We start from the raw sequence: 53,072 nt of genomic DNA, 5'->3' as shown, positions 1-53,072 counted from the left end.
TTGGATTTTTATTGCAATGCTTGTTTTAGCATATTTTTCAAGAAGAAAACGTCATTTTATAGGCAGGCTTTAATGAATTATATTTTTATGGTAATTTTTTGCGTTGCTTTAGCACTCTTTTTATTTTTAAGTTTAATTGCTTATCTAATTACAAGTAGTGGTAAAAAAATACCTAAAAAAGACAAAGATGTAGCCGCTGTTAAACAAAAAAAAGCTAAAAGAGTATTTGATACTAATTTAGATAATATGATTGCAGCTGCTGCTGATCCAAATTTAAGCGATTCTGATTTACAAGAGTTGGTTAAATTATATGTCGCTACACATAAATTAGGATCTAAAACTTCCAAGGAATTAGATGATTCTGCGAAGAAAAAATTAGAATTTGTCGCATCTTTAGCTTCAAATATGAATGCAAGCCCTCAAACTGTAAGTTTATTAAACAAAGAACTTAAGAAAATTTCTGCCTCATATAAAAAAGAGATCGATGCTTATGAGCAAATGGGACTAGCAAAGAGAAAGATTAAAGAAGAGCAATAATCAATTTAAATAAAATAGCTTGATTTTATGTAAATATTTTATAATTAATATTTACATAAATAATGCTTAAAAGATAAAGTTATAAATTCCAGTTATTGATTTTTTAAGCGGTCTTTATAAAGTAAATTTTAAAAATTTTTATTCGTGAATATCTTTCATTCTTCGATAAAATTTTTAACTTTATTAATGTATATTGTTTTGATATCTTGTAAAAATTTATTTATGCAAGATACAATCTCCAACTTTGCATTTACATGATTTAAGAACTATGCTATTATTTTATTTTTCAACTTTAATATCGCAAAAATCGTTATTATACCCTATAGAAAATATTTTTATAATGGCTTTTGTAGGAGATTTTAAATTGATTATTCTAATAGCTAAATAATTCATATCATTTTGGCTTTTCTGTGTAAAATTTGCATTCTAGCTATTAAAGACGCTACCATTTTTAGAATATCCAATTCCACCCATCATCTCATCATTATAACAATTATCATTTATTTGAAATGACATGAATATACTCTGCTAAGCGGGAAATTCTTTAGCATAAGTGATATGTGAAAACATTAAAAATAAAAAAATATATTTCATTATTTTGCTTTCTTATTTGGTTGTTGCAATAAGCAATTATTTTCATAAAGAATTTGTGTCTTTTTACCTTGTTTTTGGAGTTTTTATGCTTCATTATAAGATTTTATCCTTTATATTTTTTTCAAATTTATAATCTTTTCAAATTCTGCACTAGTTTTAGCACAATCAAAGCTTCTAGATAGCACTAATGCCTAAATCAAACACAATCCTAAAACTATTAAACTTTTGCATGAATTCCTTTAAATATTATTAAAGATGATATTTAAATACTGCAATTAATCTGCATATTATATAAAACAATAAGAAAAATAATAAATTTAAACCAAATAAATAATACCTTTCTTTTTTTTATTAAAGGAATTTTGTATTTTTTGGGAATAAAAATTTTAAATATTAAAAGATAAATAAGAGGGTAGATATTAAAAATTAAAGTTGCAAAAAATATGAAATTAAGTTCAGCTTTTAAATGAATATTATTATAAGATTTTGCAATTGAAAAAATGATTCCAGTGCTAACACAGCAAATAATTCCATAAAAAAACCAATAGATAATACTTTTTTCTTTGGATAAAATTTGCCTGATCTTAGAAAAAAATAAAGCAAGGATAAAAGGCTCTAAGCCTTTTAAAACTTCTTGAGGAAATAAGATGCAAATGATGAATGTAGCCTATAGGCAACTAAAAAATATAATCTCCTAGAGTTGTCATAATTGAACCTTAATTTTAAATTTATATATTTTATAAAAAATACACAAACTAAAATGATTTTATTTTTTATAGTGATTTTAAAAGATGAAAAGCTTAATTTTTTTATGATAAATCTAAATGAATGTTTTTGAAGTTTAATGGTGCGCTCAAGAGGATTCGAACCTCTGGCCTTTTGAACCGCAATCAAATGCTCTATCCAGCTGAGCTATGAGCGCATTTTTAAAGACGCTATTATATAATATTTTTCTTAAAAATAGGTTATTTGTTTGATTTTTTAGTAATTTTATCATCAAATTCCAATTCTTTTTTTCTTTTTTTATAATAAACAATAAGTCCAAGTACTAAAATCAAGCATATAAGTGTAAAAATATACCAAGTAGCATTTTTATTGCCGTTTAAAAATAACCCATTTGTATTCATTCCAAAAAAACCTACGATTAAATTTAGAGGTAAAAATATCGCAGAAAGGACGCTTAAAAAATATAAACTTTGATTGATTCTTTCATTTTTGATCGCATTGATGAGTAAATGCAATTCATTAAGCCTTGTTAGAATTTCTTTGCTATTTTTCAAGGCTATATTAGCACCAAAAATCAATGACCTTAAGGCTTTTTTATGCGGGCTTGACTCAGCAAGCAAATTTAAAGCTTCATTAAATAGAGAAAGGTTTTTTAAATTTTTATTGATTTTTTGCTTTAAAATGAAACTTTTTTTAAAAAAATTTTTAATCAAATTGCCCTTTAAAAGGATGTTTTCTTTATGCTCTATAATATTTTCAAAATGTGTATTCATCGCTTTATATTCATCCAAGTTAGCACGGATAATGTTTAAAAAATCATTAAGGTTGAAAATTTTAAATTCTGTATTTTCTAATTTGAAAATATATTCTTCCTCAAATCCAAAAACATGAACTTTTTCTTTATCTGTTTTGGAATTTAATGAAGATAAAATTAAGATTTTTTGCCCTAAAAAATCCATGTATAAAGTGTTGGAATTTTTGCTTAAAAATTTAGCCAAATTATCATCATATTGCATTATTTAACCTTTTAGAATAAAAATCTTTTCTAAATTTATTAAATTCGTTTTTTCGAATCGCCTCTCTCATTTGTTTTACCAAATCAAGATAATAATGCAAATTATGCAAGCTCGCTAAGCGAAAAAAAGTTAGTTCTTTAGCCTTAAAAAGATGATTTAAATAAGCGCGTGAAAAGTTACGGCAGGTATAGCATTGACAAGTTTTATCTATGGGATCGTGATCGTTGATAAATTCTGCTTTTTTGATGTTAAATTTGCCAAAGCTAGTGAAAAAAGTTCCATTTCTAGCATTTCTTGTTGGCATAACACAATCAAACATATCTACCCCGCGTGCAACATTTTCTACTAGATCTTCAGGAGTACCAACGCCCATTAAATATCTCGGTCTGTTTTCATCTAAAAAAGGATTTAAATTTTCTACAGTTTCATACATAAGAGCATTTTCCTCTCCGACACTAAGTCCTCCTATAGCCAGTCCATCAAATTCCATTTCATTTAAAGCTAAGGCGCAGCGTTTCCTTTCTTCATAATCAGTTCCGCCTTGGATGATTCCAAAAATATTTTGATCTAAGTCTATGTTTTGTTTTTGCATTTTTTTATGATATTCTATGGCTTCTTTTGCCCATAAAATAGTCCTATCAACAGAAATTTTAACCCTTTCTTTGGTTGCAGGTAGAGCAACTAGATCATCTAAGATCATCATGATATCTGATTTAAAAGTATATTGGATATCTAAAACGCTTTTAGGGGTAAAAAGATGCTTGCTTCCATCGATATGACTTTTAAATTCTATACCTTCATTAAAATGTTTTGAATTTTTACTTAAAGAAAAAGCTTGAAAACCACCGCTATCGGTTAAAAAACTTCTATCAAATTGAGTAAAACCATGTAAGCCTTTAAAATTTCTAATCACCTCCAAACCAGGACGCAAATACATATGATAAGTATTAGCAAGAATGATTTTTGCATCGAGTTCTTTTTTAAGATCGTTAGCATCAAGACTTTTAACTGCACCTGCGGTTCCAACAGGCATAAAAATGGGAGTTTCAAAGGTGCTATGTGCTGTAGCGATTTCACATACTCTAGCCATGCCATCTTTATACTTTAATTTAAATTCCATTTGATATAATTCCTTTTTTTTGGAGATAAACACAATGAATCATATTTTAATTATAATTGATGGAATTTTAGCAAAGCATTTCTTAGAAAGGCTTTGTTTTGAAAAAGGTTTAGGGTATTTTTTTACTATCGTTTGCCAAGAAGAACTTAATATAAAGAGCGATTCTTTGGAATTATATTGTTTTGATCCTACCAGTACAGCACGTCTTGAAACAATCATGAGTAAAGACTTTAAACAAGCTTTTATTTATATGCAAGATGAATTTGAGGCGAAAAAAACCTATGAGGCTTTGCGTTTATTAGATATTAATTTAGAGATTGAAATTATGGATTTTTGGGGACTAGGCATCAACGATTCTCATGTAAATTTAATCGATGCGAGAATGACTTTGAGTCGTAGATTGATGAATTTTTTTCCAGATATCGCCCTTACTGCTCAATACGTAGGACTTGGAGAAGGCGAGATTATGGAGGTAAAAATTCCTTCAGGATCTATTTTTGCCTACAGACATATAAGCTCGATCCAGCAAAAAAGATGGCGTATAGTATTGATTTATAGAAATTCAAAAATCTATTTTGTAAAACCTAGCTTTGTTTTAGAACCTAACGATAGCATTTTAATCGTAGGGGATCCTGTTGTTCTTCAAACTATTTTTCACAATATTAGAGATAAAGCAGGGCAGTTTCCTATTCCTTTTGGAAGCAATATTTTTACCCTTATTGATATGAAAAATATGAGTGAAAAAACTCAAGAGAATTTGATCAATACAACCTTATATCTTGAAGAAAAAAGCAATGCAAAGAAAAGTTTTATAAGAGTGATAAATCCTAAAATGAGTCCTATATTTCATAGATTAAAAGAATTATTTTATGAAAAAGAAGGGGTATTTTTTGATTATTTTAATACAGATTTTACCCATTTAGATGCTTTTTTGCAAAATAATGATATAGGGATGTTTATTACAGATTATAAGCATTTTCAAAAAGAGAAAAAGAAATTTTTTGATTTAAAAATTCCTATACTAAAAATAGGAGAATGCGAATTTGAAAATTTAAAAGAATCGGTGATTTTAAGCGCCAATGAAAGCGAACTTGAAAATAATGCCAATGTGATCACTGATTTTAGTAAACAGCTTGATTTTAATTTAACTCTTTATTATTATAATCCTACTTCTCAAAATATTAGTGATATGAAAGAGTATTTTAGCAGTTTATCTAAGCTTTATGATAAAAATATTCAAATCATTCATAAAAGAGACGATAATCCGCTTTTAAATTTACAATACCGCAATGATTTATTGCAATTTGTAAGTTTTGAGAAAGAGCTTTTGGGTGGAAAATTTAGCAAAAGTTTAAGCACGAATTTAAATAGACATTATAATAAGATGAAGCAAAATTATCAGCTTTTCATACCGGTTGAATAAAGCAATTTTAAGCAGTAATTAGTTCTAATTTGATAAAATAGATTTAAGATTAAAATAAAAGTGAAAAAATGCAAATAAAAGTCAATTTAAAAGAAAATGCGTATCAAGTTTATATCGATGAGTTAGAGAATTTAGAATTTGATACCAAGGTTTTTATACTTTCAAATCCTAAAATTTCAGGACTTCATCTAGAAAAATTACTCAATAAAATTAAAGCTAAAGAGATTTTTATCGCCACGATAAAGGATGGAGAGGAATATAAAAACTTAAATACCATAGAAGAAATTTTAAATCAAATGTTTAATTCCGAGCTCGATAGAAAAAGTATCCTAATAAGCTTTGGCGGTGGAGTGATCAGCGATATGGGAGGATTTGCAGCAAGTATTTATAAAAGAGGCATTGATTTTATCAATATCCCTACGACGCTTTTAGCCTGTGTTGATGCTGCTGTTGGTGGAAAAACCGGAATCAATAACTCTTTTGGGAAAAATCTTATAGGAACTTTTTATCAGCCAAAAGCTGTGTATTGTGAGAGTGAATTTTTAAGAACCTTAGGCGAAAGAGAACTCGCTGCTGGTATGGCAGAATTTATAAAAATGGCAGTGATATTTGATGAAAATTTACTAACTTTCATAGAAAGTATAGATGAAAAAACTTTTTTAAGTGCAAAGTGTGAAAATGAAATTTTTTCCAAAATTATCGCTAAAAGCATAAAGCTTAAGGCTAAAGTTGTAGAACAAGATGAAAAAGAAAGTCATCTTAGAATGCTTTTAAACTATGGTCATACCTTTGCTCATGTTATAGAAAATTTAACCAATTATAGGGTATATTTGCATGGTGAAACTGTGGCTATAGGTATGAATATGGCAAATCGTTTAGCCTTAAATTTAAAGCTTTTAAGCGAAAAAGAATGCGATAGAATCGAAAGAATTTTAAGAAAATTTAAACTACCAACGCATTATAAAATCGATAATGTCGATGCTTTTTATGAAGCTTTTTTTATGGATAAGAAAAATTCTAATCAAAAATTAAATTTTATTCTTGCTAATTCCTTAGGTAAAGGCTTGATTAAAAGCAATATCGATTCAAAAGATATCATTAAAACCTTAAAAGAATTTTCATGAAAAAAATCATCATTTTAGCTTTATTTTTTATCATAGCCTTTGCAGACACTAATCGTACCATTGCTAAAAGCATCCAAGAAAAAATCAATACTTTAAATACCATCATTAATGCAAGTATTTGGAATGTAAGATATGAAAATTTTATCAAATATCAAAACATTAATGATGAAATTCTCGTCCTAAATTTAGATCTTAAAAAAACCACAGATATACTTATGCAAGAAGAATTAAAACGTAAAATCAACAATTTAAAAGAACAGCTTAATTTATTAAAAGAATACAAAGATTTAAATTTTGCCCAAATTCTTAGCGCTCCAAATCATGTTGAAATTTTGCCAAAACTTACCAATCCTTTGGCTATAATTGGGGCTTTTTCTCATATTAAAAAAATAAGAGGAGAAAAAGAGGAGTATTTGTCCAAATTCAATGAATTTAAAAATTTAGTCGATAAAATCAAGGAAAAAAATTCAGAACTTAAAGAATTGGTTGATTTTGATCCAAGTCCTAAAAATATACGAGCTTTAAAAGAATCTCATCAAAAATTACAAGAATTTACTCAAATTTTAAATTTCATCAGCACTTCTTATTCAGTGTATGAAAAAAAAATTGATGAAGAAATTTCAAGGACAAGTTCTGAAATTAAAATCCAAACCTTAAGAGCGATTAATATTATCATTTCTATCGTTTTTGTTATTGCTATTTCATTTTTGCTTAAATATATCGCTAAAAAATATATCAAAGACAGTGAAAGATATTATACAGCAACTAAAATCATTAATTTTATCAATATCAATATTATCTTGCTTATCTTGCTTTTTACCTATATAGAAAATATAAGTTATCTTGTAACCATACTAGGATTTGCTTCTGCGGGTTTGGCAATTGCTATGAAAGATATGTTTATGTCTATGCTCGGATGGTGCGTGATTGTTTTTGGAGGTAGCTTTAGAGTAGGCGATCGCATTAAAGTTTTTCAAAATGACACAACTTATGTAGGTGATATCATAGATATTTCTTTTTTAAGAATTACTCTTTATGAAGATCTTACCTTAGAAACTTATACAAAAAATCGTCGCAGTGGCCGTATTATCTTTATACCAAATAATTATGTTTTTACAAATTTATTGGCTAATTATACTCATCATGGTATGAAAACTATCCTTGATGGCATCGATATTAATATAAGTTTTGATAGCAACATCGAAAAAGCACAAGAAATAGTAGAAAAAATCGTGACTCATCATTCAAAAAAATACACCGAACTTGCAAGAAAAAACATGCTTCGTTTAAAAGATGAATACAGCATTAAAAATCCTAAAGTGGAACCTAGATTTTTTGTATTTTTTGAGCATTGGGGGATGAGAATTTCTGCTTGGTATATGACAAACTCTTATGCAGCTTTAGTGCTTAGAAGTACGATCAGTAAAGAAATTATTAAAGAGTTTAATAAACACAGCGATATCAAAATCGCTTATCCAGCGCAAAATTTGTATGTGGATAAAATGGACTTAAACCACAAATTTAAAGATTTTCCCATAAAGGAATAAAGATTGAAAGAAAAAGTTTTTTTTAAAACCTTTGGATGCAGAACAAATATTTATGATACGGAGCTTTTAAAGCGCTATGTAAAAGATTTTGAAATTACAAATGATGAAAAAGAAGCTCAAATTGTAGTTGTCAATTCTTGCACGGTTACAAATGGAGCCGATAGTGGGATAAAATCGTATATCAATACCATGAAAAAACAAGGGATTAAAGTCATACTTACAGGATGTGGAGCTGTAAGCAAAGGAAAAGAGCTTTTAGAACAAAAGCAAATTTTTGGGGTGCTAGGAGCGTCCAATAAAGATAAAATCAATGAATTTTTAAATGCAAAAACAAGTTTTTATGAGCTTGGCAATTTAAATTTTATCGATAAAGATATCGTTTGTGAGTATGAAAACCACACTAAAGCCTTTGTTAAAATTCAAGAAGGATGCGATTTTGCGTGTTCGTATTGTATCATACCTAGTGTAAGGGGTAAATCAAGAAGTGTAGAAGAAAAAGATCTTTTAAAACAAGTGGAAATTCTTACACAAAATGGTTATTCTGAAATCGTTCTAACAGGAACTAACATAGGATCTTATGGTATAAAAAATGGCACAACACTAGGAAAACTTTTGCAAAAAATGGGAAAAATTTCAGGGATAAAGCGTATAAGGCTTGGCAGCTTAGAACCAGCACAAATTGATGAAAGCTTTTTAGAAATTTTAGATGAAGCTTGGATTGAGAAGCATTTGCATATTGCTTTGCAACATACAAGTGAAAAAATGCTACGTATCATGAGAAGGCGTTCGCATACTGATAATGATCTAAAACTTTTTAATCATATAGCAAACAAAGGTTTTGCGCTAGGGACTGATTTTATAGTGGGTCATCCTGGGGAAAATGAATCTATATGGAATGAAGCTTTAGATCATTTTAAAAATTTTCCACTCACTCACATACATGCTTTTATTTTTAGTCCTAGAAACAATACTCATTCAGCTACCATGAAAGAAGATCTTGTTAGTGGTGATGTGGCTAAAGAAAGATTAAATCTTTTAAAAGACATCGTAGAAAAAAATAACTATAAATTTAGAAAGAAAAATAAAGTTCCACTTGAAATTTTAGTCGAAACTCAAAAAGATGGTGTTTTTGAAGGTTATGATCAATTTTTTAATAAAATAAAAATAAAAAGTGATCAAGATATAGCTAAAGAATGGTTGTTAATAAACCGATATGAAGTGCAAGAAAAATATAATTTTTCAAATTTGCAAGGCTGAAAAATGAAAAATAAAAAAATCATACTCATATCTTTTGTGATTTTGTGTGTTCTTTTTGGAATTTTATACATCAAAAACGAACCAAAATACATCGATGAAAGTCTTTATCAAAGTCTTTTAGAGCAAAATTTAATCCAAAAAGCCATTATAGATAGTGAGGAAGTTTTGTTAAAAACCAAAGAAGGAAATTATGCCGTTATTAAAGATGGAATCGATTTAAAAACCCTTTTAGCTAAAGTTCCAGTAGAGATAAAAAAAGACAATACTTTATGGCTTATAAGTGTTTTTGTTTTTTTAATCATTTTATTTTTTTTAATCCTTTCTTTTTTAAGAAAAAAAGAAATGGCAAAATACCCAATTTCCACCAATAAAGCATCCAGTATAAATCAAAATCCCCAGCTAGAAAGTTCCAATATCAAGCCTGTAATTTCAAACATAACCTTTAAAGATGTTGCAGGTGTTGATGAGGTTAAAATGGAATTAAGCGAATTGGTGGATTTTTTGCAAAATTCTAAAAAATACAAAGAATTTGGTGTAAAAATGCCTAAAGGTGTTTTGATGGTTGGCCCTCCAGGGGTAGGAAAAACTCTCATAGCTAAAGCCGTTGCCGGAGAGGCGGGAGTTCCTTTTTTTTATCAAAGTGGCTCTAGTTTTGTAGAAATTTATGTTGGAATGGGCGCCAAAAGAGTTAGGGAGCTTTTTTCTAAGGCTAAGATGATGGCACCAAGCATTATTTTTATCGATGAAATCGATGCAGTAGGTAAAGCAAGAGGTGAGATATCCAACGTTGAAAGAGACAGCACCTTAAATCAGCTTTTAACCCAAATGGATGGCTTTGAGGACAATAACGGAGTTATTGTTATAGCCGCTACCAATAAAATAGAACTTATGGATCCAGCTTTATTGCGTTCAGGGCGTTTTGATAGAAGAATTTTTTTATCTTTGCCTGATTTTAGAGACAGACTTAGAATTTTAAAAATTTACATGAAAGATAAAAATAACAATGTCGATTTAAGCAAAATCGCTAAAGCAAGCGTTGGTTTTAGCGGGGCAGGGCTTGAAACTTTAGTCAATGAAGCAGCGATCAATGCTTTAAGAAGAAATAGCACTTTAGTTGAAGAAAATGACTTTTACGAAGTGTTAAATAAAGTGCTTGTAGGTAAAAAGAAAATTTTAACTTTCAATGATGAAGAAAAGAAAATTCAAGCCACTTATCAAGCGGCTAAGGCATTAAGTGCGTATTATTTTGATATAGGGTTTGAAAAATTCACGCTTATTGAAGATCGCTTTAAAGAATATGAAAAAAATATCAGATCCAAATCTGAACTTATCAATCGCATTAAAGTCTATTTAGCCGGTTCTAGAGCTATGAATTTAATCTACAATGAAAGCTACACAAACTCACAAAATGACTTTTTAAAGATCAAGGAATTGCTAGAATATATGGTTAATTTTGATATGATAGAAGAGCCTAATTTGGAAGAATATAAAAAAGAAGTGGATGAATTCTTAAGCTCTATGAAAGAAAAAATTTTAAAACTATCAGAACTCCTACTTGATCAAGAAAAAATCGAATACAAAGATATCAAACTTTTTATGCAAATTTAATCTCCAAAATTAACAAAACATTGAAATTTCTATATTTTCAATGTGTCTTTATATTAGTTAATAAAATATATTGTATAATACTAACTCATAAAACTTTAGTTATATAGACTAAATTAAATTAAGTAAATTTTTTTATATATATACTTGACAAAATAACACTCAAAGTTGTATAATACCTTTAGCAATTAAAAAAGAGAGTGCTAATTTAAAGAAAGGAAGTCATGAAAAATCACGATAAAAAAGGTTTGATTTTAGATTCTATTATCGAAACTTATTTATTAGATAATGTTCCTATAGGTTCTAGTGAGCTTAACTTAAATTTATGCATTCCAGCATCGACTATACGTGTTTATTTGAAAAGATTGAGCGATGAAGGATTGATCACTCAGCTTCATATAAGCAGCGGTAGAATTCCAACCGTTTTAACGATGCAAAATTATTGGCAAAATTTTTGGAAAGAAAAACAAAGTGAAATTAATATCACTAACGAGGTTTTTTTAAAAGAATTAAGCAAAGAATTTGAAATTTATTGCTTGGTTTATGGAGGTAGAAATTTAATTTTAAAAGAAATTTTTAATCTCAATACCAAATTTATAGTTTTGGATTTTGAAGAAGAAGAGCTTGTGATAAAATACACCAAAGAAGCTTGGGAATTTTTAAAAACCTTGATAGGTTTTGATCTTTTCAGTATAGAAAATATAGCTTTAAAAGTTTCTTTCATGGAGCTTGTAGAAAAGATCACTTGTTTAAGACAGAATTTGATTTATTATAGAAGTAACGAAGAAAGGGCTTATCAAATTTATCAAAACGATGAATTTGTTAAGCTCTTAGATTGCGGTGTGCATCATTATTTTAAAGACAGCTTAGAATTTGAACCTTTATTTAAAGAAGGTTTTATGGGACTTAAAGTAGATGGGCAATTTTTGGGCGAAGATGTAAATATTATCTTAGCGGGTAGTGTTTATACGGACTATAAAAAAATACTAAAACAAATAAAGGAGGCAGCGTGAGCGAACAAAAGCAAGAAATCGAAAACGAAAATTCACAAGAGTGTGAAAATTTGCAAGAAGAAAATACATGCAATGAAGAAAATGAACAAGATAAATTGCAAAAAGAATTCGATGAATTAAAAGATAAATATATGCGTGCAAACGCTGAATTTGAAAATATCAAAAAAAGAATGGAAAAAGAAAAAATAACCGCAATGCTTTATGCTAATGAAGGCTTTGCGAAAGATTTGCTTGATGTTTTAGACGCTTTAGAGGCGGCTTTAAACGTTGAAGCAAAAGATGAAATCAGTTTAAAAATCAAAGAAGGAGTGCAAAATACTTTAGATTTGTTTGTTAAGAAACTTGAAAAAAATGGTATTAAAACCATAGAGGAAGCAAAAGACTTTGATCCAAATTTACACGAAGCGATGTTTCATGTAGATAGCGCGGATCATGAAAGCGGAGGTATTGTGCAGGTTTTACAAAAAGGATATAAAATTAACGATCGCGTGATACGTCCAACAAAAGTAAGTGTAGCAAAATAAATTATAATTGAAAGGATAAAAAATGAGTAAAGTTATAGGTATAGATTTAGGAACAACTAATTCTTGTGTTTCTGTTTATGAACGCGGAGAAAATAAAGTAATCCCAAACAAAGAAGGTAAAAACACAACTCCTTCAGTGGTTGCTTTTACAGATAAGGGTGAAATTTTAGTTGGAGATAGTGCAAAGCGTCAAGCTGTGACCAATCCTGAAAAAACTATATATTCTATAAAAAGAATTATGGGTTTGATGATCAATGAAGAAGCGGCTAAAGAAGCTAAAAACAGACTTCCTTACCACATCACTGAAAGAAATGGAGCTTGTGCGATCGAGATCGCAGGAAAAATTTATACTCCACAAGAAATTTCAGCGAAAGTTTTGATGAAATTAAAAGAAGATGCGGAAGCTTTCTTGGGCGAAACTGTAGTGGATGCAGTTATCACTGTTCCTGCTTATTTTAACGACGCGCAAAGAAAGGCAACTAAAGAAGCTGGAACTATCGCAGGGCTTAACGTTTTAAGGATTATCAATGAGCCAACAGCAGCAGCTTTAGCGTATGGACTTGATAAAAAAGATAGTGAAAAAATCGTTGTTTATGATCTAGGTGGTGGTACATTTGACGTTACTGTGCTTGAAACAGGCGATAACGTAGTGGAAGTTTTATCAACCGGTGGTAATGCTTTCTTAGGTGGAGATGATTTTGATAACAAATTAATCGATTTTCTTGCAAGTGAATTTAAAAATGAAACAGGAATCGATCTTAAAAATGATGTAATGGCTTTACAACGTTTAAAAGAAGCGGCTGAAAACGCTAAAAAAGAACTTAGCTCAGCTAATGAAACTAATATCAACTTGCCATTTATCACAGCGGACGCAAGTGGCCCAAAACACTTAACAAAAACCATCACTAGAGCTAAATTTGAAAGCATGATTGAAAGTTTAGTGGCTGAAACCATCACTAAAATCAATGAAGTGGTTGATGATGCGGGGCTTAAAAAAGATGAAATTAAAGAAATCGTTATGGTAGGGGGATCTACTCGTGTTCCTTTAGTGCAAGAAGAAGTTAAAAAAGCTTTTGGAAAAGATCTTAACAAATCTGTAAATCCTGATGAAGTTGTAGCTATTGGTGCAGCGATCCAAGGTGCGGTTATAAAAGGTGATGTTAAAGACGTGCTTTTACTTGATGTAACTCCACTTTCTTTAGGTATTGAAACTTTAGGCGGTGTGATGACTAAGATCATAGAAAAAGGCACAACTATCCCAACTAAAAAAGAACAAGTTTTCTCAACTGCAGAAGACAATCAAAGTGCCGTAACCATCAATGTTTTACAAGGTGAAAGAGAATTCAGCCGTGATAATAAATCTTTAGGAAATTTCAACCTTGAGGGAATTCCACCAGCACCACGTGGTATGCCACAAATTGAAGTAACTTTTGATATCGATGCAAATGGTATTTTAACCGTTTCTGCTAAAGATAAAGCAACAGGCAAAGCACAAGAAATCAAAATCACAGGTTCAAGCGGCTTAAGTGAAGAAGAAATCGATAAAATGGTAAAAGACGCAGAACTTCACAAAGAAGAAGACAAAAAACGCAAAGAAGCTGTAGATGCAAGAAATGCAGCTGATAGCTTAGCGCATCAAGTTGAAAAATCTTTAAGCGAACTTGGAGAAAAAGTTCCAGAAGATGAAAAAGCAAATATTCAAAAAGCTTTAGATGAGTTAAGAGAGACTTTGAAAAATGAAAATTCAAGCAAAGAAGAAATTGAAAGCAAAATGAAAGCTTTAAGCGAAGTTTCTCACAAATTAGCTGAAAATATGTATAAAAAAGACGACGCACAAGCTAACGATAAAAAGAAAAAAGACGACGATGTTATCGACGCTGAAGTAGAATAATTCCTCCTTTTATCTTCATGCCAAGCTATTTTTAGCTTGGCCTTTAAAATTCAAATATTTTTTAAATGACTTTTAGCAAAATTTTTCTATAATTCTTTTTATTTTTAAGGAAAAATTTTATGAATACGGCTCGTTTTCAACCAATCATAAATTTTATATGGGGAGTAGCAGACGATTTACTTCGTGATGTTTATGTTAAAGGAAAATATCGCGATATTATCTTGCCTATGACTGTTTTAAGAAGAGTGGATGCGGTTTTAGAGCCTACAAAAGATAAGATTTTGGATCTTTACGAACAATTTAAAGATAAAATAGATAATCTTGATTTTTTAGGTAAGAGCAAAGGCAATGGCTTAGGCTTTTATAATTATTCTAAATTCACCTTACAAACTCTTTTAAACGATCCTAAAAATATAAGAGTAAATTTTGAAAATTACCTTGATGGTTTTAGTGAAAATATCCAAGATATCATTTCCAAATTTGAATTTAAAAATCAGCTAGATAGATTAGAAAATGCCAATATTCTTTTTGGTGTTATAGAAAGATTTTGCTCGCCTAAGATAAATTTATCTATAGCACCTATACTAGATGCTCAAGGCAATGTTATCCAAGAAGGCTTAAGCAACCTTGGTATGGGATATGTTTTTGAAGAACTCATTCGTAGATTTAACGAAGAAAACAACGAAGAAGCAGGAGAGCACTTTACCCCAAGAGAAATTATAGATCTTATGACACATCTTGTATTTTTACCCGTAAAAGAACAAATCAACAAACCAGACAAGATTTTTCTCATCTATGACAATGCCTGTGGAAGTGGCGGAATGCTAACCGAATCAAAAGAATTCATCACAGATCCTCAAGGCCTCATACAATCTAAAGCAAAAATTTATCTCTATGGACAAGAGATCAACCCAGAAACTTACGCTATATGTAAAGCTGATATGCTGATAAAAGGCGAAGATCCTGACCATATCAAATACGGCTCAACCTTAAGCGATGATCAGCACAAAGAAACAAAATTTGATTTTATGCTGACCAATCCACCTTATGGAAAATCTTGGGAAAACGATCAAAAAATTCTAAGGGTTGAAAAGAAAGGCTCAAATTCAACTTGCGACGATCCTAGATTTAGCGTAGGTATCACAAGCAAAAGTGATGGGCAAATGATGTTTTTGCTAAATATGCTTAGCAAAATGAAATTTGATACTTCTATGGGTTCACGTATTGCTAGCGTGCATAATGGCAGCTCACTTTTTAATTCCGATAGCGGTATGGTGGCTATTAGAAAACATATCATTGAAAATGATTATCTAGAGGCTATAGTCGCACTGCCTACAAATATGTTTTACAATACAGGAATTTCGACTTTTATTTGGATCATCGCCAATAAAAAACCAAAACACAAAAGAGGTAAAATTCAGCTTATCAACGCAACAAGCCAAAAGTATTATTCTAAGATGAAAAAATCTCTAGGTTCAAAACAAAATGAGATGACAAAAGAACACTTAGAAAAAATCACCGAGTTATTTTTGGAAAACATCAGCAATGAAGACAGCAAAATTTTAGACAATATCGAATTTGGTTATACCAAAATCACCATAGAAAAGCCAAAAAGTATCGAAAATTTAGAGTTTGATGAAAGATTTACAAAGCTCAAAGATAAAGACAAAATTTTAGAAAAACTAAAAGAATTGGAAAAAAATCCTAAAGAATTTCAAAGTAAAGAAGAATTTATAAAATTTCTAGGCGTAAAACTCAAAAAAAGTGAAGAAAATTGTCTTATAGATAACGATAAAGCCAACAATACAGAAAAAATTCCACTCAAGCAAGATATACGTGAGTATTATGAAAATGAAGTGAAACCTTATGTAAAAAATTCTTGGATCGCTTGGGAAAGTGCAAGCGTAGGGTATGAAATACTTTTTAACAAATATTTTTACACCTACACACCGCCAAGAAGTTTGGACGAGATAGACAACGAACTAAGAGCCTTAGAAAAAGAAATTCAGGAACTTTTAGGCGAGATCATGCAATGAAAAATTTCAAAAACAGCGGCATAGAATGGCTTGGCGAAATTCCAGAACATTGGGAAATGGTAAAAGGTTTTTTCTTGTTTTTTAGCAAAAAAGAATTAAATTTAAATTTTCAATGCAAAGATAGATTGGCTTTGACTTTAAATGGGGTAATAGAAAAGAGTATAAGTCAAAATGATGGTTTAAATCCTTTAGACTTTCGCACTTATCAAATTTTTGAAAAAAACGATTTAGTGTTTAAATTAATTGATTTAGATAATATAAATACAAGTCGGGTTGGTTATGTACATAAAAAGGGAATTATGAGTTCAGCATATATTCGCTTAATTTCAAAAAATAAAAATTATCCAAAGTATTTTTATTATTATTATTATAATTTATACATTAAGCAAATATTTAATAATTTGGGTACCGGAGTTAGAGCAACTCTTAAACCAGATGAATTGCTTTCAATTAAACTATGTTATCCGCCATTAAAAGAGCAAGAGCAAATCGCAAATTTCTTAGATGAAAAATGCGAAAAAATCCAAAATTTTATAGAGAAAAAAGAAAAACTTCTCTCGCTTTTGCAAGAACAAAAACAAGCCTTGATAAATGAAACCATCACCAAAGGGCTTGATAAAAATGTAAAATTAAAAAACAGCGGCATAGAATGGCTTGGCGAAATTCCAGAACATTGGGAAATGGTTAGACTTGCAAATTTTGGAATATTTCTTAAAGGAAATGGAATATCACGACAAGATTTAATCGAAGATGGGGAGCCTGCTATTCATTATGGGGATATTTATACAAAGTATGAAATCAGCACCACAGCTTTAAAATCTAGAATTTCTACAGAAACAGCACAAAATATAACATCTATACATAATGGAGATATTCTTTTTGCCGGTTCAGGGGAAACTAAAGAAGATATAGGAAAAAATATTGTTTATCTGGGCAAAGAAAAAGCATTTGCTGGTGGAGATGTGATTATTTTTAGACAAAGGAAAAATAATGCTTTATTTCTTTCTTATGCATTAAATACAAAATACGTTAAATTTTTAAAAGGGATTGACTCTAAAGGGGAAATTATAGTTCATATATATGCTTCAAATTTAAAAGATATCAAAATTCCACTTCCACCATTAAAAGAGCAAGAGCAAATCGCAAATTTCTTAGATGAAAAATGCGAAAAAATCGACTCTCTTATAATAAAAATCAAAAAGCAAATCGAACTCATAAAAGAATACAAAACCACACTCATAAACGAAGCCGTCTGCGGCAGAATGAATTTATAAAAAGGAGAAAAGATGTATTTAGAAAAAATGATTGTTAAAAATATCTCTGCTATAAAAAATCTTGAATTTACTGCTAGTTTCACCGAAGAAGGAAATCCAAAACCTATAGTAATTGTCGGAGAAAATGGGAGCGGTAAGACTACTTTGCTTTCAAACATTATAGATAGTTTTTATGAAATTAGCAGTGAGTTATTTAGTAATATTGCTAAGATAGAAAATGCTAATAGACAATTTTATAAAATAAGTGGTGTCCCAAATCTTAGTTTTAATGAGGATAAAGGCTTTGCAATAATAAAATATAAAAGTAAAAATATAGAAAAACCTATAGAATATATAGATTATATTAATTGTGATACTGATGATATTAAAAATTTTTGTTCTTTTGATTTAGAAACAAAATTTGGTAAAGAAACTACTCAATTTTATGGAAATAGTATAGAAAAATTGCAACAAGAATGGCATACTCAAGCACATTATTATCAACCTGCAAATAGATATGAAGAGCCTTTTTGGAAAAATCCAAATTTTGATGATAGTTTTAAAGAAACAAAAAAATATTTAAATAGATATGATAAAGAACTAGAAATCGTAACTTCACTTGAAAAAAATTATTATTATATTATGGATATAGTTTTAGATGCACTACTTTATAAAAATAATAAAGACAATTTATTATGTGATATAATTAATAAAATTTTACAAAAAATTAAACAAAATGAAACTTTTACTTTTGGTATAGGTTCTAGAAAATCCAATAGTAGAATTGCAATTCGTAAAAATCAAGAAGTTTTTCTAAAGAATATCAAACAACTTTCTTTAGGAGAACTCACACTTTTAAATTTGTTTATCAATATCGTAAGACATACAGATTCATCTAATAAAAGCATTGATCAACTTGAGGGGATAGTTGTTATAGATGAAATTGATGTGCATTTACATAGCAATTTACAAAGTGAAGTTTTACCTAGTTTAATTAAATTATTTCCGAAAATTCAATTTATTATCACAACTCATTCTCCGCTTTTTGTTTTAGGCATGCAAAAAGAATTTAAAGATGATGGTTTTGATTTGCTTGAAATGCCAAGTGGCATAAGGATAAGTGCGGAAAGATTTAGTGAGTTTCAAAAAGCTTATGAAGCATTTACAAAAACAAAGACTTTTGAAGAAGATATAAACAATAAAATAAAATCTATGCAAAAACCTATAGTTTTTGTGGAGGGTAAAACCGATGTTAAATATATTAAAAAAGCAATTGAAATTTTTAATAGAAATGATTTAAGTGAAAAAATAGAGATAGAACAAATTGGATTTGAAAATAAAAGTGGTGCTAAAAATTCAAATAATAAGGCACTTTTTGGTGCGGAAAAATTTTTAGAAGCTAATCAAAATTTTTTAAAAAATAAAGTTTTAATATTACATGATCCAGAAGAAAATAAAGCTCAAAAAAGATGGATTGGAGAAAAACTAAGAATTAATAAAATGCCACTTTTTGAAGGAAATTTTTTCAATAAAGGAATAGAAAATCTTTTTAAGTGTGATTTGTTTGAAAAATTCTTAGAAAAACATAATCAAAATGACACCATTAGCATTATAAAAAATAATGATAAAATCACAAATCGTAAAATAAATAATAAACAAGAAATGTGCGATTGGATTTGTGAGCATGGAACAGAAGAAGATTTTGAAAATTTTAAGGTAATTTTAAAAATTATTGATGAGTTTTTAGAAAAATAAGTTTAAGGAACAACAATGACTAATTACCAAGAAAAAGATTTTGAAGAATTTATAGAATCATACCTGATAAACCAAAATGGCTATATAAAAAGAAGCTCTCAAGATTATGATAAAAATTTAAGTCTTGATGTAGAGCTTTTTGAAAAATTTTTACAAGCTACGCAAAATAAAGCATTGGAAGAGCTTAAAAAGCGTTTGGGTGAAGACTATAAAAAAGAAATTTATAAGCGTGTTTCTTCACAAATTCAAAATAAAGGCATGCTTAAAGCTTTGCAAACTTATGTAGAGATCAAAGGGGTAAAAATCCATCTAGCCTTTTCAAAGCCAAATACCGATGCAAATGAGCAAAGTTTGTATAATTATACGCAAAATATTTTTTCAGTTGTTCGTCAGTTGTATTATAGCACTTACAATAAAAACTCACTTGATATGGTGATATTTTTAAACGGCCTACCCATCATCACCTTAGAACTTAAAAATTACCTTACCGGACAAAATGTATATGATGCTATAAATCAATACAAAGAAGATAGGGATCCAAAAGAGCCTATATTTAGTCATTCTATCATACATTTTGCCTTAGATAGTGATCTTTGTTATATGAGTACTAAGCTACAAAAAAATGCTACGAAATTTTTACCTTTCAATCGCGGATTAAATAATTCAAGCGGTAAAATAGGACTGCCAAGCGGAGCTGGTAACCCACCAAGCGAGGGGATGAAAACGGCATATTTATGGGAAGAGATCTTTAAAAAAGATACTTTAATGGATTTGTTTTTTAATTTTGTGCAAATTTTAAAAGATAAAGATGCAGTAATATTTCCTCGATATCATCAATTTGATCTTGTTAAAAAACTGCTTAAAGATCTTAAAGAAAATGGAGTAGGAAAACGCTACTTGATTCAACACAGTGCAGGAAGTGGAAAGAGTAATTCTATAGCTTGGCTTGCGCACAATCTTGTAAGCTTGCATAGAATGCAAAATGAGAAATTAAAAAATGTTTTTGATACTACCATAGTAGTAACCGATAGAAAGATTCTTGATCGACAAATTCAAGACACGATCAAAGCTTTTGAAAATAAAGAAGGTGTGGTAGAGGCGATCACGCAAGGAAGCAAACAGCTTAAAAATGCTTTAGAAGAGGGTAAAAAGATCATCATCACTACCATTCAAAAATTTCCATATATCTTAGATGAAGTCAAAGAATTTAAAGATAAAAATTTTGCCATTATCATCGATGAAGCACATTCTAGCCAAGGTGGAAAAAATACAGAAAAAATGTCAGAGGTTATCAGAAGCAAAAGTGCTGAAGAAAATGAGAATTTAGAAGATGAGATTATCGAGCTTATCAAAAGTAAAAAATTTCAACCTAACGCATCGTATTTTGCATTTACAGCGACACCAAAATCGACAACTTTAGAAATGTTTGGAAATGCTTGTACGGTTGATGGCGTTAAGCAATTTATCCCTTTTCATCTTTATCCTATGAAACAAGCTATAAAAGAGAAATTTATACTTGATGTGCTTAAAGGATACACCACTTATAAAAGTTACTATAAAATCGTATCAAACACAAATGAAAATCCAAAATACGATAAAAAACGAGCTAACGCAAAATTAAAAGCCTATGTGCAAGGCAATATCGAAGCCATAGAAGAAAAGTCAAAAATCATGATCGAGCATTTCTTTCAAAATAGCTTTAAAAAGATCGCAGCAAAAGCAAAGGCTATGGTTGTTACTAGCTCAAGGGAAAATGCTGTGAAGTATTATTTGACTTTTAAAAGGTATTTAAGCCAATATTATCCTCAATTTAAAGCCATAGTGGCTTTTTCTGGGGATTTAAATTTTGAAGGTGAAACTTATAGCGAAAGTTCTTTAAATGGTTTTTCAGAATCTATTTTAAAAGAAGAATTTAAAAAAGATGAGTATCGTTTTTTGATCGTTGCGCAAAAGTATCAAACCGGATTTGATGAACCGCTTTTGCATACAATGTATGTTGATAAAGCCTTAAGTGGAATCAGTGCCGTTCAAACCTTATCAAGACTTAATAGAACTTGCCAAAATAAATTCGATACTTTCGTTTTAGATTTTGTCAATACTCATGAAGATATAGAAAAATCTTTTAGTGTTTTTTATGAACAAACTTATTTATTTAAAGATATAGATAGTGAGGATAAAATTTACGATCTTAAAGCAGAGCTTAATAGCTATGAAATTTATACTCAAATAGAAATCGACGATTTTGCTAGTGCTATTTTAAGACGAGAAAGAGAAAATATCATCCATGCTAAATTAGATCAAATGATAATGCGTTTTAACGCAAAAGATGAAGAAGTAAAAATAGATTTTTACAATAAAGCAAAAAAATACATTAATGCCTATTCTTTTCTTGCACAAATTTTGCCTTATGAGGATAGTGAATTAGAAAAACTCAATATCTTGCTTAAAAAACTTATTTCTAAGATCATCTTGCCAAAAGCACAAGCTATGGGTGAAATTTTAGATAATGTGAGCTTAGAGGCTTATCGTATAGAGCTTGAAGCAACTAAAGATATCGTTTTAAAAGGCAATGGAGAGCTAAAGCCTAACACCCTTGATACTTCCAATAAACCCCAAAGTCAATTAGAAGAACTTCTTAATATCATAAAAGAATTCAATACCAAGCAAGGCGGTATAAATTTTGAAGAAGAAAATGAAAGAGCGGAAATTCTTTATAATATCAAAAATGAAATTATAGAAAATGAAGAAGATCGCAATTCTTTAAAATCTGCAGATATTCAAAATGCTCATGTTAGATTTAAAGAAATTTTTAATGATAAATTTCAGGAAGTCTTGTTTTTAAATTCGGTTTTTTTCAATGAAATTAACAATAACTCCAATTTCAAAGACAAGATTATAAATAAAATGTTTAATATGATCCGCGAAGAAATCAAAGAACATGTATCATAAATTTGATCTTTGCGATGGCAAAGAAAGACTCAAAGCTAAAAGAGCACAAGGCAAATACGAAATATTTCTCAATGAAAATGAAGAAAGCTATAAGAATTTCAAAGTTCCTTTTAAAGAGGTTTTAAAGTATTACTACCTTTACCCTAAAAATGCCATTGCCCCTTTTAAACTTCCTTTTTATAAACCTAACTTAAGCGATTTTGATACCCCGCATATTACTTGGCTGGGGCATTCTTCGCTTTTTGTGAGTTTTAAAAAATATAAAATCTTAATCGATCCGATTTTCAACATTCACGCTTCGCCTTTTTCTTTTATTAACCGTGCTTTTAAAAATGCTCCTGTTTATAGTGCGGATGATTTTGGCGAAATTTTTGCAGTGATCATCACGCATTCTCATTTTGATCATTTGGACGCAAAAAGCGTAAAAGCTTTAAAGCATAGGGCAAAATTTTTCATCACGCCTTTAAAAGTGGGAAATTATCTTAAAAGTTATGGAGTGAGTGAAAAAAAGATCATAGAGCTTGATTGGTGGGATGGAATAGAATTTGATGATTTAAACATTATTGCAACACCTTCACAGCATAGCTCTAGCCGTGGAGATGGTAAAAATAAAACCCTTTGGGCGTCTTTTGTGATGGAATTTAAAAGCGTGGGTAAAAAAGTGTTTTTTAGCGGTGATGGTGGGTATTTTACGCATTTTAAAAAAATCGGAGAATATTTTAAAGAATTTGATCTTGTTTGCCTTGAAAGTGGCCAATTTAACAAAGCTTGGCCTTTTTCGCATTCTTTTCCGGATCAAATTTTGCAAGAAGCAAAAGATCTCAATGCAAAGGCTTTGATGCCTATACATTGGGGAAGATTTTTAGCGGGAACTCATGCTTGGAATGAGGTTGTAGAATTTTTGTATAAAAATCTCGATATCGCCTTCATAACGCCTAAAATGGGCGAGGGCTATAAAATAGGCGATGAATTTAAGCAGGATTTTTGGTGGAGATAAAGGAGAAATGATGAAAATAACTCAATGGAATACGACAAATTTTCTTTCAAAGGAAGTTAAAATCAATGTTTTAATCGATGATGAAAGAAGTAAAGAAATACAAATTTTACTTGCTAAAGATAGTATCATGAGAGAACATAAAGCTCCATTTGCAATACATGTTCAAGTTTTAAGCGGCAAAATTTGGTTTGAAGTTCAAGGGCAAAAATTGGAATTAAATACCTTAGATATGATCAGTTTGGAGGCTAATATCCCTCATTCTTTAGGCGGATTGGAAGATTCTATAATAAGACTTAGTTTGAGTAAATCAGATAATATCCAAAGAATAAATGCTATTCTTAAAAAACCTAAGATGCAAATTTAACAAAATAAATTTTTATTAAATTTGCAATGAATTTAATCAATTATAATTTTTTATAAATTTAGCGATTCTCTCTAGGCCTTTTTTGATCAAATCTTCACTTGTAGCATAAGAAATTCTAAAATATCCATCCATACCAAAACCAACCCCTGGAACGACGGCTACTTTTTCTTCTTCAAGTAATTTTTTGCAAAATTTCATAGAATCTTTTTCGATTTTTTGGATATTGATAAAAAGATAAAAAGCACCTTCGGGCTTATAAAAACTGATATTTGGAATTTTTTCTAAGATCTCTAAGGCTATGTTGCGACGTTTTTCAAAGGCTTGACGCATGGTTTCTATATCTTGATCGCATTCTCCAGTAAGTGCAGGAATGGCGGCGTATTGCATAACCGAGCAAATATTTGAAGTACTTTGCCCTTGCAATCTTTTAACAGCAGAAATTAATTCTTTATTTTTGCTAGCCATGTAGCCAAATCTCCAGCCAGGCATAGCACCGCATTTGCTAAGCCCATTGATCGTTACGGTGCGTTTTAAGGTGTCTTCATTTAAACTTGCAAATGCCGTAATTTCGGTATTATCATAAGAAAGTTTTTCATAAATTTCATCACTTAAAACTACGATATTTGTATTTTTTAAGATTTCAGCGATCTCTAAAAGTTCTTTTTTGCTATAAATTGAACCTATAGGATTTGATGGGGAATTTAGCATCAAAACTTTTGTTTTTGGAGTGATAGCCTTTTGAAGTTGTTCAGCGGTAATCTTAAAGCCATTTTCCTCTAAACCCTCGATAAATACGGGTTTTCCTTCTGCAAATTTAACCATCTCCGGATAACTAACCCAATAAGGCGTAGGAATGATAACTTCATCATCTTTTTCAACTAAACATTCTATGCATTGAAAAAGGGAATGTTTAGCGCCAACATTAATCACAATTTCACTTGTTTCATAGTCTAAAGCATTGTCTTTTTTTAATTTAGTTTGAACAGCTTTTAAAACTTCGCTAATGCCAGGAACTGCCGTATATTTTCCACAACCTTTTTCAATGGCGGCAATAGCAGCATTTTTTATAGTTTTAGGGGTGTCAAAATCGGGCTCTCCGGCTGAAAAACTGATGATATCTTCGCCTTTAGCCTTTAACTCATTTGCAAGAGAGGCTATGGCTAGAGTGATTGATTCTTCTAAAACTTGAGATCTTTTGGTTAGCATATCTTTCCTTTTTTATTTTTATTTTATCCAAAAAATACATGGTTTAATACAAGAAGATAAAAAAATAAACAAAAAAAATAAAAAGCGTGAAAAATGGTAATATATTCAGTTTTTTTTAAATTTTTATTTAAAACAGAAATTTATAAATGAATATATATTTTTAAGAAATATTTTATAGGGGGGTATATAATTTTTATTTTAATTTTTTATAATTAAGGTAAAATGATGATTAGTTTGGTTTTAAATACGTTAAAAGAATTTGAAAATTTAGAAAGTTATGAACATTATAGAAAACAAGAAAAACTAATAGAAGAAATTTTTCAAGAAAATTCTAAAAATGATAATGAAAAATCCATACTTTTAAAAGTTTGTGTTTTAGATAGTTTTTATAGCACTAATTTAAGAATGCGTGGAATTTATGAAGTTTCTAAACATATTTTATCTTTAAACATTGACAAAGACTTAAAAGAAAAAAATATTAACGTGATAGAAAAGATTGCCAACTTTAAAGATACAAAAGGAAAGCAATGTTTTTTATATTCTTTTGCAAGTAAATATTGTTTTCATCACGATAAAGAAAATTATGTTATTTATGATAAATTTGTGCAAAAAAGCTTAATTCATTTTTTTGCTGAAGAGCGCTTTTGTGATTTTGAAATTACAGGTGAAACACTAAAAAAATATGAAAATTTGATCAAGGCTATAGAAAGCTTTAGGAGTTTTTATAAGTTGGATGATTTTAACAACAGACAAATAGATCATTTTTTATGGTTTTATGGTAAAGATGAAGAAGAGAGGAATAAAAGAAATAAAAATAAACAAAAAGCGTGAAAAATGGTAATACTTGGAAAAGAAAAATTAAAATTTAATCCTCTTTTCCATCGATGCTTTTTAAATAGCCATTATCATTTAAAAATAAGTAAAGCTCCCCTAAGATGTGCTTTTTTTGTTTTTCATTGACTAATTTTGAATTACTAATTCTTTCATTAAGTATATCCATAATTTCATGGATGTCATAATCAAGATCTTCAAGTGTATCGAGTATGGATTGAGCTTCTATGATCCCTTCTATTTCATAACCTTTTTCATCAATGCTAATAATCGCTTCAGTAGGGTGGGTAAAAAGATTGTGTTTCATTCCAAGCACTTCTTGATAAGCTCCTACAAGAAAAAAGCCTAGGAAATAATTTTCCTTTTCTACATCAATATCATGCAAAAACAAAGGTTTGTCTTTAGAGTATGAAATTTCCCCATCACTATCGCAAGTGATATCCCATATACTCGCACTTCTTGTTGGCTCTTTATCCAAATGATCAAGAGGCATGATAGGAAAATTTTGTTCTAATCCCCAAAAATCAGGTAAGCTTTGAAAAAGTGAAAAATTCACCAAATATCTTTCTTGTACTTCATCTTGTATGGCAAGCAAATCAGCAGGATTTTGCTTATCTCCTAAAAGCAAAATGGCTTTTTTGATGATTAGATGTGTTAAAATTTCAGCATTAGATCTATCTTGCAAATCCACATATCCTAAGTCAAAAAGCGTTAAAATACTTTCTAAATGATCGATACTATCGTGCAAATATTCTAAAGCATTTGAAGGCTTTATGCTTTTGAAAAGATCGTATAATTCATCGATAAGCTTTGGATTTTTTTCTTTGAGTAAAAGTTTATCTTCAGAATACTCTTGAGAGAAAAGTTCTAAAACAGGAGCGATTAAAACAGCGTGATTTGCTGCGATAAAACGACCACTTTCTATAAAGATATCAGGCTCTAAATCACTTTTTTGCTCCGCGATATTTTTAAGGATAAATACAACATCATTTGCGTATTCTCTAAGCGTGTAATTTCTGCTATTTTCATTTTTAAATTGAGAATACTCAACAGCCAAACCACCGCCAAGATTGATTGACTTTAAGTTTTTTGCCCCCATTTTTCTAAGCTCAGTATAGATATTTCCAACTTCATTTAAAGCTTTTTTTAAAGGATGAATTTCAGTAATTTGAGAACCTAGGTGAAAATGTATCATAGTAAATTGATCTAGCAATTTATTTTTCTTAAGTAAATTAACAGCTTCTATAAGCTCGGTTGAAGTGAGTCCAAATTTGGAATTTATACCTCCACTTTTCGCCCAAATTCCAACACCAGCAGAATGCAAACGCACTCTTAAGCCTATATTTGGCTTAGGCTTAAAGCGTTCTTTGGCTATATCAATGATCGCTTCAAGTTCGTTAAGTCCTTCTATAGTTAAAGTGATATTGTGTCCCATTTCCGCTGCGATAAAACCTATATTGATAAGTTCTCTATCTTTAAAGCCATTTACGGTTATTGGAGCATCTTCATTGTTAAAAGCCATGGCTAAAAGAAGTTCGGCTTTGCTGCCAGCTTCGAGTCCGTAATTGTATTTTTTTCCAAGTCTGACAAGATTTTTAACAAAACCAGGGTATTGATTGACTTTTAAAGGATAAACCGCATTAAATTTGCCCTTATAATTAAATTCCTTACGAGCTTTATTGAAACTTCCATAAATACTTTCGATTTGTTTTTGGATTAAATGTGGAAATCTTAAAAGCAAAGGTCCTTTATAACCATCATTTCTTAAATCTTTTACGATATCAATAATAGCGGGCTTTTTTTCATAATTGATACAAACTTTACCATTTTTGATAATAAAATTTTCATTCCCCCAAATATTAATCCCATAATCCATCATAAAAACTGCTCCAAATCTGAAATTTTAATGATTTTTTCATCTTTATTTTCTAAATTTTTATAAAACAAGCTTTCATTTTTAAATTCATTTTCACCCATACAAAGAAAAATTTTAGTTTCAGCTTTATCGGCATTTTCTAAGTGTTTTGCGAGTTTTTTTGCATCATAGCTTAAAAGAACTTTGTAGTTTTTTCTAAGTTTAGTTGCGATTTTAAAAATTTTTGAAATATAAATTTCATCCAAAGAGCAAAGATAAATTCCTTTTCTTTGTAATTTTTCTTCTTTTTGTTCTAAAATAACCATAATCCTTTCTATACCCATGGCAAAACCTATGCCAAAACCGCTTTTTCCCCCTAAATATTCTATAAGTCTATCGTATCTTCCTCCACCAGCAATGGCTGATTGTGCGCCGATTTCATCGCTTATAAATTCAAAAGCTGTTTTAGAATAATAATCCAAGCCTCTAACAAGCTTAGAATCTAAAGTAAAATCAATTTCATTTTCTTTTAAAATGCTTTGCAAATGATTAAAATCATCTAAACAGCATTGACATAAATTTTTTTCTAAAAGTGGAGCTTGATTAAGCAAATTTTGACACTGTTCATTTTTACAATCTAAAACGCGTATAGGATTTAAAGTTTTGCGTCTTTTGCAATCTTCACAAAATCCTTCTTGATTATCAAGATAATCAATGAGTTTTTCTCGGTAAGGTGGAAGACATTTTGAGCAGCCTAAGGAATTAATAATAAGCTTAAATTTGATATCAAGGCGTGAAAAAATTTCAGCCAACATTAAAATAATACTCGCATCTTCATAAACACTGCTTATGCCAAAACTTTCTACTCCAAATTGATGAAATTCTCTTAAGCGTCCCTTTTGAGGCCTTTCATATCGAAACATAGAACCATGATAAAACCAACGTTTAATGCTTATGTTTTTATCAAATTTCTTCTCGATATACGCACGAACCGCTCCAGCAGTCCCTTCAGGACGCATGCAAACTTCATTACCTCCCTTGTCTATAAATTCATACATTTCTTTGCCCACTATATCAGAGCTTTCACCCACACTTCTTTTAAAAAGGATGCTTTGCTCTAAATGTGGCGTATTGATAAATTCAAAGCCATAATTACTGGCAACATCTTCACAAACTTCAATAATTTTTTTATAGTATTTAGCGCTTTGATCGGTTAGATCTTTCATTCCCTTAAGAGCGTTAATCATTGCAAAAAATCCTTTATTTTGGTGTGCAATTCTTCTATACTTTTATTTGCATCAAGTTGTAAAATTTCTATTTGAATTTTATTTTTTAAGAAGAATAAAATATTTTCTAGCTTATTTTGGACATTTAAAAAGTATTCTATCCCGCGTTGTTCTATGGTATCTTGCTTTTTCTCTCCTAAGCGTTGCTTGATTAGTTTTTCATCTGCTTTTAAAAATATGATTTTTTTTGGAAAAAAATGATCAAGCGCAAAAGAATTAAGAGAAAAAAGCAACTCATCATCAAAATCAACCGCATAAGCCATGCCCGATATAAAACTCCTATCACTGATGATAAGTTTATCTTTATTTGGATGGATAACTTCTTCGTAATGTTGTGCGCGATCAGCTAAAAAAAGTAAAACTTCAGCTCTTTTTTTAAGATTTAAATTTTGATAAAGCAAGATATCTCTTAAAGATTTTCCTAAATCAGTTCCACCTGGTTCTAAAGTGAAAATAGCTTCTTTATAAATTTCTTTTAAGAGTGAAATTTGCGTACTTTTGCCAACACAATCAATCCCTTCAAATGCTACATACAAGTTTTATCCTTTAAAAATGGCAAAATTTCCTTTGGAACTAAAGAGCTTACATCACCTCCATGCGTGACTATAGAACGCACTATAGAGCTTGAAATAAAAGCATGTTTTAAGCTTGGCATTAAATAAATCGTTTCTATCTCATCCCAAAGAGCATGATTTGCATATCCAATTTGCAATTCATATTCGAAATCACTCACAGCTCTAAGCCCACGTATGATGATATTGATCTTAAATTCTTTAGCCAAATCTACAAGCAAATTATCAAAGGTAATGATCTCTACATTTGAAATATCTTTTGTTGCGAGTTCTGCTAATTTTTTACGCTTTTCTAAACTATAATAAGGTTTTTTATGATCGCTCTTTGCAATAGCTATAATGATTTTATCAAAGATTTTAAGAGCGCGTCTTACTACATCTAAATGTCCATTTGTGATAGGATCAAAAGTTCCAGGATATAAACAGGTCATTACAACTCCAAAAATTCAAAATATAATGAATTTAGCCTTAAAAAATAGTAAAAATTCTTAGCTTATTTCCATCTTTGATATAGCTTGTGAGAAATTTCTAACAAATCAAGCCATTTGCCGATGATAAAATTTTCCATCTCTTTTAAGTTTTTGGCCTTTGAATAGCTTGCGATAACAGGTGGAGCTATAATAACGCCCATTTGACTTAATTTTGCCATGTGTTCTAGATTGATAGTAGAAAAAGGCATTTCTCTAACACCTAAAATGAGTTTTTTTCTTTCTTTAAGCGCTACGGCAGCACAACGAGTTAAAAGAGTATCTGCTAAACCTGCATGAATTTTTGCTAAAGTGGAAATAGAGCAGGGCGCGATGATCGTTTTTTCTATCCCAAAAGAACCACTGGCAACACCAGCACCTAGTTCGCTATCTGATAAAAAATAAGTATTTTTAAATTTTTCATCACATATTTTTTTTAGATCTTTTTTATTTTCAGCATGAAAGCTTAATTTTGCTCCTTTGCTAATAATACAATAAAGCTCGCATTTTTTTTCTAAATTTTCGAGCAAACTCAAGCCCAATGAAACACTACTTGATCCTGAAATTCCTAATAAAATTTTCATTGGATAATCATCCTATTTTTTCCTATAACTATACCTTGCATCACTTTACCTTCTTTATTTTTTGCACGAATTCTTTCCCCCATGTTAGCACTTTGTAAGGCTGTAAGTTCTATGGAAACATCTATATTTCCATCTCTTAGTATTCCTATTATGGGATCATTTCTGCGGATTAATGCGAGGGTTTTAAACATATTTTCTTTTAAAATAGTGTTTTTATTGATATTGTTTTTTGCGATAAGATTATTTGTATCTTCAACATCTAAAGCATTAGGCGGTACCTTATCAAAATCAAACGAAATACTTCTATAATCAAGCGGGCTTAGTTTTTGCCCCCTTTTAATAGCTCTTTCGCTTTTTAAAACTTGTAAATTTCCTTGGACAAAATAGCGAAAAAATAAATTTTTTTGCAAATTTTGCGGAGTTTTAAATTCTGCTCTTAAAAAGCCTTGAGATTGTTCAAAACGCCCATTAGCTATTCTTAAAAATTGATATTGATTAAAATCTTTAGGTAAAGAAGTGCTTCTTAGATCAATTTGTGTGATGATGATTTTTGGAAAATTATTGGTGATTTCTTTAGCAAGGGCGAGTTTGATTTCTTCCAAATTCGCCCCTTTGCTTAGACTTATAAAAACTACAAGTATAAAAAATAGATTTTTCATTATATATTTTTATTAAAAAGCAGGTAAAACAGATCCATTATATTTGTTTAAAATAAATTGTTTTACTTTATCGCTTTGTAAAGCCTTAATCAAAGCTTTTATTTTAGGATCATTTTCGTGTCCAGCTTTAACAACTAAAATATTTGCATAAGGGCTGTTTTTATCTTCCATAAATATACTATCTTTTATGGGATTTAAATCAGCAGATAAAGCGTAGTTAGAATTAATAACAGCAAAATCTACATCTCCTAAAGATCTTGGCAATTGTGCTGCTTTAAGTTCGATAAATTTTATTTTTTTTGGATTTTCTATAATGTCAAGCGGAGTTTTTAAGCCATTGTTTTTAAATTTTAAAGAGCATTTTTGCGCAATGATATCTAAGGCTCTGCTTTCATTTGTAGGATCGTTAGGTATAGCGATACTTGATCCTTCTTTGATATTGTCTAAACTTTTGTATTTTTTAGAATAAACAGCCATAGGTTCAAGGTGAATACTAGCTACCTTGACAAGATTGGTGCCTTTATTTTTGTTAAATTCTTCTAAATAAGGCGTGTGTTGAAAAAAATTCGCATCAACTTCACCACTATCTACAGCTAAATTAGGCAAAATATAGTCTGTGAATTCTTTAATGACGAGTTTATAACCTTCTTTTTCAAGATCGGGCTTGATTTGTTCTAATATTTCAGCTTGAGGTACCGGCGTAGCAGCAACGCTGATAGTCTCTAATGCATTGAGATTTAAAAATAAACCTAGCAAACTTGATATCAATAAAATTCTAATTTTCATTATTTTTTCCTTTTTAGTATAAATAATTTATTTTTATATCTAATTTTTATTCATACTTTGCTTAAAAGTTATGAAATAATTTTTTCTTTTTTATAAATGTAAAAATAAATAATGCAATCAAGAAAAAGCAAATTATAAATTGAAAAATGCAGTTTTCTTCATTGTTTAGACTTGATACTATACTTATAGCAAATAAAACAATCAAAGAAAAAATAATATTTAAGCTTTTGTCATTTTTTGACCAAGAATAAAAAAGATTGCCTAAAATTTGTATGATTTGAACTAAGATTAGTAAAATAATAACAGTTTGTATCATGATTTCTTTATTAAATCGTTCATATCCATAACGAATAGCAATATCGCCAAGTCCGCCACCTCCAACCGTTCCTGCTAAAGCTGAAAAACCTATGGTAAAGATTAGAATCAAGGTTAAACCATTGATGATATTAGGTAAAGATTCCACGAAAATCACTTTAAAGATGATTTGCATATTGCTCGCTCCATAACTTTTAGCAGCTTCAATGATTCCTTTATCAATTTCTTTAAAAGCGCTTTCTAGAGTTTTAGCCAAATAAGGAGCTACGCCAATAGCCAAAGGTACGATTGCTGCATCAGTTCCTATACTCGTTCCAACGATAATCCTAGAAAGTGGCAATAAAATAACAATAAGAATCAAGAAAGGAAAGGCTCTTAAAATATTTATAACAAAATCTAAAATAGCATAAGCAAATTTATTTTGTTTAATGCCATTTTTATCCCAAACCGCAAGCAATATCGCAGGGATAATAGCCAAAATAAAGCCAAAAAATACAGACATTAAACTCATATAGATGGTTTCATTTAGTGCGGGTTTTAAGATAAGATCATAATTTTGAGGAAAAGTAAAAATAGAATCTGTCGCAACTTCTTTTATATCTTTCCAAGAAATTTCAGAAACAAATTGCGATATTCTGCCAAAAAAAGCATTCAAGAAATTTTCTTCATTCATGATGCAAACTCCCACAATACACCGTTTTTTTCTATGTAGTTAAGCACTTTATCTTTATCTTTATGATCGATATTGATCACTAAATTTCCTAAGGCTTTGCCATTTAATTTTTCTATTTTTCCCCAAACTATATTAAAATCTATATCCAAAGTTCTAGCCATATGGGTAATGATTGTATTTTCAACCACTTCTTTAGGAAAGTATAATTTTATATTTAGTCCATGCAAAGGTAGAAAGTCGCTTTCGCCTAAAAACTCTTTCATTTTTTGATTAGGCTTTAAGAAAAGCTCATCAATAGCACCACTTCCTATAATCTTACCTTGTTCTAGTAAAAGCGCCTTTTGTGCTATATCTTTTACCACATCCATTTCATGAGTTACTAAAACTACGGTAATTCCAAATTCAGCATTGATTTTGCTGATAAGTTCTAAGATATTTTTAGTAGTATTAGGATCTAGAGCCGAAGTTGCTTCATCACTGAGTAGAATTTTTGGATTTAAAGTTAAAGCTCTAGCAATGGCTACTCTTTGTTTTTGCCCTCCGCTTAATTCTTTTGGATAAGCATTAAATTTATGTTTAAGACCTACAATTTCAAGCAAAGAATGCACTTTTTCATTGATTTCTTTTTCGCTCATGTATTCTTTGTTGAAAATTTTAGAATAAATTTTACATTGAGAAAAATGTGTTCTAAGTGGCATAGCGATATTTTCAAATATATTTTTTCTTTCCATAAGAGCAAAATTTTGAAATATCATGCCTATATCTTTTCTTAGTATTCTAAGTTTTTTAGGATCTTTTTGCTTTAAATCTTTAATCTCTTCACCTAAGACTTTTAAATTTCCTTTTTGATAATCTTCAAGTCCGTTGATACATCTTAAAAGAGTTGATTTTCCAGCTCCACTATGCCCAACGATGGCATAAATTTCACCTTTGTTGATTTCTAGGGAAACATCATTGATGACAAGTTCTTTTCCGTAATATTTTTTTAAATTTTTTATCTTTATCAAATTTTTAACCTCTTAAATTAGCAAGTTCAGCGGATATTTTTTCAAGTTGTATTTGTAAATTTGATAAAGAATTTTTATTTTGCTCTACGACTTCTTTGGGCGCATTGGCTACAAATTTTTCATTACTAAGCATTGAATTTATCTTAGCACTTTCTTTTTCAAGTTTGGCTTTTTGGTTTTCAAGTCTTGATATAATCCCGCTAAGATCGACATTATCAAGTGTGATAAAAATTTCTAAATTATCGCTGACATCGCAAATTGCTTTTTCTAATTTCTGATTTGTAAATTCTATATTTTCACATTTTGCTAAAGTTTTTATAAATACAATAGATGAGTTTAATTCTTTTTCAAAAATAGGATTATTAAGCTTAATATAGGCTTTTTCTATTTTGGAATTTCCTAAATCAATAAGGCTCTTAGCTCTTCGTATACTTACGATACTTTCGATCAATAAAGAAAAAGTATTTTCTATATCATTTTCATTTTGTAAAGCGATTTTAGGATATTGCGCGATCATGATGGAAGGGCTAGTTTCTAAGCTTGTATTGCTAAGTTCGTGATATAAAAATTCGCTGATAAAAGGCATAAAAGGATTTAAAAGTTTTAACGCTTCTTTAAAAATACTTCCAAGCTCTTTTACGCTTGATTTTTCAGCCTTGCTAAGTTCTATTCCCCAATCGCAAAAATCATCCCAGAAAAATTTATAAATTGTATTTGCAGCATCATTGAAGCGATAATTGTCCAAATTTTCTCTAACATTTTTAACGCAATTTTGAAATTTTGAAAAAATGTATTTTGCAAGTTTTGATTCTAAACTAATGTGTTCTAAATCCTCAAATTTACTTTCATTTAAAAGTAAATAATTTGCCGCATTTACGATTTTGTTGGTAAAATTTCTAACTTGCAAAAGCTTATCGTTGCTAAGTTTGATATCTCTTCCTTGTATGGCAAGTAAAGCTAAGGTGAAACGCAAAATATCCGCACTATATTCTTTAATGCTTTCATTAGGATCGATCACATTTCCAAGGCTTTTACTCATTTTTCTACCTTGCTCATCTTTAACAAGGGCATGCAAATAAATATCTTTAAAAGGTAAAGCGTTTAAAGCATTTGTGCTTTGAAACATCATTCTTGCCACCCAGAAAAACAAAATATCAAAGCCGGTTATCAATAAAGAATTAGGATAAAATTCTTTCAAATCTTCTTCAAACCAAATCTGATCTTTACCCCAGCTTCCATTACCCCAGCCTAAAGTGCTCATAGCCCAAAGCCCAGAAGAAAACCAAGTGTCTAAAACATCTTCATCTTGTTTGAAATTTTTACTTTGGCATTTTGGACAAATTTCAGGAGTATTCTCGTTTGCCCATTCATGTGTACATTCACAATAATATACAGGAATTTGATGCCCCCACCAAAGTTGTCTTGAAATACACCAATCTTTTAAATCTTTCATCCAAGCATTAAAGCTATTGATCCAATGATTTGGATAAAATTTACTTTCACCTAAAGCAACTTTTTCTATACTTTCTTTAGCGATTTCTTTTTTAACAAACCATTGTTTTGAAATATAAGGTTCAACGACATTGTTACAGCGATAACAATATCCCACTTGATTATTGTATTCTTCTATTTTTTCTATAAAACCTAGTTCTTCAAGTTTAGCAACGATTTTCTCTCTTGCGTCTAAACGCTCTAAACCTTGAAATTCTAAACAATGTTCATTTAAAACACCTTTTTCATCAAAAACGGTTATAAAATCTAATTGATGTCTTAAACCAACTTCATAGTCGTTTATATCATGTGCGGGAGTAACTTTAACCACTCCTGTTCCAAATTCTTTATCAACATGAGTATCTGCTATGATTTTGATAGCTTTTTGGGTGAGTGGTAAAACCACTTCTCTTCCTATAAGTTTATTGTAGCGTTCATCCTCTGGATGGATCATAACCGCTGTATCGCCAAAAAAGGTTTCTGGACGAGTGGTAGCTACGACTAAGTATTTATCACTATCTTTTAAAAAATATTTAATATGATAGAGTTTTCCTTTGTTTTCTTTGTATTCGACCTCAATATCGCTTAAAGCTCCATCATGAGTACACCAATTGATCATGTAATTTCCACGAACGATAAGCTTTTTATTGTAAAGTTCAACAAAGGCTTTTTTAACGGCATTAACCAAACCTTCATCCATGGTAAAGCGTAAGCGACTCCAAGCTGGAGTTATGCCTAAAGTTCTCATTTGATCTAAAATTTTACCACCACTTTGTTCTTTCCACTGCCAAACTTTTTCTATAAATTTTTCTCTACCTAATTCTTCTTTTTTAAGTCCTTGCGCAAGGAGTTGTTTTTCGACTACGTTTTGAGTGGCAATACCCGCATGATCAAGTCCTGGTTGATAAAGAACTTTATAGCCATCCATTCTTTTATAACGAGTCATTATATCTTGCAAGGTGAAAGTTAAAGCGTGTCCGATATGAAGTACTCCAGTTACATTTGGAGGAGGCATCATGATGCAAAAATTTTTATTTTTTTCTTGTATAGATTTATTTCCGTCTATTTCAAAATATCCACGTTCTTCGCAAATTTTATAGTATTTTTCTTCGACTTCTTTATTATATGTCATAATAAATATAACCTTTATTTTATAAAAATTATTTAGATGAAATTTCTACCATTTCGCAGAATGGGAAGAAATATTGTGTAAAATTAGCACCTGTTTTTAAACTTTTGATGTGTTTAGAAAATTCGCTACCTTTTCCTTCTTTTTTGATTTGGATACTGATTTTTTTGATTTTTTCCTCACGTGCAATGTGACTATTGATTTCTTGAGGATTATTCATATAAGGCTTGATTCTATCTACGCTTATATATTTGTAAGCTTTTCTCATATCTGAAAATATAATATCTTTATTATAAACAGTTAGTTTCATTTCACCTTTTGGAAGCATTTTTACAAAGATAGCTAGATTATAATCTTTAGCATTAGTTTGTATAGGATCTAATATCTCTTTTAACAAGTTAATTCTATAATCACTTAAAAATTTTCCATCCAAAATAAATACCTGCATACCTTCAGTGCTTAATTGAGGTTCTAAGCGACTATCTTTTCCAATGGTTAGATATTCTTCAGCGACGCTAAGCTTATGTTTTTTAGTATTTTTGCCCGTTTTATTTTTTAAAGCTTTTTCTTGCTCTAGAAGTTTTCTTTGTCTTTCTATTTCTTTATTTAAAGCTGCTATTTTTGCTTTTTTCTCTTCTTCTGTGATTTCTTTTTTATTTTCAACTTTTTTTTCTGTTTTTTCTACTACTTTGCTTGATTCTGTTTTATTTACTACACTTATATTTTGTTCTTTGATTTCATTTGATTTTTTTTCAACTTCTTTGCTTATGTTTTGCTCTTGTTGATTGTTTAAAGCAGTGCTATTGTCTATTTTACTTTCTATCTTATTTTCTTGTTTTTGGTTATAGCTTGGATAAGATGTGGTGTTATAAGCATTGTTTGAATAATTATTATTTGTTTGATTGGAATATGAATTTTGTTCATACGCATTTGATTGCATATTGGTTTGATAATTATTTGTTGGGGTGTAAGAATAATTTGGCTTTGAGTATTCAAAAAGATAATAATACGTTCCTCCAAGTATCAAAATTACAGCGATTAGTATTCCAGCAATGACAGAAAAAACTTTAAAATTCATTTTTGATTTCCTTACTTTTATTTTAAAAATATTTTTTTATTTTACTATAATCAAATATAAAGAATATTTAAATTTTGTATTTTTAAGCAATTTTTTTTATAATTTTAACTTTTTTCAAGGAGTATAATGCCACTTTCTAGATTAAATGAAGAGCAGTATCAAGCTGCGACTGCTGATTTTGGACATAATTTAATAATCGCAAGTGCAGGCACAGGAAAGACTTCTACTATCGTTGCAAGAATATCTTATCTTTTAAGCAAGGGTATTGATCCACAAAAAATAATGCTTTTAACTTTTACCAACAAAGCTAGTAAGGAAATGATCGGTCGTTTAAATATTTTTTTCGATAAAAGCATTACAAATAAAATTCTTGCAGGAACCTTTCATAGCACGGCTTATACTTTATTAAAAAATGCAAATAAAAATATTATTTTAAAGCAGGCTAACGAGTTAAAAACTTTACTTAGAAGCGTTTATGAAAAAAGAACTTTTAGACATTTAAGCGATGTAAAACCTTATCAAGCAAGTTATTTATATGATGTGTATTCTTTATTTCAAAACAAAGCACATCAACAAGATTTTTTCACTTGGTTTTGTAAAAATTATGAAGAGCAGAGTATATATGCTGAAATTTATGAAGATATTTTTAAAGAGTATGAAAACGAAAAAAAGCGTTTTGACTATGTTGACTTTAATGACTTGCTTTTAAATTTAAAAGAACTTTTAAAAGAAAAACAATATGAATTTGATGAAATTTTAGTAGATGAATATCAAGACACAAACACTTTGCAAAGCTCTTTGATTGAATCTTTCAAAAGCAAAAGTTTATTTTGCGTGGGTGATTATGATCAAAGTATTTATGCTTTTAATGGAGCGGATATTAATATTATTGGAAGCTTTAAAGAACGTTTTAAGGATGCAAAAATATTTTCTTTAAATAAAAACTATCGTTCTTCAAGAAGTATTCTGGCTTTGGCAAATAAAGTGATTTTAAATAACGAAAGACTTTATCCTAAAGAATTGGTTGTGACAAGAAAAGATGAATTTAAAGCACCAACTTTATTAACCTTTGAAGAATTGTTCGATCAATATAAAAATATTGCCAAAATGATATTTACGAGCGGAGTAAATTTAGAAGAAATTGCAGTTATTTTTAGAAACAATTCAAGCGCTGATGGAATTGAGGTGGCTTTAAGAGAGCAAGGGATTGCTAGTACTAGAAAAGGTAGTGGAAGTTTTTTTGAAAGCTTGGAGGTTAAAGCTTTTAATGCGATTTTAGCCTTGGTGATTAATCCAAAAGATATTATGGCTTTTATCCATTTAATCCAATACACAAAAGGAGTAGGTGGGGTATTGGCAAAAGAAATTTTTGATGCACTTTTGAAATTAGGGCATGGAAATTTAATCAAAGGTTTTTTAGATCCTGATAAAAACGTGAATTTGCAAAATCATCAAAAAAGAAATTATCAACTTGGTCTTTTTGGGGATTTGGATGAATTATTAGATGAAAAACGTTTTAATTTACAGAGTGAATTTAATGTTCATCCTATTTTAAAAATTTCAAAAATCAATGATTTGTGTGCTAAAAATTTAGAAAAAATTTATTTTTTTCTAAAAGAAGCTATGGAGATTAAACACTCTTTGGCTTTGGTAAAATTAATTTGTCAAAATTCTTTTTATAGAGAAATATGTGAAGAACTCGCTATTAAAAGAGCAACAAATAAAGCAGGGCAGGTTGATTTAACAAGAAAAGCTGAAAATTTAGAAAAAATAGAAGGTAAATTAAATGTCTTAAGAGAGCTTGCTAAAAACTACAGTGATATTTACAAATATTACAATTTTTTAACCTTAGGTGCTAGTGAAATGGGTAGTGAAAAAGGGGTTAGCTTATTGAGTGTTCATGCAAGTAAAGGTTTAGAATTTGATCTTGTTTTTGTGGTGGATCTTGCGCAAGGTCGTTTTCCTAATCAAAAGCTTATGGGAATGGGAGGAAGTTTAGAGGAAGAAAGAAGACTTTTTTATGTTGCGGTAACTAGAGCAAGAAATATACTTTATCTCAGTTATGCAAAATATGATAAAAATAAAAAAACCTCTTTCGCTCCTTCATGTTTCTTGATAGAAGCTGGACTTTGCAAAGCGGAGAAACTTTGATTTTAAAAAAATATTAGTATTTATGAGATATAATTACTCTTAAAACATAATTTCAATGTTTTAAACTATAAAAAAGGAGAATATTATGAGTTCAGTTAATTTTAAAGGAAGTCCAGTAAAGCTTAAAGGAAATGCTTTAGAAGTTGGAGATCAAGCGCCAAAATTAAGCTTAAAAGCAAAAGATTTAAGTTTGGTTGAAATCGGTGCAGCTGGAAAAACTCAAATTATTTTAAGTGTGCCAAGCCTTGATACTCCAGTATGTGCTACAGAGGCTAGAGATTTTAATAAAAAAGTAGCAAGTTATAACGGAGCAGAAGTTATTATAGTGAGCATGGATTTACCTTTTGCTATGGGAAGATTTTGTAGTACAGAAGGTATAGAAAATTTAACTGTTGCTAGTGATTTTGTTTCTAAAGAATTTGGTGAAAAATATGGAGTTTTAATCGAAGATACTGCATTAGAAGGTCTTTTAGCTCGTGCTGTGTTTGTGGTTAAAGATGGAAAAATCGCTTATAAAGAATTAGTTAATGAAATCACAGAAATGCCTGATATTTCTAAACTCGACTCTTTTTTCAATAGCTGCGGTTGCGGTGGTTGCGGCTGTCATTAATCTAAATACTTTGGTCACAAGCTTTTGTGACCATTTATAAACAACTAATCTTTTAAAATATATTTTTTCCTTTTTTTTGATACAGATATAATCTTTAGGATATTTTTTTATTAATTTATATTATTTCTTTTTAATAAAAATTTCTTTTAAAAATACTATAAAATAGATATTTAAAATTATTATTTTTTTGAAAAAATAAGAATGAAAATTTACATTTAATTGTTATAATTAGATGACTTTTTATTTTTTTAAAAGGAGAATAGTATATGAATAGAAGGGATTTTATTAAAAATACCGCTATTGCAAGTGCTGCTAGTGTGGCAGGACTAAGCGTGCCAACTTCTATGCTTGCCAAGCAAGAAGAGAATTGGAAATGGGATAAAGCCGTTTGTAGATTTTGCGGAACAGGCTGTGGAATTATGATAGCTAGAAAAGATGGCAAAATAGTCGCTACAAAGGGAGATCCTGAAGCTCCAGTTAATCGTGGTCTTAACTGTATTAAGGGATATTTTAATGCTAAGATTATGTATGGAGAAGATCGTCTTGTGATGCCTTTAATGCGTGTCAATGATAAAGGTGAATTTGATAAAAAAGGTAAATTTCAACAAGTTTCTTGGAAAAGAGCCTTTGATGAAATGGAAAAACAATTTAAAAAAGCCTATAATGAATTAGGCGTAAGTGGCGTAGGTATTTTTGGTAGTGGTCAATATACTATTCAGGAAGGTTATGCGGCTTTAAAACTTGCAAAAGCTGGTTTTAGGACTAATAATATTGATCCAAATGCAAGACATTGTATGGCTTCAGCGGTTGTAGGTTTTATGCAAACTTTTGGTGTGGATGAGCCATCAGGCTGTTATGATGATATAGAGCTTACAGACACTATCGTTACTTGGGGTGCTAATATGGCAGAAATGCATCCTATTTTGTGGTCTAGGGTAAGCGATAGAAAATTAAGCAATCTTGATAAAGTTAAGGTTGTTAATTTAAGTACCTATTCAAATAGAACCTCAAATATTGCTGATATAGAAATTATTTTTAAGCCAAATACAGATTTAGCAATATGGAACTATATCGCAAGAGAAATTGTTTATAATCATCCAGAAGCAATGGATAAAGAATTTATCAACAAACATTGTGTTTTTGCAACAGGCTATGCTGATATTGGTTATGGTATGAGAAATAATCCAAATCACCCTAAATTTAAAGCTAGTGAAAAAGATACAGTGGAAAAAGAAAATGTAATCACTTTAGATGAAGAAGAGGCAACTTCTTTAGCGTATCTTGGAATGAAAAAAGGTGATAAATTCCATATGAAACACCAAGGTGTAGCGGATAAAAACTGGGAAATCTCTTTTGAAGAATTTAAAAAAGGTTTAGCTCCTTATACACTTGAATATACAGCAAAAGTTGCTAAAGGTGATGATAATGAATCTTTGGAAGACTTTAAGAAAAAACTTGAACAATTAGCAAAACTATACATAGAAAAAAATCGTAAGATAGTAAGTTTTTGGACCATGGGCTTTAATCAACACACTCGTGGTTCTTGGGTTAATGAACAAGCTTATATGGTGCATTTATTACTTGGAAAACAAGCAAAACCAGGTTCTGGAGCCTTTTCTTTAACTGGACAACCAAGTGCTTGTGGAACAGCAAGAGAAGTAGGAACTTTTTCGCATCGTTTGCCTGCTGATATGGTTGTGGCAAATCCAAAACATAGAGAAATTTCAGAAAAAATATGGAAAGTTCCAGCTAAAACAATCAATCCAAAACCAGGCTCTCCTTTTGTTGGAATTATGAGGGATTTAGAGGATGGTAAAATTAAATTTATTTGGGTTCAAGTAAATAATCCATGGCAAAATACTGCTAATGCAAATCACTGGATCAAAGCCGCTAGAGATATGGATAATTTCATCGTTGTGAGTGATTGTTATCCAGGAATTTCAGCAAAAGTAGCCGATCTTATTTTACCAAGTGCTATGATTTATGAAAAATGGGGTGCTTATGGAAATGCTGAAAGAAGAACTCAACATTGGAGACAACAAGTTTTACCAGTAGGTGCTGCTATGAGTGATACTTGGCAAATTTTTGAATTTGCAAAAAGATTTAAACTTAAAGAAGTTTGGAAAGAGCAAAAAGTTGATGATAAACTCACTTTACCAAGCGTCTTAGAAGAAGCAAAAGCTATGGGATATAACGAAGATAATACCTTATTTGATGTATTATTTGCCAATAAAGAAGCAAGAAGCTTTAAAACAAACGATCCAATCGCTAAAGGTTTTGATAATACCGATGCTAATGGGGATGAAAGAAAAATCGAAGGCAGCGATGGAAAAGAATTTAAAGGTTATGGCTTCTTTGTTCAAAAATATCTTTGGGAAGAGTATAGAAAATTTGGTTTAGGTCATGGACATGATTTGGCTGAATTTGATACTTACCATAAAGTAAGAGGTTTAAGATGGCCAGTTGTTAATGGCAAAGAAACTCAATGGAGATTTAATACCAAATTTGATTACTATGCTAAAAAAGCTTCTCCAAATTCTGATTTTGCTTTCTATGGTGGATTTGATAAAATGTTGGCAAACGGTGATTTAAAAGCTCCAATTGATGAAAAACCACATAGTATTAAAAATAAAGCAAAAATTTTCTTTAGACCATTTATGAAAGCCCCAGAAAGACCAGATAAAGAATATCCATTCTGGTTGGCAACAGGTAGAGTTTTAGAGCATTGGCATAGTGGAACGATGACTATGCGTGTTCCAGAGCTTTACAGAGCAGTTCCAGAAGCACTTTGCTATATGAGTGAAAAAGATGGAGAAAAATTAGGCTTAAAACAAGATGATTTGGTTTGGATAGAGTCTCGTCGTGGTAAAGTAAAAGCAAGAGTTGATATGAGAGGAAGAAATAAACCACCAGTAGGTCTTGTATATGTTCCTTGGTTTGATGAAAATGTGTACATTAATAAAGTTACTTTAGATGCTACTTGCCCACTTTCAAAACAAACCGATTATAAAAAATGTGCGGTAAAAATTTACAAGGCTTAATCTAAGGGTTAATAAAAATGAAGGGACGAAGAGAGTTTTTTAGCTTTATTTTTAAGGGCGCTTGTCTTTGCACAGCTGGAGGATTTTTAGCTAATATAAAATTAAAAGCTAAGGATGATTTTTATTTACTTCCACCTGGAGCTGAAAATAAAGAAAGATTTTTAAGCAAATGTATCCGTTGTGGACTTTGTGTTAAAGCCTGTCCTTGGGATACCTTAAAACTTGCTGATTTATTAGATGAACCAAAGACTGGCACACCTTTTTTTAAAGCTAGAGAAATTCCTTGTCATCTTTGTGAGGACATTCCTTGTATAAAGGAATGTCCAACGGATGCCTTAGATAAAAAACATTTAGATCAAGGGATAGAGTCTTTAAAAATGGGTGTTGCAGTTGTGGATTCTTCAGCTTGTATTGCTTTTTGGGGTTTGCAATGTGATGCTTGTCAAAGGGCTTGTCCTTTAATCGATAAGGCTTTAAAATTAGAATATAAAAGAAACGAAAGGACAGCAAAACATGCCTTTTTAATCCCTGTTGTTGATAATGATGTTTGCGTAGGTTGTGGTATTTGTGAAAAAGTTTGTGTTACTCAAACACCTTCTATCCGTGTATTGCCGCGTGAATTTATCTTAGGAAAAGATTCAAGTCATTATGTAAAGGGTTGGGATAAAGATGATGAAAAACGTTTAAAAAATGCTAATTCTTCTAAACATTTTGATGCTAAAAAAGCACAAGATTATCTTAATGAAGGAGATAATTTATGAAATATTTGATTGCTAGACGCATAGTTCAAATAGGAATTTTATCTCTTTTTAGTTTTAAGGCAACGGATTTTATTCTAAAAGGGGATTTGAGTTCTTCTAAACTTTTTAGTACTATACCCTTAAGTGATCCTTTTGCCATTTTGCAAATCTTTTTAGCAAGTTTGAGTGTTGATTTGACTGCATTATTTGGCGCTATAATCATTGCAATTCTTTATGGAATTTTTTTAGGCAGGGCTTTTTGTTCTTGGGTGTGTCCTATAAATTTAATCACAGATTTTGCTGCTTTTATTCGTTCTAAATTTGGATTTAAGAATAGTAAATTTTTAATTTTAAATAAAAAATTTCGCTATTATGTTTTATTTTTGGTTTTAATTCTTTCTTTTGTATTGTCTTTGCCTATATTTGAAAGTTTTTCTTATATAGGGATTGTACATAGAGGAATTATTTTTGGTACTACTTCTTGGATATTTATCGCTTTTGTAATTTTTTGCATAGATACTTTTTTAAGCTCTAGAGCGATTTGTTCTCATATTTGCCCTTTGGGTGCTTTTTATGCTTTCATCTCTCGTTTTGCTTTGCTAAAAATTCAGCATAAAAGTCAAAATTGTACGAAATGTTATCATTGTGTTGAAATTTGCCCAGAAAAACAAGTTTTATGGATGATTGGAAAAGAAGATGCGAAAGTAACTTCGGGGGAATGTATAAGATGCGGTAGATGTATAGAAGTTTGTAATGATAATGCTTTAAATTTTAATATTTTTGATTTAAGGAAAAATTGATGAAAAAGAAAATTATTTTACTTTCAGCTGCAGCAACTCTTTTTTTGGTTGCATGCGGAGTTAATAATGGATTGAGTTCTGAGCAAATTGGACTTAGAAAAGCAAGTTTGGAAAATGAAAATAAAGTTTCCTTAGTGGAAGCAAATTATACCAATTTGCAGCCTGGGGAATCGACTCGTTTTGAAAGATCTTATGAAAATGCTCCACCTCTTATCCCACATGCGATTGCGGATATGCTTCCTATTACAAAGGATAATAATACTTGCTTAAGTTGTCATGATAAATCTATCGCTAAAGATGTAGGTGCAACTCCACTTCCAGCAACTCATTATTATGATTTTAGACACAATAAAAGCACTAAAGATAACATTAGCGATGCGCGTTTTAATTGTACTCAATGTCATGTGCCACAAAGCGATGCTAAGCCTTTAGTGGGTAATAGTTTTAAACCTGAATTTAAAAATGAAAAATTGAAAAGTCATTCAAATTTGTTCGATGTGATTAATGAGGGTGTAAAATAAAAAAATAAAATGAAAAATTTTCTTTTTATTTTGAACCTTTTTTGTGTTTTGTCTTATGCTTATGAGTTAAAAATAAATTCAAATATAATATCTTTAAAACTTGATAAGCAAAACTTATATATAGGCACTGATAAAGGTGAAATTTTACTATACAATATCAAAGATAAAAGTTTGAAAGAGCTTTTATCTTTTCCAAAAATTAAAAATTATTATGGCGATGAATTTGCCAAAATTTATAATATTGATATTTTTAAAAATAAACTTTTAATACTCAGCGAGGGTGATTTTGGCTCTAAAAATTTAAGTTTTTATAAAGAGAGTTTACAAACAAAAAAAACTTGAAGAAAGTAGTATAATAAAAGCGTTTTTTATCGATGAGGATACTTACCTTTTAATCTCCATTGGTTCTGAAATAGAATTGATTGATAAAAATTTAAATCATATAAAAAATTTTAATTTTTCTTATTCTAGTCTTAATGATGTGATGTTAAGCGAAGACAAAAATAAACTAGTTGCGGGTTTTGAGAGCGGAGAAGTTAAGTTTTTTGATTTGAAAAATTGGAAAATACTAAAAAACTATGATAAAATACATAAGGATAATATTTATCAAGTAGATTTTAAAAATAATGTTATTTTAAGTTGTGGAACGGATAGGCGTGTAGGGATTATAAAAAACGAAGAGCAAAGATTTTTACAAAAAGATTTTTTAATTTATGCTTGCGCTTTGAGCCCTAATGGAAAATTAGCAGTTTATAGCGATAATGAAGCTGGAATTAGCGAAGTTTTTAACACGGATGATTTTAAAACTATTAAAACTTTTAATAATGAAAATTTGATGAGTGAATTTATTATTTTTTTAAATAATAAAGATTTTATCATTTCAGGTTTTGGGGATACTATAATGTTTAGGAGTATTGATGAATAATCTTTCTAGTGTTTTAATTACAGCAAAAGAAGAATATGTAGATGATTTAAAAAAAACTATTTCCGAAATTCCTTTTTGTTCAGTAGAGCTTTGTGAAAATGAAAAGATTATAGTTGTAATTGAAAGTGAAAAATTAGAAGATGAATTAAATTCTTATAAAATGCTAGAGCAATTACCAAATATAATCAGTATCAATATGGTTTTTTCTTATCAGGATTTGGATGAAGATATGCAAAAAGCTATAGATAGTGGTGCGATAGAAACAATAGAAAAAAATGAAAAAGCTGAAAATATAAAATATTACGGTAGTATTTTTAATAAAATTTAAAAAAGGTGAAAAAATGATATTTTTAATCCCTTTATTGATTATTATAGGTGTTATTTTTGGAATAGACCATTTATATTTTAGCGATGAAAATAGCAAAATCGAAATACAAAAAGAAATCAAACAAGAAATCAAACAAGAAATGAATTCTAGTTTGAAAGATGAAAGAAGTAAATACATAGAAAAACTTTTTGATTCTAAAACAAAACAATAAAATGGATTATTTGTTATTTATCTTTACTTTTGCGAGTGTTTCCTTGCTCCCAGGTTTATGCATGAACCTTGCCTTTTCTCTAAGCCTTTCTTTGGGTTATAAAAATGTTTTATGGATGATGTTTGGGGAATTATTTGGTCTGGCAATTGTTGTTATTTGCTGTGCTTTTGGTGCCAATTTTATTTCTCAACATGCCAATTTATTTAAAATTTTTAAAATATTTGGAGCCTTGTATCTTTTTTATGTGGCTTTTAATTTGATTAAATCTCATGCCAAAATTCATGAAACAAAAATCACCAAAAAGGCTAAATTTTCTTTAGCTTTTCAAGGTTTTACTACTTCGATTACAAATCCAAAAACTTGGATTTTTATTTTATCGATATTACCTTCATTTTTAAAATTTCATACTAGCGTACTGTTTTTAACTAGCATGATTTTATTGATCGAATTTTGTTCATTAAATTTATATGCTTTAGGTGGAAGTTTTTTTAAAATTTTTATGAATAAACATTTAAATAAATTAAATAAAATAAGTGCTTTGTGTATTATTATTTTAGCAATTGGCATTATGTTTGATTAAAGGCTAGGTTAAATTGCTTTTTGCTAAAATAAATAAAAAACTACTAGGAAAAATTGATGAAAAATACGATTACTGAAGCGTCTATTTATGAAGCACAAGGGCTTAAGGAAGAAGCTTTAGAAATTTATAAAAATATTTTAAAAAAGGATCCTAGTAATCAAAATGCTATTGATGCTGTTCGTAGGCTTAGTGGATTTAGATCTAAACACAAAGATTTAAATGCTCAAATGCTTGATTTTTTTATTAATATGAAAAGCGATACTGAAATCAATGAATTTAAAAGATGGTTGGTAAAAATATGAATTTAGAAGATTTAGCAAAAAAGACAATTAGCGAAGTTAGCTCTATCATGGAAGAGCAAAGAAGACAAAGTGAAATTTTAAAGCAGCAAGAAGAAGATATTGTAAAAACTAATGAAAAAAATGAAGAACCCATCGTAGAAGAGATTTCTCAAGATTTGCAAGATGAAATTATTACAATAAAAGAGCAAGAAATTGAAATTCCAATGCAAAGCAAAGAAAATGAAAATTTATCGTATGCTTTAGAGGAAAACTCTCATTTTATTTCCCAAGAACCTCAAAGCTTTAATGAAGAGATATTTTTTAGCAATCTCAGAGAGCGAATTTTAGTTCTTTTTGAGGGTTTAAATAGTGTTAAAAAAGAGGATTTAGAATCAAGACTTAATCTTACAACTAATTTTTTAGAGTTTTTACTTGCAAATATCGAAGATCGACTTAAAAAATAACTCCGATTTAGTTTTTATTGCAAATTTTTTAAAACCTTACACCCAAAGAGCTTATTTAGTAGGTGGTAGTGTCAGGGATATACTTTTGGGTTTAGAGCTTTTTGATTACGATATCGAAATTTACGACATCGACGTAAAACAATTTGATGCTATTATGCAAAAATTAGGTGCAAAAGGTTTTGGTAAAAGTTTTTTTGTGTATAAATTTAAAAATTTTGATTTAGCACTCGCTAGAACAGAAAATAAAATATCCTATGGACATACAGGCTTTGAAGTAAAAATTTGCAATGATGAAAAATTAGGTGCAAAAAGACGAGATTTTACTATAAATGCTTTGATGATCAATATTTTTAGCGGAGAATTTTTAGATTTTTATAATGGCTTGCAAGATTTAAAAGATGGCATTTTAAGACACATTGATGAGCAAAGTTTTCAAGAAGATAGCTTGAGAATTTTAAGAGCCATTGTTTTTGCTTCAAGATTTGATTTTACAATAGCCAATGAAACTTTAAATTTAATGCGAAATATGGATATTAAAGATCTTAGTAAAGACAGAATCAACACTGAGCTTTATAAATTTTTTAAAAGTTTAAAACTTGAAGTTGGATACAAATACTTACAAGAACTTCATTTGGAAAAAGAAATTTTTAACTTTGAAAGTGATTTTAAAAGTTTAGAATTTCAAAATTTGCTTAAAGAAGCTAGAAAGATTATTAAAGATGAGGCTTTATTTTTATATTTGTATCTTAATTTTTTTAAGTTAGATAAAGAAGTATTTTTTAAAAAAGCTAAACTAAAAAAAGAATATTTAAAAAAAGCAAATCAAGCTTTTTATTTGAACAATGTAAATGATTTTGAATTAGCAAAGATCGCTTTTGATATGCCTTTAAAGGAGTGGTTAGGGCTTTGGAATGAAAAAAGGGTAAAGCAGGCTAAAAAACTTAAACTTTATGAAAATAAATTTGAGAGTAAAATTGTCACGCAAGATCTTATAAATATTGGATTTTTTGGAAAAGCATTGGGTGAAAAACTTCAAGAATTAAAAGAAAATGAACTTAAAGAATATATAGAAAATATAAAAAGAGAGTGATAAATCTCTTTTTATATTTTTTTAAATCAAATTTTTTGCTAATTCTTTAGCTCCTTTTAGATCTACTTTTCCAGAACCAAGCAGAGGAATTTTTTCTACTTTAAAATAGCGACTTGGTTTAAAGATAGCAGGCATGTTAGAATTTTTAATCGCTTCGCAAATTCCTTCAAAAAATTCATCATCACATTCAATAAGTAAAGTGATTTGCTCTCCTTTTTTTTCATCTTCTAAAGCTACGGCACAGAATTTAACCACATCAGTATTTATAAATTTAGCTATTTCTTCTTCTAAAGTTCCAAGAGAAATCATTTCGCCACCGATTTTTGCAAAACGAGAATAGCGATCAACAATATACAAGAAGCCCTCTTCATCAAGATGCCCTTTATCGCCTGTATTGTACCACCTAATGCCATCAATTTCCTTAATCACTTCATCGGTTTTTTCTTTATTGTTAAGATAGCCCACCATAACTTGATGACCACCTATGAGTATGAGTCCGTCTTCATTTGTTTTAAGGTTTTCATAAGTATTTGGATCGACGATTCTAATCGCTGTTCCTGGTAAAGGCATACCCACACTTCCTTCTTTATTTGCACGATGTATGATCCAATAATTCGCATCAAAACGATTTGGAAGATTTACACTTGCTACAGGCGTGGTTTCAGTAGCTCCATATCCTTCGAAAATAGTTTTTTTAAATTTCATTTCAAAAGCACTTCTAACTTCGTTTTTGAGTTTTTCAGCTCCTGAAACTACAATTCTTAAACTTTCAAACATTAAAGCATCTAATTTTTTATTTCTTGCATAAATTCCTAAAAATGTAGATGTTCCACACATGATGGTTACATTGTTTTTAGCTATGACTTTAGCTACACCTAGAGCATCGGTTGGATCTGCAAAGGTGACACTTTTAATCCCTTCAAGTAAAGGTAAAAATGTCGTAACAGTTAAGCCAAAAGCATGAAAAGGTGGTAGAGAAGAAAGTATAACATCACTATTTCTTGTGCATAAAACATCAGAAATTTGAGCAATATTGCTTAAAATATTTCTATTATTAAGCATGATACCTTTTGGTGCGCCTTCGCTACCGCTACTAAAAAGTATAGCCGCTATGGCGAGATTGTTTTTAGAAGGAGTGAATATAGCTTTTAAAATACAAGATGGCAAAATACTTACCATTAGCATTGTTCTTAAGATTTTAGCTTTTTGTTTTTTGAAATTATCCACAATATCTTCCATAAAAACTAAATGAATATTTTCATCAAAATTTAATTTTAAGCCTTTATTTTCTAATTTTTCTAAGAATTTTCTTGAGGTATAAATTTGTGAAATTTGTGCGTTTTCTACGGCAGCTTTTAAAGCCTTTTCTCCAGCTGTAAAATTAAGATTGACAACAACTTTTTGAGCAATTAACACTGAAATATTGACTAAAGAACTTGCAAAGGATGCGGGAAGTAAAACACCTACGCATTCTTCTTTAGGTGCGTAGCTTCCTCTTTGAGTTTGGATGTTTAATTTTTGAGTATTTTCTTTTATGAAAGCACTTAAAATCAAACTAAGACTAAGCATTTTTCTATAAGTGATCGCACCGGCTATAGTATCTATAATAGCTATATTATTAAGATTTCTTTTTGCATTATCAACCCATAATCTAGCGATAGTATGCATAGCTTCACATTGAGATTTCCAAGCCATAAAAGAAAGCTCAAAAACCTTAGCCTTAACTTCATCTTTTTTTGAATGCAAAGACATTGCTTTACCAAAGGCTATGGCTATATTTCTTTTACTTAAAGTTTTATTTCTAGCGGAAAATTCTTCATCACTTCTAGAAAAAGAGCTCCCCCAAAGTCCTCTTATATAAAAAGGTAGGATGATTCCATCACTTTCTTCTAAGTGAGAGCAAGCATGTTCAAATCCGGCTCTAAATTCGTTTAATTGCCCATGTCTTGATAATACACCTTCAGGAAATAAGCAAACAAGATTGCCATTTTTGATATATTCTGCGATAAGTTCTAAACTAGCTTTACTTCCTCCACTTGAAACAGGGATTACGCCAAATTTATCCAAAAAGAATTTAATATACCATTTAGAATAAATGCTTCTTTCCATCACAAAATAAACTTTTCTTGGTATAGCCATTTGAACAATAGCCCAATCTATAAAAGAGACATGATTACCTAAAAGTAGGGCGCCTCCTTTTTCAGGGATATTTTCAAATCCTTCCACAAGCAAACGATATCTTCCTAAAAATGCAATATTTAAAAGAATTCTTATGAGTGAAAATGGGAGTTTATATATAACATAAAGTGCGCCTAAAAGTGCAACAAGCATGATAAAATAAAAAAGATAGATCACGTCAAGTTTTAAATTTGCAAATAAAGTAGCCAAAATAAGAAAAGCTAACATGGTTATATTTTGTATAAAATTATTTCCAGCTAGAATTTTTCCAAGTTCATTTTCTTTGGCGTGAAATTGTATAAGTGAATTTAAAGGTATGATAAACATTGCTCCACAAAAGCCAAATAAAAAGAATAAAAAGCTATAAGTGATCAAATTTGTAAAATAGGGGATGCATAAGGTGATAACAAAAACACCTATTGCGCCCAAAGGAATGAGTCCTAATTCTATATAATTTCTAGAAAATTTTCCAGCCATTAAAGAGCCTAAAATCACACCTATACCAGAAAATCCTAAAGAAATTTGCACAAAAAAGGTATTATCGATTAAAAGTTCATTTTTACTAAAAACAGGAAAAGTAACAAGATAAAGTTGAGAAATAGCCCAAAATATAGAAATTCCAACGATACATAACCAAATGGTTTTATTTTTAAAAATAAGCTTTAAATTTTTAATCAATAATTGGGCACTAAGGTATTCTTTTTTATTGAATTTTAATTCTTTATCCTCAGTTTTTAATTCCGGTAAGCGACAAGCTAGATAAAATTCCACTAATGAAAAAATTATAAGCACAAATCCCAAAGGAGCTACTTGTTTTAAAATATCCGAAGGATAGTTGCCGCTTGTAGGCTGATATAGATTTTCAAAACTCAATGAAAATACAGCCATTCCAGCCAAAATAGCAACTATGCTAACAGCATTAACCGCACCATTTCCCATAGCAAGAAAATCTTTTCCTACCAGTTCTTTTATAAAGCCGTATTTACTAGGGGAATAAAGCGCTGCTTGAATTCCTAAAATAAAGGTAAAAACAAAAGCTGTCCAAAAAGCTCCATTATAATAACAAGCACAAATAATAATGGTTAAAATCACACTAAAACCAGCTGAAATTTTCATAATCCAGTTTTTAGGATATTTATCCGCTAAAAATCCCGAGGGAGAAAGCATTAAAATAAAAGGAAGTAATATAAGCGCATTAACAATGGCTGTTAATAAAAGTTGAGTATCTTCTTCATAAATTTTATAAATAGTGTTTTGGATAATAATTTTATGTCCTAAATCAACAAAAGCATTGATAAAAGCCACAAACAAAAAGGGTAGAATGCCATTGATTTTCAAAAAAGATTTTTTTTGCATTTTTAATCCTTGATTGTTTTTACAAAAAATATTTTAACATAATTTTTTAATTCTCCAAAATAATAAATTTACACTGTGACTGAGTTTTTTGTCTATATTTGTGGGGAGATATTTGACTTATAATTT

General features: G+C 29.8%; 43 protein-coding genes, 1 tRNA gene and 1 pseudogene. 29 read left to right on the top strand and 16 right to left on the bottom strand.

All coding sequences use genetic code 11. The features are described from left to right. The first annotated feature begins 72 nt into the window (after positions 1–72). Entirely contained in the window at positions 73–537 is a 465-nt protein-coding gene (locus tag H2277_RS05120) for a hypothetical protein (protein WP_337201278.1), read from the top strand. Between the two features lie 1,439 nt (positions 538–1,976). On the opposite strand, the gene H2277_RS05115 is transcribed toward H2277_RS05120, so the two are convergent. The 3 genes from H2277_RS05115 to tgt form a co-directional block, all read right to left on the bottom strand. Further along, a tRNA-Arg gene (locus H2277_RS05115) sits at positions 1,977–2,053 on the bottom strand. A gap of 43 nt (positions 2,054–2,096) precedes the next feature. Further along, positions 2,097–2,873 carry a CorA family divalent cation transporter gene (locus tag H2277_RS05110; protein ID WP_337201277.1) on the bottom strand — a complete coding sequence of 259 codons (777 nt, stop codon included), beginning with the start codon at positions 2,871–2,873 and terminating at the stop codon, positions 2,097–2,099. Beyond that, on the bottom strand, positions 2,863–3,993 hold the full coding sequence (gene tgt / locus H2277_RS05105; RefSeq protein ID WP_337201276.1) for a tRNA guanosine(34) transglycosylase Tgt: 1,131 nt from the start codon (positions 3,991–3,993) through the stop codon (positions 2,863–2,865). The genes H2277_RS05110 and tgt overlap by 11 nt, the downstream gene beginning before the upstream one ends. A gap of 34 nt (positions 3,994–4,027) precedes the next feature. Between tgt and H2277_RS05100 the strand changes: the two genes are divergently transcribed. The 14 genes from H2277_RS05100 (at position 4,028) to H2277_RS05035 (ending at position 23,731) form a co-directional block, all read left to right on the top strand. Then, entirely contained in the window at positions 4,028–5,416 is a 1,389-nt protein-coding gene (locus H2277_RS05100) for a TrkA C-terminal domain-containing protein (RefSeq protein ID WP_337201275.1), read from the top strand. Positions 5,417–5,484: 68 nt separating this feature from the next. Next, entirely contained in the window at positions 5,485–6,540 is a 1,056-nt protein-coding gene (aroB, locus tag H2277_RS05095; protein WP_337201274.1) for a 3-dehydroquinate synthase, read from the top strand. After that, the gene (locus H2277_RS05090) at positions 6,537–8,087 is read left to right on the top strand and encodes a mechanosensitive ion channel domain-containing protein (RefSeq protein WP_337201273.1); all 1,551 of its coding nucleotides are present in this window, start codon (positions 6,537–6,539) and stop codon (positions 8,085–8,087) included. Before aroB ends, H2277_RS05090 begins: the two co-directional genes overlap by 4 nt. A gap of 3 nt (positions 8,088–8,090) precedes the next feature. Continuing rightward, entirely contained in the window at positions 8,091–9,344 is a 1,254-nt protein-coding gene (mtaB, locus tag H2277_RS05085) for a tRNA (N(6)-L-threonylcarbamoyladenosine(37)-C(2))-methylthiotransferase MtaB (RefSeq protein WP_337201272.1), read from the top strand. A gap of 3 nt (positions 9,345–9,347) precedes the next feature. Next, positions 9,348–10,952: an ATP-dependent metallopeptidase FtsH/Yme1/Tma family protein gene (locus H2277_RS05080; protein ID WP_337201271.1), complete on the top strand. Its 1,605-nt coding sequence runs from the start codon at positions 9,348–9,350 to the stop codon at positions 10,950–10,952. Positions 10,953–11,173: 221 nt separating this feature from the next. Next, a complete protein-coding gene (locus H2277_RS05075; RefSeq protein ID WP_337201270.1) occupies positions 11,174–11,962 on the top strand; it encodes an HrcA family transcriptional regulator in 789 nt (262 codons plus the stop codon). Beyond that, the gene (grpE, locus tag H2277_RS05070) at positions 11,959–12,486 is read left to right on the top strand and encodes a nucleotide exchange factor GrpE (protein ID WP_337201269.1); all 528 of its coding nucleotides are present in this window, start codon (positions 11,959–11,961) and stop codon (positions 12,484–12,486) included. The genes H2277_RS05075 and grpE overlap by 4 nt, the downstream gene beginning before the upstream one ends. Before the next feature lie 22 nt (positions 12,487–12,508). Beyond that, entirely contained in the window at positions 12,509–14,377 is a 1,869-nt protein-coding gene (gene dnaK, locus H2277_RS05065) for a molecular chaperone DnaK (RefSeq protein ID WP_337201268.1), read from the top strand. A 119-nt stretch (positions 14,378–14,496) separates the two neighbouring features. Continuing rightward, positions 14,497–16,413, top strand: a complete 1,917-nt coding sequence (locus H2277_RS05060) for an N-6 DNA methylase (protein ID WP_337201267.1) — start codon at positions 14,497–14,499, stop codon at positions 16,411–16,413. Continuing rightward, the gene (locus tag H2277_RS05055; RefSeq protein WP_337201266.1) at positions 16,410–17,687 is read left to right on the top strand and encodes a restriction endonuclease subunit S; all 1,278 of its coding nucleotides are present in this window, start codon (positions 16,410–16,412) and stop codon (positions 17,685–17,687) included. Before H2277_RS05060 ends, H2277_RS05055 begins: the two co-directional genes overlap by 4 nt. Positions 17,688–17,699: 12 nt before the next feature. Further along, positions 17,700–19,421 (top strand): AAA family ATPase, encoded by a 1,722-nt coding sequence (locus H2277_RS05050; RefSeq protein ID WP_337201265.1) that lies wholly within the window; start codon positions 17,700–17,702, stop codon positions 19,419–19,421. Positions 19,422–19,436: 15 nt separating this feature from the next. Beyond that, complete coding sequence (locus tag H2277_RS05045; protein WP_337201264.1) at positions 19,437–22,370, top strand: DEAD/DEAH box helicase family protein; 2,934 nt, start codon at positions 19,437–19,439, stop codon at positions 22,368–22,370. Beyond that, the gene (locus tag H2277_RS05040; protein WP_337201263.1) at positions 22,360–23,367 is read left to right on the top strand and encodes an MBL fold metallo-hydrolase; all 1,008 of its coding nucleotides are present in this window, start codon (positions 22,360–22,362) and stop codon (positions 23,365–23,367) included. The genes H2277_RS05045 and H2277_RS05040 overlap by 11 nt, the downstream gene beginning before the upstream one ends. A gap of 10 nt (positions 23,368–23,377) precedes the next feature. After that, a complete protein-coding gene (locus H2277_RS05035) occupies positions 23,378–23,731 on the top strand; it encodes a cupin domain-containing protein (RefSeq protein WP_337201262.1) in 354 nt (117 codons plus the stop codon). A gap of 36 nt (positions 23,732–23,767) precedes the next feature. Here H2277_RS05035 and H2277_RS05030 read toward each other — a convergent pair whose 3' ends face one another. Further along, positions 23,768–24,937, bottom strand: a complete 1,170-nt coding sequence (locus tag H2277_RS05030; protein ID WP_337201261.1) for a pyridoxal phosphate-dependent aminotransferase — start codon at positions 24,935–24,937, stop codon at positions 23,768–23,770. Between the two features lie 225 nt (positions 24,938–25,162). Between H2277_RS05030 and H2277_RS05025 the strand changes: the two genes are divergently transcribed. Continuing rightward, positions 25,163–25,768, top strand: a complete 606-nt coding sequence (locus H2277_RS05025) for a hypothetical protein (RefSeq protein ID WP_337201260.1) — start codon at positions 25,163–25,165, stop codon at positions 25,766–25,768. Between the two features lie 34 nt (positions 25,769–25,802). Here the strand turns inward: H2277_RS05025 and speA are convergent, their stop codons facing one another. The 11 genes from speA to H2277_RS04970 form a co-directional block, all read right to left on the bottom strand. Further along, positions 25,803–27,647: a biosynthetic arginine decarboxylase gene (speA, locus tag H2277_RS05020; RefSeq protein WP_337201259.1), complete on the bottom strand. Its 1,845-nt coding sequence runs from the start codon at positions 27,645–27,647 to the stop codon at positions 25,803–25,805. Beyond that, complete coding sequence (hisS, locus tag H2277_RS05015; RefSeq protein ID WP_337201258.1) at positions 27,644–28,870, bottom strand: histidine--tRNA ligase; 1,227 nt, start codon at positions 28,868–28,870, stop codon at positions 27,644–27,646. The genes speA and hisS overlap by 4 nt, the downstream gene beginning before the upstream one ends. Next, on the bottom strand, positions 28,867–29,445 hold the full coding sequence (gene tmk, locus H2277_RS05010) for a dTMP kinase (protein WP_337201257.1): 579 nt from the start codon (positions 29,443–29,445) through the stop codon (positions 28,867–28,869). Before tmk ends, hisS begins: the two co-directional genes overlap by 4 nt. Next, positions 29,436–29,912 carry a pantetheine-phosphate adenylyltransferase gene (coaD, locus tag H2277_RS05005; protein ID WP_337201256.1) on the bottom strand — a complete coding sequence of 159 codons (477 nt, stop codon included), beginning with the start codon at positions 29,910–29,912 and terminating at the stop codon, positions 29,436–29,438. The genes tmk and coaD overlap by 10 nt, the downstream gene beginning before the upstream one ends. Before the next feature lie 62 nt (positions 29,913–29,974). Next, positions 29,975–30,532, bottom strand: a complete 558-nt coding sequence (locus H2277_RS05000; RefSeq protein ID WP_337201255.1) for a UbiX family flavin prenyltransferase — start codon at positions 30,530–30,532, stop codon at positions 29,975–29,977. Further along, positions 30,529–31,191: a flagellar basal body P-ring formation chaperone FlgA gene (gene flgA, locus H2277_RS04995; RefSeq protein WP_337201254.1), complete on the bottom strand. Its 663-nt coding sequence runs from the start codon at positions 31,189–31,191 to the stop codon at positions 30,529–30,531. Before flgA ends, H2277_RS05000 begins: the two co-directional genes overlap by 4 nt. Before the next feature lie 12 nt (positions 31,192–31,203). Next, on the bottom strand, positions 31,204–31,977 hold the full coding sequence (locus H2277_RS04990; protein ID WP_337201253.1) for a MetQ/NlpA family ABC transporter substrate-binding protein: 774 nt from the start codon (positions 31,975–31,977) through the stop codon (positions 31,204–31,206). Between the two features lie 61 nt (positions 31,978–32,038). After that, positions 32,039–32,965: a methionine ABC transporter permease gene (locus H2277_RS04985; protein WP_337201252.1), complete on the bottom strand. Its 927-nt coding sequence runs from the start codon at positions 32,963–32,965 to the stop codon at positions 32,039–32,041. After that, a complete protein-coding gene (locus H2277_RS04980; RefSeq protein ID WP_337201251.1) occupies positions 32,962–33,972 on the bottom strand; it encodes a methionine ABC transporter ATP-binding protein in 1,011 nt (336 codons plus the stop codon). Before H2277_RS04980 ends, H2277_RS04985 begins: the two co-directional genes overlap by 4 nt. A gap of 4 nt (positions 33,973–33,976) precedes the next feature. Next, entirely contained in the window at positions 33,977–36,595 is a 2,619-nt protein-coding gene (locus H2277_RS04975) for a valine--tRNA ligase (protein WP_337201250.1), read from the bottom strand. Between the two features lie 28 nt (positions 36,596–36,623). After that, a complete protein-coding gene (locus H2277_RS04970) occupies positions 36,624–37,670 on the bottom strand; it encodes a hypothetical protein (protein WP_337201249.1) in 1,047 nt (348 codons plus the stop codon). A gap of 126 nt (positions 37,671–37,796) precedes the next feature. Here H2277_RS04970 and H2277_RS04965 point away from each other — a divergent pair, with 126 nt between their 5' ends. From H2277_RS04965 to H2277_RS04905, 13 genes and pseudogenes are all read left to right on the top strand, one after another. After that, positions 37,797–39,821, top strand: a complete 2,025-nt coding sequence (locus tag H2277_RS04965) for an ATP-dependent helicase (protein WP_337201248.1) — start codon at positions 37,797–37,799, stop codon at positions 39,819–39,821. Positions 39,822–39,906: 85 nt separating this feature from the next. Beyond that, positions 39,907–40,431 (top strand): thiol peroxidase, encoded by a 525-nt coding sequence (tpx, locus tag H2277_RS04960; protein ID WP_337201247.1) that lies wholly within the window; start codon positions 39,907–39,909, stop codon positions 40,429–40,431. A 266-nt stretch (positions 40,432–40,697) separates the two neighbouring features. Then, complete coding sequence (gene napA, locus H2277_RS04955; protein ID WP_337201246.1) at positions 40,698–43,472, top strand: periplasmic nitrate reductase subunit alpha; 2,775 nt, start codon at positions 40,698–40,700, stop codon at positions 43,470–43,472. Between the two features lie 17 nt (positions 43,473–43,489). Beyond that, positions 43,490–44,233, top strand: coding sequence for a ferredoxin-type protein NapG (napG, locus tag H2277_RS04950; RefSeq protein ID WP_337201245.1), 744 nt, complete (start codon positions 43,490–43,492; stop codon positions 44,231–44,233). Continuing rightward, complete coding sequence (gene napH, locus H2277_RS04945; RefSeq protein ID WP_337201244.1) at positions 44,230–45,012, top strand: quinol dehydrogenase ferredoxin subunit NapH; 783 nt, start codon at positions 44,230–44,232, stop codon at positions 45,010–45,012. The genes napG and napH overlap by 4 nt, the downstream gene beginning before the upstream one ends. Next, a complete protein-coding gene (locus tag H2277_RS04940) occupies positions 45,009–45,533 on the top strand; it encodes a nitrate reductase cytochrome c-type subunit (RefSeq protein ID WP_337201243.1) in 525 nt (174 codons plus the stop codon). Before napH ends, H2277_RS04940 begins: the two co-directional genes overlap by 4 nt. 9 nt (positions 45,534–45,542) lie before the next feature. Continuing rightward, a pseudogene (locus H2277_RS04935) lies at positions 45,543–46,458 on the top strand (WD40 repeat domain-containing protein). Continuing rightward, positions 46,451–46,786, top strand: coding sequence for a chaperone NapD (locus H2277_RS04930; RefSeq protein ID WP_337201242.1), 336 nt, complete (start codon positions 46,451–46,453; stop codon positions 46,784–46,786). Before H2277_RS04935 ends, H2277_RS04930 begins: the two are co-directional and overlap by 8 nt. 13 nt (positions 46,787–46,799) lie before the next feature. Next, the gene (locus H2277_RS04925; protein ID WP_337201241.1) at positions 46,800–46,997 is read left to right on the top strand and encodes a hypothetical protein; all 198 of its coding nucleotides are present in this window, start codon (positions 46,800–46,802) and stop codon (positions 46,995–46,997) included. Between the two features lies 1 nt (position 46,998). Beyond that, positions 46,999–47,577 (top strand): LysE family translocator, encoded by a 579-nt coding sequence (locus H2277_RS04920; protein WP_337201240.1) that lies wholly within the window; start codon positions 46,999–47,001, stop codon positions 47,575–47,577. A gap of 53 nt (positions 47,578–47,630) precedes the next feature. Beyond that, positions 47,631–47,879: a tol-pal system YbgF family protein gene (locus tag H2277_RS04915; RefSeq protein ID WP_137624245.1), complete on the top strand. Its 249-nt coding sequence runs from the start codon at positions 47,631–47,633 to the stop codon at positions 47,877–47,879. Then, positions 47,876–48,322, top strand: a complete 447-nt coding sequence (locus H2277_RS04910) for a CiaD-like domain-containing protein (protein WP_337201239.1) — start codon at positions 47,876–47,878, stop codon at positions 48,320–48,322. The genes H2277_RS04915 and H2277_RS04910 overlap by 4 nt, the downstream gene beginning before the upstream one ends. After that, a complete protein-coding gene (locus tag H2277_RS04905; protein WP_337201238.1) occupies positions 48,291–49,412 on the top strand; it encodes a CCA tRNA nucleotidyltransferase in 1,122 nt (373 codons plus the stop codon). Before H2277_RS04910 ends, H2277_RS04905 begins: the two co-directional genes overlap by 32 nt. A gap of 21 nt (positions 49,413–49,433) precedes the next feature. Here H2277_RS04905 and H2277_RS04900 read toward each other — a convergent pair whose 3' ends face one another. Then, on the bottom strand, positions 49,434–52,946 hold the full coding sequence (locus H2277_RS04900; RefSeq protein ID WP_337201237.1) for an acyl-[ACP]--phospholipid O-acyltransferase: 3,513 nt from the start codon (positions 52,944–52,946) through the stop codon (positions 49,434–49,436). Between the last annotated feature and the right edge of the window lie 126 nt (positions 52,947–53,072).

The sequence above is a fragment of the Campylobacter sp. W0014 genome (genome assembly GCF_020135975.1).
In the GTDB taxonomy this organism is placed as follows: Bacteria; Campylobacterota; Campylobacteria; order Campylobacterales; family Campylobacteraceae; genus Campylobacter_D.
Note: the sequence above shows the minus strand (reverse complement) of the source record. Positions and strands in the feature narration are given on the sequence as shown.

Bases quoted from the DNA above. Each gene is read 5' to 3' on its own strand.
- H2277_RS05120 (WP_337201278.1), top strand. From the start codon at position 73: ATGAATTATATTTTTATGGTAATTTTTTGCGTTGCTTTAGCACTCTTT.
- H2277_RS05110 (WP_337201277.1), bottom strand. From the start codon at position 2,873: ATGCAATATGATGATAATTTGGCTAAATTTTTAAGCAAAAATTCCAAC.
- tgt (WP_337201276.1), bottom strand. From the start codon at position 3,993: ATGGAATTTAAATTAAAGTATAAAGATGGCATGGCTAGAGTATGTGAA.
- H2277_RS05100 (WP_337201275.1), top strand. From the start codon at position 4,028: ATGAATCATATTTTAATTATAATTGATGGAATTTTAGCAAAGCATTTC.
- aroB (WP_337201274.1), top strand. From the start codon at position 5,485: ATGCAAATAAAAGTCAATTTAAAAGAAAATGCGTATCAAGTTTATATC.
- H2277_RS05090 (WP_337201273.1), top strand. From the start codon at position 6,537: ATGAAAAAAATCATCATTTTAGCTTTATTTTTTATCATAGCCTTTGCA.
- H2277_RS05080 (WP_337201271.1), top strand. From the start codon at position 9,348: ATGAAAAATAAAAAAATCATACTCATATCTTTTGTGATTTTGTGTGTT.
- H2277_RS05075 (WP_337201270.1), top strand. From the start codon at position 11,174: ATGAAAAATCACGATAAAAAAGGTTTGATTTTAGATTCTATTATCGAA.
- dnaK (WP_337201268.1), top strand. From the start codon at position 12,509: ATGAGTAAAGTTATAGGTATAGATTTAGGAACAACTAATTCTTGTGTT.
- H2277_RS05060 (WP_337201267.1), top strand. From the start codon at position 14,497: ATGAATACGGCTCGTTTTCAACCAATCATAAATTTTATATGGGGAGTA.
- H2277_RS05055 (WP_337201266.1), top strand. From the start codon at position 16,410: ATGAAAAATTTCAAAAACAGCGGCATAGAATGGCTTGGCGAAATTCCA.
- H2277_RS05050 (WP_337201265.1), top strand. From the start codon at position 17,700: ATGTATTTAGAAAAAATGATTGTTAAAAATATCTCTGCTATAAAAAAT.
- H2277_RS05045 (WP_337201264.1), top strand. From the start codon at position 19,437: ATGACTAATTACCAAGAAAAAGATTTTGAAGAATTTATAGAATCATAC.
- H2277_RS05040 (WP_337201263.1), top strand. From the start codon at position 22,360: ATGTATCATAAATTTGATCTTTGCGATGGCAAAGAAAGACTCAAAGCT.
- H2277_RS05035 (WP_337201262.1), top strand. From the start codon at position 23,378: ATGAAAATAACTCAATGGAATACGACAAATTTTCTTTCAAAGGAAGTT.
- H2277_RS05030 (WP_337201261.1), bottom strand. From the start codon at position 24,937: ATGCTAACCAAAAGATCTCAAGTTTTAGAAGAATCAATCACTCTAGCC.
- H2277_RS05025 (WP_337201260.1), top strand. From the start codon at position 25,163: ATGATTAGTTTGGTTTTAAATACGTTAAAAGAATTTGAAAATTTAGAA.
- speA (WP_337201259.1), bottom strand. From the start codon at position 27,647: ATGATGGATTATGGGATTAATATTTGGGGGAATGAAAATTTTATTATC.
- hisS (WP_337201258.1), bottom strand. From the start codon at position 28,870: ATGATTAACGCTCTTAAGGGAATGAAAGATCTAACCGATCAAAGCGCT.
- coaD (WP_337201256.1), bottom strand. From the start codon at position 29,912: ATGACCTGTTTATATCCTGGAACTTTTGATCCTATCACAAATGGACAT.
- H2277_RS05000 (WP_337201255.1), bottom strand. From the start codon at position 30,532: ATGAAAATTTTATTAGGAATTTCAGGATCAAGTAGTGTTTCATTGGGC.
- flgA (WP_337201254.1), bottom strand. From the start codon at position 31,191: ATGAAAAATCTATTTTTTATACTTGTAGTTTTTATAAGTCTAAGCAAA.
- H2277_RS04990 (WP_337201253.1), bottom strand. From the start codon at position 31,977: ATGAAAATTAGAATTTTATTGATATCAAGTTTGCTAGGTTTATTTTTA.
- H2277_RS04985 (WP_337201252.1), bottom strand. From the start codon at position 32,965: ATGAATGAAGAAAATTTCTTGAATGCTTTTTTTGGCAGAATATCGCAA.
- H2277_RS04975 (WP_337201250.1), bottom strand. From the start codon at position 36,595: ATGACATATAATAAAGAAGTCGAAGAAAAATACTATAAAATTTGCGAA.
- H2277_RS04970 (WP_337201249.1), bottom strand. From the start codon at position 37,670: ATGAATTTTAAAGTTTTTTCTGTCATTGCTGGAATACTAATCGCTGTA.
- H2277_RS04965 (WP_337201248.1), top strand. From the start codon at position 37,797: ATGCCACTTTCTAGATTAAATGAAGAGCAGTATCAAGCTGCGACTGCT.
- tpx (WP_337201247.1), top strand. From the start codon at position 39,907: ATGAGTTCAGTTAATTTTAAAGGAAGTCCAGTAAAGCTTAAAGGAAAT.
- napA (WP_337201246.1), top strand. From the start codon at position 40,698: ATGAATAGAAGGGATTTTATTAAAAATACCGCTATTGCAAGTGCTGCT.
- napG (WP_337201245.1), top strand. From the start codon at position 43,490: ATGAAGGGACGAAGAGAGTTTTTTAGCTTTATTTTTAAGGGCGCTTGT.
- napH (WP_337201244.1), top strand. From the start codon at position 44,230: ATGAAATATTTGATTGCTAGACGCATAGTTCAAATAGGAATTTTATCT.
- H2277_RS04930 (WP_337201242.1), top strand. From the start codon at position 46,451: ATGAATAATCTTTCTAGTGTTTTAATTACAGCAAAAGAAGAATATGTA.
- H2277_RS04925 (WP_337201241.1), top strand. From the start codon at position 46,800: ATGATATTTTTAATCCCTTTATTGATTATTATAGGTGTTATTTTTGGA.
- H2277_RS04920 (WP_337201240.1), top strand. From the start codon at position 46,999: ATGGATTATTTGTTATTTATCTTTACTTTTGCGAGTGTTTCCTTGCTC.
- H2277_RS04910 (WP_337201239.1), top strand. From the start codon at position 47,876: ATGAATTTAGAAGATTTAGCAAAAAAGACAATTAGCGAAGTTAGCTCT.
- H2277_RS04900 (WP_337201237.1), bottom strand. From the start codon at position 52,946: ATGCAAAAAAAATCTTTTTTGAAAATCAATGGCATTCTACCCTTTTTG.